This is a genomic window from Bacillus sp. CDB3 (genome assembly GCF_002081505.1).
In the GTDB taxonomy this organism is placed as follows: Bacteria; Bacillota; Bacilli; order Bacillales; family Bacillaceae_G; genus Bacillus_A; species Bacillus_A cereus_AT.
On sequence record NZ_ALBR01000020.1, the window covers coordinates 57,672 to 115,342 of the forward strand.

The window sequence follows — 57,671 nt, forward strand, 5'->3', positions numbered from 1 at the left end:
ATGGATGCTGAAGAATTATTAGCTTATGATGGAATCATTTTAGGATCTTATACGTGGGGTGATGGTGAATTACCATTTGAAGCGGAAGATTTCCATGATGAGTTAGAAAATATAGATTTAACGGGTAAAAAAGTGGCTGTTTTTGGATCAGGTGATACGGCGTATGAACTGTTTTGTGAAGCGGTAACGATATTTGAAGAACGTCTTGTAAAATGCGGGGCAGAACTTGTACAAGAAGGATTAAAAATTGAATTAGCTCCAGAAGATAAAGAAGACGTTGAAAAATGCAGTGATTTTGCAATTGCTTTTGCCGAGAAGTTCTAAGAATGGGAGTGTCAACGTGGAAACAGAATTCAGTGCAACCGCTATTACAAAGTTAAGAGATGGAAAGCTTTTGTTAGCTACTACATATAATGGTTTATTCATTGAAAAAGATGGAGAATGGAAACAGATTTTAACTGGATTCCAAAAACGAATTCGAGATTTACATAGTGAAGATAACGTAGTTTACGGAGTAGGAGACGAAGGAGTTTTTATTCGTAGTATGAATGGTGGAGAAATGTGGACGATCCAGCGCTTTCCAACGAAAGCAACGAGCTGGAATGTATGTAGCAATGAAAATGGAACAGTAATTGCTCATGGAGATAAAACACTGTATCATTCTAATAATTTTGGTTCCACATGGGAGACTATTCAGCCATTTCTTAATTACGATAGCGAGGCACCATCTATTCGATCATTATTTTTATATAAACATTACTTATTTATCGGTACGAAAATACATACCAAATATGGTGGTGTTTGGCTTTTTGATTTAGAGACACGTAAATTAAAAAGGATTAAAATAGCGATGAACCAGATGATTTCTGCGTTGACTATACATAATTCCTATTTAGTAGCGGCAAGTGGATCGTGCAGGGGAATTAGTGGGAATATTTCTTTTTGTAAAATAGATGAGAGTATTGAGAATGAAAAAATATGTTGGCATACATGTCAAAGTGAACAAAAAGCGAGTAGCTATTTAGATTTAAGTGTAGATCAGCATGTGTTATATACAACGTCAGCGCAAAATAAGGCGGGAATTAGCACTGTTTGCCGTGTGCTTCTTGAAGAAGGAATTGTTACAGTATGTGATTCGGTTAAAGGGCATGGTTGGCGCATTGTAAATGAAAAAGAAGACTATGTTGTAGCTGGATCAGGTGAATTAAAAGCGATGCAATGGAAGAAAAAAGCTGTATAGCTTAAAAAAAACTTTACTTTTATTATATTGATATGATATAGTTACTTTAAACCATTTTACTTTTAATAATATAGAGATTTAAATGAGCTGTAACTTCCAAGGGGGTAGCAATGTTAAATCTCCTTCGGGGGGTTGCAGTTTTTTAATTTATGACGTATTATTGTAAAGTGGTTGAAAATGAATATGTACATATAGGTACATTGTAGGAGGATTTTTTACATGCAAAACGGTAAAGTAAAATGGTTTAACGCAGAAAAAGGTTTCGGTTTCATCGAAGTTGAAGGCGGAGAAGACGTATTCGTTCATTTCTCAGCTATCCAAGGCGACGGCTTCAAATCTTTAGAAGAAGGTCAAGAAGTTACTTTCGAAGTAGAACAAGGTAACCGTGGACCTCAAGCTACAAACGTAAACAAGAAGTAATTATGAAAAAAGAAGGGCTTGCCCTTCTTTTTTTTGCGTTCTTATTGAATATCCTCCAATGTACATATGATAATAAGACTGAATTTTTGTTTTTATGCATGAGGTATTTCATGCATAAAGTGCATTAATAAATAAATACTGAAAATAAAGTATTTGCGTGAAAAGGAATTTAGAAAGAGGTAAATAAATTGAAAAACGCTACACATTTCATTGTGTTTGATATTGAAAGGAATTTTAGGCCGTATAAATCGGAAGATCCGTCAGAAATAGTTGATATCGGAGCTGTAAAAATAGATGTGAGTACGATGAAGATTATTGGAGAATTTTCAGAGTTAGTAAAACCAAGTGCCCCATTAACTCGTCATACAACAAAATTAACTGGAATTACAAAGAAAGATTTAATTGGCGTAGAGAAGTTCCCTCAAATTATAGAGAAATTTATTAAGTTTATCGGAGAAGATTCTATATTTATTTCATGGGGAAAAGAAGATTATCGTTTTCTATCTCACGATTGTACATTACATGGTGTAGAATGCCCATGCATGGAAAAAGAGAGCAGATTTGATGTGCAAAAATTTGTTTTCCAAGCGTATGAAGAATTATTTGAGCATACACCAAGTTTACAATTTGCAGTGAAGCAGCTTGATTTAACATGGGAAGGTAGGCAACATCGTGCTTTCGCAGATGCTGAGAATACAGCGAATATATTTCTTAAAGCATATAGTGAGAGAGATATTAATAAGCGATACAAGAGACATGGTGAGCTTGAACTTGTAAAGAACGGAAAACTAACAGAAAAAGCGAAAAAAAAGATGCGAAAATGGGCATTTAAAGAAATGAAAAAAAGTGCAGAGCGTCCTTTCGTATGGAGTGCATTTGAAAGTAGTGACACGTGGGAAAGTATAACGGAAAGATATTATATAAGTGAATCGGCAGTAGAACTTCTAAAAAAACACTTTCCTACTGCAGTGAGAAAGGCAGGGCGGCAACTTAGGTATTTGGCTGATATGGAGAAGATGCAGGAAGATAATTTCAGTCGATAAGGGTAAAAAATGTATTGAGGTGGCTAAGGCTAGATTTTTTAACGATGGAAATGTATTATTGGATAATGTAAAAACTCCTATTTCATTTAAAGAAATAGGAGTTTTTTAGTATTTATTTTTTAAGGCAATTGATCGTTCAGAGCTCTATTCAATCCCACTCGGATCATATCCAAACTGCTGCTTATTCTCAATCCGCCCAATTACATCCTGCAATTCATCTGGCCTCAGAAATTCGATAGGAGAGAACCCCTTCTCAAACGTAACCGAATCCATCAGCAAGTCGCTATAATACTTATTAATTTTATAACAACTTGTCTCCAAAATAGCAGGGCGTACATAAAATACTGTATATATGATTTTAAAGGAGATGTTTTCTTGACGAAAAGAAATTGTAGTAGTCGCAATCAGTCGTTTGCTGCCTTCATCAGCCCGAATCCTATCACCTCATTTAATCCGATTCGACGTTATCCTAAAATTGATAAAACAGCTTTTATAAGTCCATTTTCTAGTGTGATAGGCGACGTGAGAATTAAGGATAATGTATATGTAGCTCCTAATGTAAGCGTTCGTGCGGATGAAGGAACTCCATTTTATATTAGTTCAAACACAAATCTGCAAGACGGAGTTATCTTACATGGTTTATTGAATAAATTCGTTTCTGTTGATGATAAAGAGTATTCCATCTATATTGGGAAAAAAGTAAGTGTTGCGCATGGCGCCCTCATTCATGGTCCTTGTTATATAGGAAATAAGGTGTTCGTCGGTTTTAAATCAATTGTGTATAATGCGATTATTGGAGAAGGAACAGTTATTTCATACAATGCAGTAGTAACAAACGGTGTACGTGTTTCGAGGAATAGGTTTGTGCCACCTGGAGCAAATATAGATACACAAGAAAAAGCAGATGCACTTTTTCGAGTACCAACAGACGAAGAAGAATTTGCACGAGAAGTACAACGTGTAAATCAAGAATTTCCTGCGTCTTATAACTTATTATTCGGTTCGCATCGTTGTTCTTGCGGAATGCCGTACAATCATTAAAAATTAGTAGTTTTTGAGGGGAGAAGCTGTATAAAGAGAATGTACAGCTTCTTTAGCATTATAAAAACATATCAACTCTTATTTTTGATTTTTTGCATAACTATTTGTAACTCATCTGGCTTTAAAAATTCAATAGGAGAGAACCTCTTCTCAAACGTAAGCGTATCAGCCTCGATCATAAGTACATAATAGAAGAAAATGATCAGACCTCCGATTGATTAGTAATATGAAATTGTATAAAAAAGTGGTTTTAGTATCCATATACCTTTAGTGACCACAAAATAGATATGTAAATGTGACCAAAATAAAAGAGCGCTTGTTAATAGCGCTCGGTAAAAATAGTTATATGGAAGCATTTATTCAATCCCGTTCGGATCATAAGAATACTGCTGCTTATTCTCAATCCGCTCAATCACGTCTTGCAATTCATCCGGCTTTAGAAACTCAATTGGAGAGAATCCTTTTTCAAATGTAAGTGTGTCTGCTTCGATCATTAGTACGTATCGGTCATTTACCTTTGCGATATGTATTTGATCTCCAAAATCAGCAAGCAGGGCCTTCACAGAGATATGATCTGCTTTTAGCTTTAATTCCACCTCAGGGGCGTGCTCGACGATTTGGGCAGTAGCTTCCATTACTTCTTCTGTTGAAAATTGTTCCATAATTTCACGCTTTGGACTGGCAGCCCATACTTCCATTGCTTGGTCGAATTGTTCGCGTTCTTCAGTACCTTCTTCAAATACATCTTCAATTTGGTCGTATACCATGTCCATTACTTGTGTTTTCATAATTTCAGGCATAGAGCGTTCGTATTCGACGAATTTTAAGAAGTCTTCAAAGTAACGGGCGTGTGATGCTTGGTGAATTTTTAGTTCGCCTACTTCGACCATGCCTTCCTCAGGCATGTACGGATATTGGATAGATTTCATGTTTTTTGTTGTGATAGCCATTTCAACGTTACGAATCAGTGTTGATTCATCTGAAATAGAAGCAACTTTCGGCTCAAAGTCACATTTCATAACGAAAACGAATGGATCATCAAAGTATTTGCGTAGTTTTGCTTGAGCGATTAAAAATACACCACCACGTACAGCGCTTGTGTCAAGATATGTATAAACGAGAGGTTCGCTCATATCTTTGAAGTTTTCTTTTGTTTCTGCAAAGCGAATACGATTAAAAAGGTTGTAATGAGGGTTTGAATCAAGTTCATGTCCTTCTTCTACAATAAAGCGACCAATCTTGGTTGGGGCTTGTTCTGTTTTTGCGTGACGTTCTACTTTTCGCTTTGAAATTTTTAATAATTCACCATTCAAAAATTCTTTTAAAGAGCTATCTTCATACTCTTCAGCGTCTAATGTTTGAAAATGTTTATAGCGTTTATCAACTGCTTCACCTTTTCCTTCTACTTGTACTACATAAAAGGAAAGAAAATTTATTTCAAAATCCATATTTATCACCTTGTTTCATTTCATTAACTCTTATCAGTATAGAGATGGAAAAAACTTTCGTCAATTTATATAAGGAAGGGGGAGTCCCTTCCTTATATATTTGTTATTTTCGAAATTAAAATCCATCTTCTAATGCTGAAAATGGAATGTTTAGTCTATTTTCTACTGTACGTAAACGCTGATTTAAGCGGTTTAATCTACGCGTATGACGCTCAACTGTGTTTTCTAGTTGACGTACTCTTTGCTCAAGCTCATTTACTCGTCGTTCTAGTTGACGGTTTCCAGTACCAGGGAAAGAGATTGGAAGTTGAAATTGGCGATTTTGATCATATGGATTAACTTGTTCTGATTGATCTATATATTGTTGGTATTGTGTCTCTAAATCATACTGAGGTTGGTAACCATATTGGTTATATGGATCATAAGGATTGTAGGGATACATAAACACATCCTCCATTTCTTTATAATTAGGTTAAATTCACCATAATGTATGTGCAAAAGCGGAGTAGTGGCACGGCAAATACCTAGATGCGCTGAAGGGATTGATTGTTTTGATCTATAAAAATTTGGTTTCAGTTGTTTAATAATGATCATATATGAGAAATCAGCATTACGTTTTATGAAGCATGTAGGTGAATAAAGAGGTGAAATGAAAGAGTTTTACAATTGTATTTCATGCGTTAAATGGTATATACTGGATAGAGATAAGTTACATAAAAGTTACAATCTTATCAAACTCGAAATTTTATATTAATATGTATAGACATTTACAAAAGAAAAGAGTAATTTAAATAGAGTAAAAAATAACTTGTAACATTTTCTAAATATATTGTAAAATGATTGTAACAAAACATACATAAAAATGAAATAATACATAAGAAATGATGTTGGGGAAAAGGAGAGAGTATATTGTTCCGAAAAGTAAAGGGTATATTAGTAGGGGTGCTATGCGTAGCTATAGTAAGTGGTTGTGGCGCAAAAGTAAGTGATGTTGCATTGGTGAGTGATATTGGTGGGAACGTTGTAGAGGCTAAGGCTGATGTACAGGATTCAATTAGCTTAGTGGATGGGCGTACTGGTACTGAAGTGAAAAAAATAGACTTGTCGAGTTTAGGTTATTTTGAAGATGAAGCGAAATTCAAAAAATCGGTGACGAAGGTTGCTGGTGAAGTTGGGAAAAGCGTCGATAAAAAGATGGTCCCTTCGCGTATAGCGCCTGATGGATCATGGCAAGAAGGAAAACCTTCGTATGAATTAATGGAAAAAGAGTTAGTAGACAAATTATTAAATGTAGGTATGTGGGATTCTACTTATCAGTTACCAATTGTGGAGAAAAAACCTACTGCAACATTAAGTGATGCGCAAGGCAGTGGTACTGTAATTGGTAGATATGAAACGAATTTAGGTGGTTCAACAGGTGGTCGAATTGAAAATATTCGTTTATCTGCTCAGAGCGTAAGTGGAGTTGTTTTAGCAAAAGGAGACCGTTTCTCTTTCAATGCACTAATTGGAGATACAACACCAGATAAAGGGTACCAATTAGGAAAAGAAATTGTAGATGGTAAATTAGTAGATGGTTATGGTGGTGGCGTTTGTCAAACATCATCTACTTTATTCAATGCGGCAGATCAAGCTGGTTTGAAAATGGTAGAGAGAACTACACATTCTAAAACAGTAGGTTATGTACCACAAGGAAGAGATGCTACAATTGCGTATCCATATTTAGACTTAGTATTTGAAAACACGAATGATGCGCCTGTTAAGCTTTATATGGGCATACAAGGCGGAAAGTTAGTTGCTGAAGTACATAAGATGAAATAAATATCATAAGTTATAAGAATAAAAGATTGGAAGCCGGTATTTCTAAGTTTGTTAGAAGTACCGGCTTTTTGTATACGGTGTATAAAGAAGAGTAATTTTGATGGCATATTGTTTGTATGTAAGAAATAAGTAGGGGTTTAATTCTTAGTTTTCCTATTGACATTGTTTTAATTTAGCTGTATTCTTCATAATAACAACTTAATAAATGGAAAAATTTATTAGTTTTCTTATCAAGAGAGATGGAGGGACTGGCCCGATGAAATCTCAGCAACAGGCTACAAAAGTACTGTGCTAATTCCAGCAAACGTATGAGGCGTTTGGAAGATGGGGGGAATGGATTAACATTCAACTCTTCTTATATGTATAAGAAGAGTTTTTTGTTTAGAGAGGGGGGATAGAATGAAATTTGATGTAACGTATTTTTTAGAAAGTTTTCCGCAATTATTTAAGTATGTATACATAACTTTAGGGATTACTGTTGTGTCCATGATTATTTCTTTCTTTATAGGGATTGGCTTGGCAACCATAACAAAAAACAAAACGAAATTTTTATATCCAATTGCAAGTGTGTATATCTCTTTCTTTAGAGGAACACCGTTATTAGTTCAATTGTTTGTGTTGTATTTCGGATTGCCACAAATATCTCCGGCTTTTACAGTACTTACAGCTATGCAAGCAACTTTAATTGGTCTCAGTTTAAATAATGCTGCTTATTTGTCAGAGATCATTCGAGGTTCATTAAATGCTGTTGAATCAGGGCAAATGGATGCTTGTTTATCAGTAGGGATGACAAAAGCACAAGCGATGCGGCAAATTATCTTTCCGCAGGCTATTCGTGTAGCAGTGCCGTCACTTGGAAATAATTTTGTTGGATTGTTAAAAGAATCTTCGTTATCTTTTGCGCTTGGGGTGGCTGAAATTTTAGCACAAGCGAAAATGTTAGCTGCTCAATCGTATCGTTATATGGAAAGTTATTTAGCGGTAGCGATTGTGTATTGGATTATTACAATTGCAATTAGCTGGGGGCAGAAAAAATTAGAAAAGAAACTTGATGCGCCGTATTTATAACAGAAATGAGGTGAAGTATGTGATTGAGATAAGTGATTTGTATAAATCTTACAAACATAATGAAGTGTTAAAGGGAATTTCACTTACTGTGGAAAAAGGGGAAGTGGTAGTAATTATTGGACCTTCTGGTTCAGGGAAATCGACACTACTGAGATGTTTGAATTTATTAGAACAACCGAATGATGGAAGTATTAGAATTGAAGATTTAGAGATTCATGCGAAGAAACTTTATAAAAAAGAAATAATACAATTACGGCAAAAAACAGCTATGGTTTTTCAAAACTATAATTTATTCAAAAATAAAACAGCGCTGCAAAATATTACAACGCCATTAACGGTTGTACAGAAAAAAAGTGAAGAAGAGGCAAAGGGAATAGCGAGAGAAATATTAAAACAAGTAGGGTTAGCTGATAAAGAAGATTTTTATCCAACGATGTTATCAGGGGGGCAACAGCAAAGGGTAGGGATTGCTAGAGCAATGGCTTTAAATCCCGCTGTATTATTGTTTGATGAACCGACTTCTGCGCTTGATCCAGAATTAGTTAATGAGGTACTGCAAGTTATTAAAGACTTGGCAAGACAGCATATAACGATGGTTATCGTTACACATGAAATGAATTTTGCAAAAGATGTGGCTGATCGCATTATATTTATGGCGGATGGAATTATCGTAGAGCAGGGAACGCCAGAAGAGGTTTTTCGAAACCCACAAAATGAACGTACGAAAAAGTTTTTACGACAATTAAATGCATCTGAAGAAGGAAATCATTTCGTTATTTAGGAGGAAGAGTTATGAGAAAATCGTCATTATTACTAACAATAGCATTAACACTATCAGTTGGAGCTTTGTCTGCATGTGGTTCTAACGTATCAAGTGAAAAAACGAATGAAAAAGTAGTGAAAGTTGGGACTTCTGCAGGTCGTAGTCCATTTATTTTTAAAGAGGGTGAAAAAGTAAAAGGTTTTGATGCTGAAATTATTGAAGCGGCTGCTAAAAAAGCTGGATATAAAGTAGAATGGAATGTTTCTGATTTTGAAGGATTATTTGGTTTATTAGATTCAGGTCGTATTGATACGATTGCAAATGAATTATCCGTTTCTCCGGAAAGAAAAAAGAAATATGATTTTTCGATCCCATATGTGTATTCAGGATCTGTTTTTGCGGTGAAGAAAGATAATAATACAATTAAATCGATAGAGGATCTAAAAGGAAAAACTGTAGGTGTTGGACTTGGTACAGCAGGAGAGCAAGAGTTAAAAGCTTTAAATAAAAATAATGCTTTTACGATTAAAACGTACTCAGAGGATCCAACGGCGGAATTGAACGAAGTAGGATTTGGACGCGTCGATGCTTATTATAATGATAAAGTTCAAGTGGAAACAACAATAACAAAGGCTAAACTAGATAATGTGAAAGTTGGATTTGGTCCACTTGAATGGGGAGAGATTGCATTTCCATTTGCAAAAAAGAGCGAAAAGTTAGAAGATATAAATAAAGCGTTAAAAGAATTGGAGCAAGATGGAACATTGAGTGACATATCGAAAAAATGGCTAAAAATTGATGCTACAAAAAAACAAAATTAAGGTGTATTCGTTGAATGGGGCTATCACCTATCAACTTATATAAAAAACTAGAGGAAACTGGAGAGGAAGTTATTCATGGTACAAATTCATCCGAAAACACGTATTGGTCATGTTACATTTAAAGTGAAAGATTTAGAGCGTCAAATTGCTTTTTATGAAAATGTTGTTGGTCTAGAGGTAATTAAGAAAGACGGGAATACAGCATATTTAGTAGGGAAGGGTGGTAAGAATACGTTACTTGTTCTTGAGCAACTGGAAGATGCAGCGCTGCAAGAACCGCGTACGACGGGTATATATCATGTCGCCTTTTTAGTTCCGACTCGTGAAGCTTTTGCTTCGGCACTATTTGGTGTACTTCGTAATAAGAACGTAATTGATAGTCCAGCTGAGCAAGAAGGACGTTATACATATTCAAATGAAATTTTACCAATTTCAAGGTTTAATAGCGCAAGTGATCATACGTATAGTGAGGCGTTTTATTTACAAGACTTAGAGGGGAATGGTATCGAAATATATGCAGACCGTCCACGTGATCAATGGGGAGAAGGGCCAGGAGGAAGTACGCCGCTTGACTTAAAAGAACTGGCAACGCTCGTTGATTATGAGGTCGATGGATTACCAGCTGATACGGTTGTTGGACACGTACATTTACGAATAGCTGATGTAGAAAAGTCTCATGAATTTTATGTAGAAACAGTAGGTTTTGAAGTGCAGCAGCGTGAAGATGATTGCTTATTCATTTCGGCAGGAGGGTATCATCACCATATCGGTGCAAATACGTGGAATGGGGTAAATAATCCGCACCCGCCAGCACATGCAACTGGATTAAAAGTGTATACGATTGTACTACCACATAAAGAAGCGTTAGATGAAGTAAAAGAAAGATTAATAGAAAAACAACATGAGATAAATGAAACTTCAAATGGATTTACTGTAGTAGACCCAAGTGGTATTACAGTGCAGTTTGAAATAGAGGCGTTATAAAAGAAACCAGAAAGTGTGCTATCACTTTCTGGTTTCTTTTTGATAAGTAATCCAAGTAGGACAAGGGTTAAAAGGAAAAGATTTTAATATTTCCATTGCATACATACTCGTCGAATCGAATTCACCTTGAACGAAAGAATAACCGTTTTTATTTGCATACGTAGTTTGTTCTACAACGAGCAGTTTCAGTAATGGTAAATTGTCCGTAGTGTGACCTGGTCAAGAAAAACTGGAACACAAATTAGATTACGCAATTGATTTTGAATATTGATAAGGAGTCATTCCGTTTAATGTTGAATGGGGACGAACAGAATGATAGTACATATAAATAAATTCAGCTACTAACTGATTCACTTGGGACAGGGAAATGAGCTTTTCTCCATGTAAGCATTCTCGCTTAAAGATACTAAAGAAAGATTCTATTACTGCATTATCCCAACAGTTTCCTTTTCGGGACATACTTTGTTGAATTTTTGGCTGTTTACAAAAATCAGTCACTTGGTAACTGCTAAATTGTGATCCTTGATCGCTATGAAATAATATGTTTTCTCGTTTCCCATATGTGTTTTTTACTTGTTGAATTGTTTCTTTTACTAATTGAGCATCTTGACAAGTATCTAACGAATAACCAAGCACCCGTCGGGTGCTAATATCTAATGCCGCACAAAAATATACTTTCATCCCATTCATCAAACGGAATTCCGTAATATCACATACTACAGTTGGTATGTCTTTCTTACCAGGTTTAAAGGATCGCTTTAATACATTGGGAAATGTACGGTGTTCTTGTTTTCGTTTCTTATAATAAGTGACAACTTTTGACTGCAAGCCGGCTTTGCATAACGCTTGTCTTACTTGTGACAACGTAACCTTGACTCCCTTGTTTACAAGATAACGGTACAACTTTCGATACCCCATTCTTCCTTTTAAACATTTAAATTGCATGACAATATAAGCCGCTGTCTTTTTACGTTTTTTCTGATTTTCAGTGGGTTTACGATGAATATAGTCGTAAAAACCACTAACAGACACTTGTAATCGATGGCAAAGCCAGCGCACTCCAAATATTTGATTATATTGTCTTATAAACTGAAAGCGTGTTAGTTTTGGTTGCTGGCAAAGAAGGTTGCCGCCTTTTTTAGAAATTCATTTTCCTTTTTTAACGCCTGGATTTCTCTTCGTAAAGAACGTAGTTCTTCCAGTTCATTGCTTTCACAGGAGGAAATCTGTGTAGAATATTTTTTAATCCATACATTTAGAGTTCCGTTACCCAAGTCAAATTCTCTCTGGATACTTGAAATAGAACGACCTTCTTTGATCACCAATTCAACACATTGTCTTTTAAACATTTCATCATACTGTTTTTTCATCTGAAACACCTCTTCATATAGAATAATTTATCTCTATACTGTGTTCCAGTTTTACTGTACCACCTCAATTAGTGATAAATTGAAGCAGCAAGGACAAACTTATACGAAGGATGATTCAAAAGGGATTGAAACGTTAGTAGAGGTATTACGTTCTGGGTTTTATTTAGGGTTTTATCATACAGAACTAAGTAAACTTAATGAACGAAGTTATCATGACAAGTGCTTACCTGCATTGAAAACGATTTCTCAAAACTCAAATTTCAAACTCGGTACGTTAGAACAAAATAAAGTTGTATCGTCATATCGAAAATTAATAGGAAACGCTTCTAGTGATGCGGAAACGATTTCATCAGCTGCGAACATTTTCAAGCAATATAATGATAGTCTTTCTACATTTATAGATAATCGTTCAGCAGGTAATGCAGTGTACGATATTATGCAAGGTGTCGATTATGATATTCAGTCCGTATTTGTACGATACGAATAAAGCACCGAAAGATACAATGTGGTATCAAAAAATAGATAGTTATATTAATGAGTTAAGTAGATTTGCGCTAATGGGAACAGTTACAGCGAAAAACGGATGGCTTATTAATAATGGGATCTATTATACAGGTAGACTCGGTATGTTCCATAGTACAGGGACGAAAGGATTGCAAGTTGTAACGGATGTGATGAAAATTTACCCATATTTAGGTGAGCAATATTTCGTAGCAGCTGAGCAAATTACGACGAATTATGGTGGGAAAGATGCAAATGGTAAAGTGGTTGATTTAGATCAAATACGAGAAGATGGTAAGAAAAAATATTGGCCAAAAACGTATACGTTTGATGATGGGGCAATTGTTTTAAAAGCCGGAGATAAAGTGACTGAAGAGAAAGTGAAACGTTTATATTGGGCAGCAAAAGAAGTGAAAGCACAATTCCATCGTACGGTTGAAAGTGATCAACCTTTAGAAAAAGGAAATCCAGATGATGTATTAACAATGGTTATTTATAATAGTCCAGCTGAATATCAATTTAACCGTCAATTGTACGGATATGAAACGAATAACGGCGGTCTTTATATAGAAGGAACAGGTACGTTCTTTACTTATGAACGTACGCCAGAAGAAAGTATTTATAGTTTAGAAGAATTGTTCCGACATGAGTTCACGCATTACTTACAAGGTAGATATGAAGTGCCAGGACTTTGGGGGCAAGGTAAGATGTATGAGAATGAGAGATTATCTTGGTTTGAAGAAGGGAATGCTGAGTTCTTTGCAGGTGCAACGAGAACGGACAACGTCGTTCCAAGAAAGAGCATTATAGGAGGGCTATCTTCAAATCCAGCAGAACGTTATACGGCAGAGCGAACGTTAAATGCGAAGTATGGAACGTGGGATTTCTATAATTATTCCTTCGCTTTACAATCGTATATGTACAATAAGAGATATGATATGTTTGACAAAATACATGATCTTATTAGGAAAAATGATGTTACAGCATATGATGCATATCGCTCTGCTTTAAGTAAAGATGCGAATTTAAATAAAGAGTATCAAGACTATATGCAAATGTTAGTAGATAACCGTGAGAAATATAATGTTCCATTAGTATCAGATGATTATTTAGCAACTCACGCACCGAAACCAGTTTCAGATATTGCGGCAGAAATTACGGCGGAAGCAAAATTAAGTAATGTATCAATAAAGAAAAATAAATCACAGTTCTTTAATACATTTACACTACAAGGAACATATACAGGAACAGCTACAAAAGGAGAATATGAAGACTGGAAAACAATTACGCAAAACGTAAATGATACGTTAAAGCGTTTAAGTGCGAAAGAATGGACAGGCTACAAAACAGTAACAGCTTACTTTGTGAATTATCGTGTGAATGCATCAGGGCAATTTGAATATGATGTTGTGTTCCACGGCATTAATACAGAAGAAGGTGCAGTGAATAAAGCACCAATTGCGGTTATAAATGGTCCGTATAGCGGAAATGTGAATGAAGCAATCTCGTTTAAAAGCGATGGATCAAAAGATGAAGATGGGAAAATTGCTTCTTATAAATGGGAGTTTGGCGATGGTACTATAAGTAATGAACAAAATCCAACTCACGTTTATACAAAAGAAGGAACATATACGGCAAAATTAACAGTAACAGACGATAAAGGAGCAGCTACTAGTGTTACAACGAGCGTAACAGTTAAAAAGAAAGAAGATAACAGTGTAGAACAAGAGCCGAATAATTCATTTAAAACAGCGAATAAACTGCAGTTAAATCAATTGTTACGGGCTAGCTTAGGAAACGGTGATACAAGTGATTACTTTGAAATAAATGTAGAAACTGCGAAAAACCTTCAAATTAACGTAACGAATGAAAATAATATCGGAATAAACTGGGTTCTTTATTCAGAAGCAGATTTAAATAATTATGTTACGTATGCCCAGCCGCAAGGGAATAAATTAGTGGGCAGCTACTATACGTATCCTGGGAAGTATTATTTACACGTATATCAATATGGTGGAGGAACAGGGAATTATACAGTAGAAGTGAAGTAGTAAAAGGGGCGCCCGTGAATGGCGCCCTTTTTATTACGCGTTATACCCAAATAATTTTAAATCTTCTCCTGAGTCTGAAATTATTTTTTCGAATCGCAATCCTACTTTTTCTAACAGATTGCCTGAAGCAGCATTATCTATAGAAGTAATTGCTACAATTCGCTTCATACCTAGCTTATGTACACCGTATTCGATTACAGCAGCTGCTGATTCATAGCCGTACCCTTTCGAACGGAATTTTTCTAAAAAGGCAAAGCCGATATCAACATCTTCTAATGAATCTCTTTTAATAAGGCCGCACATGCCAAGTGGAGTGAGATCTTCTTTTCGTTCAACTAAGTAAAGACCAAAGCCCATTTTATTATACATATCGACTGGTCCGTTTAAGATGTAATTTTTTGCATCTTCTAAGTTTTTAACCCCTTTATCACCAATAAACTGAATCCATGCAGGATCGTTTACTAACTCGAGAATGAACGGAGCATCTTGGATATCGAACCAACGAAGAGTGAGTCGTTCAGTTTCAAGAACTATCAATCTATTGCACCCCCTTTAAAAGTTATAATAATTAGTATGGATTGTGTAACACAAAAGCGCAACATATTTTAATAGAGCCCTGCTTGTTCACACAAAGTTCGATTGTTTTGTATAAAAGGATATTTTATAATTAGGATTAATTGTAAAGAGTGAGATGCTTATACAATGACTCCTAGGAAACTAGGAGTTTTTACTATATAACTATCATTATTACTAAATATGACACATTACACATTCTACTTAAGGAGGTACATAATGAAGAAATTATATAACGCATCATTTACGTATTTAATTATTGGTTTACTATCAGGAATATTCGCTAGGGAGTATGGGAAATTTAAAGGAATACTAGGATCTACACTATTAAATCTTTTGCATACACATACGTTAGTACTTGGCTTTTTCTTCTTTTTAATTGCTTTAGGATTAGCGAAAGTATTCGCTTTTCATGAAGTGAAAGGATTTAATAAATGGTTTGTTTTACATAATATCGCATTAACTTTAATGTTAGGATCGCTGGCAGCGAGAGGACTTCTTCAACTGAATGGAGCGGACTTTAAAGGGTTAACTTATATTGTAGGGTTCTCTCATTCTCTGATGGCATTTACTTTAGTTTGGTTTATGATTTTATTGAAGAAATCGTCTAAAATATAATTTTAAAAAAGAACTTGTAAGGAATACTGCAAGTTCTTTTTTTTATATAAAATCTTAGGAATCTCACTATTCTGATTATTGTGTATAAAAATGGTATAATTAATGTGGAGTAAATAATATAAAAGGAGAGTATGTAATGGAAATAACAATTGAACGTTTAATAAATGAATTAAAGGATGTACTTCCTGAAGATCAAGTAGTGGTTAATAAGACAGTAAGAGAATTACATAGTAAAGATGAATCTTATCATACTAGTAGTTTACCTGATGTAGTTGTTTTTCCAAAAACGACGGAAGAGGTTAGAGCGGTAATGAAAGTAGCGAGTGAGCATAAAAAACCTGTCATTCCCTTTGGAGTAGGTTCTAGTTTAGAGGGGCATATAATTCCTTATGAAAAGGGGATTACAGTTGATTTTTCATTAATGAACAAAATACTTGAAATAAGAGAGAAAGATTTTTTAGTGAAGGTACAACCGGGAGTGACACGCTCTCAGCTCAATAAAGAATTGAAAAAGTACGGTCTGTTTTTTAGTGTAGATCCAGGTGCAGATGCAACGTTAGGTGGAATGGCTGCTACGAATGCGAGCGGAACGACAGCGGTGAAATATGGTGTTATGCGTGATCAAGTTCGTGATTTAGAAGTGGTACTTGCTGATGGACAAGTGATACATACTGGCAATTTAGCGGCGAAATCATCATCAGGTTATCATTTAAATGGTATTTTCGTAGGGTCAGAGGGTACGCTTGGATGCTTTACAGAGCTAACATTAAAAGTATACGGCATACCAGAACATGTTATGGCTGCGAGAGCATCGTTTCCAACTATAAATGATGCAGTAGAAGCTGTTATTAATATACTGCAAGCTGGTATTCCAATTGCGAGAATAGAGCTCGTTGATGAACTATCTATGAAACAAGTAAATCATTATAATGAAACAAATTACAGAGAAGAACCAACACTGTTTTTAGAGTTTCACGGAAATGAAGCAGGGCTAACGCAAGATATCGAGTTTACGAAGGAAATTGTTTTTGATCATAAATGTAAAGAAGTCGCTTTTGAAACTGAAACTGCGGCAAGAAATAAATTATGGGATGCAAGACATAACTTAGCATATTCTTACGTTCATAGTTATCCTGGTAAAAAGCTAATGAGTACAGATGTTTGTGTACCAATTTCGGAATTAGCTGGTGCAATACAACATGCGAAAGAGACATTAGATAAAGTTGGTCTTGTTGGTGGTATTCTTGGCCATGTAGGAGACGGGAATTTCCATGTGCTCTTAATGATTGATCCAAACGATAAAGATGAAGTGGAGAAAGGGGACGAAATAAACGAAAGTATCGTATTGTATGCTCTTAAGCGTGGCGGAACGTGTACAGGAGAGCACGGCGTTGGAATAGGGAAGCAGAAGTATCAAGAAGAAGAACATGGTGCGGCATTATTGGTAATGGAGAAAATTAAGAAAGCTCTTGATCCGAAAAATATTTTAAATCCGAATAAAATTTTTAAGCTCACAGATAAGGAATGAGGAAGTTTGGAGAAACGAATTATACACTTTGAAGGATTGATCGTCTTATTAGCTGCGGTTTATATATATGCATTATGAGGATTTAGTTGGTTATTATTTATCGTATTACTTTTTGTACCTGATTTAGCAACGGTGGCGTACGCTATTAATAAACGTGTTGGTGCACAAATTTATAATCTATTTCACACATATATCATATCAATATTACTTGTTTTAATAGGGGTCTATTTAAAGATGGATACAATTTTAATGGTTGGTTTAATATGGACAGCACATATTGGAATGGATCGAATGCTTGGGTATGGATTGAAGTATGAGACGGATTTTAAGGATACGCATATTCAGAGATTATGAAAGTGATTTGAGAAGGATGGTTCAATTGAAACAATTTATTACTGTTGAGAAATATAATACACAATGGGAAAGTGAATTTTGTAAATTACAGACGTTAATTAATAACGTAATGGGAGCACTCATTTTTTCTATAGAGCACGTTGGGAGTACATCTATTAAAGGTCTTGCTTCTAAACCGATATTAGATGTCGATGTTGTAATAGAAGATTATGATGTTTTTCCAAAAGTAATAAAGAGGCTTGAACACATAGGTTATTTTCATCAAGAAGAGTGGAGTTTTAAGGGGAGGGAAGCCTTTGGGAGAAAGGATCAATATGTTCCGTGGGATGGAAAGCATACAATTTGGATGGAACATCATTTATATGTATGCGATAAGAATAGTGAAGAGTTAAGAAGACATGTGGCATTTCGTGATTACCTTCGTGGAAATCCAGATGTTACTATTGAATATGAGAAGTTAAAGAAAGAGTTAGCAGAAACGGCGGAAAGTCGAGCAAGTTATAGCTTAGGTAAAACGGAATTTATTGAATATGTATTAGAAAAAGCTATGAAGGATCGTTGAATAAGGGAGTTTGTATAAATAAAAAAATAATAGGTGGCAGAAATCATATAATGCCACCTATTATTTTTGAAGAAGAGGTTTTACTATATGAACTGACCTTATAAAACTATTACAATCTGCTCCTGCCAAATAAGAAGTCACATAAATATAATAGGAAATAAGAAGATAAGAAAAGAGGACGTTTATGTACATACCAAAACATTTCACTATACAAGATGAAAAGGCGCAGTACGAAATGATTGAACAAAATAGCTTTGCAACGTTATTTTCTCAACATAACGGGGAACCATATGCAACGCATTTGCCGTTGTTACTGAATAGAGAAACCTTTACATTACATGGTCATTTCGCACGTCCGAATGAACAATGGAAAGACAGTGGGAATCAAGAAGTATTAGCTATATTCCAAGGACCACACAGTTACATCTCGCCGTCATGGTATGAAACAAACAATGCTGTGCCAACGTGGAACTATGTTGCAGTGCATGTATATGGGGAATTGGAAATTGTTGAGGATGAACAGGAATTAATAGATTCTCTTCAAGATTTAGTACATAAATATGAAGAGCCACAGAGTACCTACTCGCTAAAAGAGGTAGATTTGAATTATATGGCAGGATTAAGTAGGGAGATAGTTGGATTCAAAATAAAGATAAATAAAATAGAAGGAAAAGCGAAGCTAAGTCAAAATCATTCTGTGGAAAGAAGAAAATTAGTTGTGGAGAAACTTGAGAAAGTTGGTAGTGAGGGGAGTAGAGGGATTGCGGAGTTGATGAGAGGTGAGTTTTATAATAATTAATGTGAAGATGAACGAATGAAAGGATTTATTCAGCAAAGTGCTTATTAGCGTTCATAAAGTCAATGAAGTAAAGGAGATTAAAGGATAACAGCAAAGTATAAGTGGTGGTAAAAACTTACTGCTCTCCTTTTGGTATCAAAACTTGAGTTCAAAGATTGAGTTATCCATTTAATAATAATCTTATTTGTATGTGTTGCTTTAAAAGTTTCTCAACATATTAAAGTCAGAAAAGAAAGTTAATTATGGTAATATGAGAATGAAACTAAGTAAACAAAGGGGGCTGTGATATGAACGTCCAAATAAAAGGAAATGAAAGAATCATACACATGTTAAGTGATTTATATCATGAAATTCGTAAAAGAAATATAACAGAATCAAGAAATTTGAAAAATGAAATTGATAAGCAAATCCAAGGTATTGATAATGATCCAAACGTGCAGTTATATTACGCTCTATTAGAGTTTAGATATCAGTATCTAATAGATAGCTTAAGTATTAGTAAAGATAGTTTTAATAAAATAGAAGAACTAGGTAAACCATCTGATAATTTATTATCATATTATTATTGTTTTTTTAAAGCGATGCATGCCACTATAACTGGAAACTATATCTCGGCTAAAGAACTATATGAAGAAGCGGAAAAGAAATTGCTTCAACTTCCAGATGAATTAGAACACGCAGAATTCTATTTCAAACTGTCTACTTTTAGTTGCCATAAACAGCAATATGTCTTGGCATTAAAACAAGTTTCGATGGCTAAAGAAATCTATGCTAAACATCGTGATTTTGAATTAAATATAGGGTATTGTGACAATCTTTATGGATTAACGTGTATTCACTTAAAAGAGTATGAGTTAGCGGAAGAATACTTAATCTCGGCATTAGATGTATTTAAAAGACTAGGGGAAGAACATGCTAGTCTCTATAGCCGTCACAATTTAGCGTTTTTATACGGCAGTCAAAATTTATCTGAACTAGCTATTCGATATATTAGTGAAGTAAATGAAAAATCTCCAAATAATTATAAAGCTCTATTCATTGAAGCGAGAGAACATTTTAAATTGAAAAATAAAGAAACTGCAAATACGCTTATTGAAAAAGCGTTAACAATTTGTGGTGAGTTGAAAAATGAAGAATTCTATCACCGTCTAATGATCTTAAAGTCTATGAATGACAATTTAGCTGCCAATGAGTTTGAAAATATTGTTTTAAAAGGAATTGAATACTTCAATCGAGAAGAACTATATGAGAATATAGAAAAATATGAAGAATCATTAGCCTTAAAATACTATGAAGAAGGAAATACAATCAAAGCAAGTGAATATTTCTATTCAAGTTCTCAATCAAGAAAAAAATCTTTAGAGAGGGAGGGACTAAAATGAAAAAAGTAACTATTAGTTTATTAGGAATCATAACAGCTGTAACCTTCACGTTCGGTGGTTTTGTAGGTTCAAAAGAGAGTGTAAAGTCTGTAGATGTTATTAAGTACTCTGAAGGACATACTGGCGGTTGAAAAACAAGCATATAATAACAAATAAAAACAGTCTGCCACATCCTAAATTAGGATGTGGCAGACTGTTTTTATTTTGTGTAATTCATGGGACACGTATATTTAATCTAGGAGATTTATTGTTTCTTTAGCTTTAGCATGTAAGTTAGTTCTAAAAAAGTAATAAGGTTATTCTGAAAGTTGCACCTAATTATAAGAATACACCTTTCTAAAAGTATTACATAATCAAGTCCCACAAAAAGTACGATAAGGACGATTCGTCGGAACAGGTGGAACGCAGTATTCTTCTTGATCTGCAGCATACGCATAAGGATTTGATAGTGCTTCAAGAAGTTTCTCCATTACGCTATAGTCGCCATTTGTCACAGCTGCTTCTAATGCTTCTTCTACGCGGTGGTTTCTTGGGATAATCGATGGGTTATTATTTTTCATCATTTTGTAGGCGTTCTCTTTCGATTCTTCTTGTCTTTCTAATCGAGATTGCCATAACTTGTACCATTCTTTAAATTCAGGACTTTCAAATAGAGCTGTATTTTCGATCGTATCAAGAGTTAATGAACGGAATGTATTTGTGTAATCTGCTTTAAATTTCTCCATCATTTTTAAAAGTTGCTCAATAAGTGATTGATCTTGTTCCTCGTTGCTAAATAGTCCTAATTTCTTTTTCATTCCAAGGAACCACTGGTTTTCATACTGTACGCTAAATTTTGAAATTTCATCTTGAGCAATTTTTAATGCTTCTTCTTCATCTTCATGTAGAATTGGTATTAAAGATTCAGCTAGTCGCGCGAGGTCCCATGCGGCCATATATGGCTGATTTCCATATGCGTAGCGACCTTGTGTATCAATAGAGCTGAATACGGTTCCTTGGTCGTAACTATCCATAAATGCACAAGGGCCGTAATCGATCGTTTCTCCGCTAATTGTTATATTGTCAGTGTTCATTACACCGTGAATAAATCCAACAAGTTGCCATTTTGCGATAAGACTTGCTTGTCCTTTAATAACTTTTTGTAGTAATGCAGTATATCGGTTTTCATGAGCTTCAATTTCTGGATAATGTCTTTTTATTGTATAGTCCGCTAGTGATTGAAGATCCTCGATAGAGCCGCGGGCTGCAGCATATTGAAATGTGCCGACGCGTATATGGCTACTAGCGACTCTAGTTAAAATTGCTCCAGGTAACTTTGTTTCACGATATGTTGGTTCGCCTGTTGTGACAACTGCTAAACTGCGAGTAGTCGGAATATCAAGTGCATACATTGCTTCGCTAATAATATATTCACGTAGCATCGGACCGAGTGCAGCACGACCATCTCCTCGGCGTGAATACGGAGTAGGGCCAGAACCTTTTAGCTGAATGTCAAAACGTTTTCCTGAAGGAGTAATTTGTTCACCAATTAAAAGAGCACGACCGTCGCCTAACATATTAAAATGTCCGAATTGATGACCGGCATATGCTTGAGCTAATGGGTGAGCTCCTTCTGGGAGTGCATTACCAGCAAAAACGGCAATTTCGACTTCTTTCTTCAATTCTTCCGGATTAAAGCCAAGAGATATTGCTAATGAATGGTTTAGTTTAACTAACTCCGGTGAACTTACGGGAGTAGGGGGGATGTCTGTATAAAATGATTGTGGTAAAGTAGCATAACTATTGTCTAAATTCCAACCTGCTTCATTATTTTTAGTCATTTTATCTCCTCCTTTTTATGTTTTTTAATTATGTATTTGTACATATATATTCTTTGTAAAGTTAACTAAAAGTATAATTTATTATTTCCCCTTGCAATCTATTGTAAGGACTTCAGTGCATTGTGTCTATTTAACAGCAAATACAAAAACTCCATTTTTCAAAAAGATTGATTAAAATGGAGTTTTTATTATTATTTAATTTTTACAATTATCTTTCCTTTTGCTCTTCCAGACTCTGAATATTCCATTGCTTTTTGAGCATCTTCAAAAGGAAAAACTCGATCGATTACAGGTTTGATTTTTCCGGATTCAATATAGTTTGCAATTATACGTAGTTGATCCCCGCTTGGCTTCATAAATAAAAATGAATATTGAGCATTATGCTTTTTTTCCAGTGTAGTAAGTTTATTACTTGCTAATGAAAATAAGAGTGTTTTAAAAAATCCGGAACCAAATTCTTTACCAAATCGAGCATTCGGCATTCCTGAAACGGAAACAATTTTCCCTCCGCTTTTTATAATATCGAATGATTTGTCAAGTGTTGATCCACCGATTGTATCAAATACCGCATCATAATTTTTTAGTATATCTTCAAATTTTTCTGTTTTGTAATTAATAATTTCATCTGCACCAAGAGACTTTACTAAATTCGCACCAGCCTCACTGGCAGTTGTTGTAACAGTGGCACCCATTATTTTTGCTAATTGAATAGCAAAAGTACCAACACCGCCGGATCCAGCGTGAATCAAAATCTTTTGTCCTTTTTGTAATTGCATGATGTCATGTAATGCTTGATATGATGTTAATCCAACGAGTGGAATCGAAGCGGCTTCCTCAAAACTTAAATTTTTAGGTTTTAAGGCTATATCATCCTCATGAATGGCTATATATTCCGCAAAAGTACCGATCTTATCTTTTCTTGGACGTGCATATATTTCATCGCCAACTTTAAATTGAGTCACCTTTGTTCCGACTTTTACAATGACACCAGAAAAGTCATTACCAAGAATAAGGGGCATTTTATATTTAAGTAACAACTTCACTTTTCCATCGCGTATTTTAAAATCAATTGGGTTAATGCTAGCTGCATGAATTTCTGCGAGCACCTCATACTCATTTATTTCAGGAGTAGGTACCTCTGTCATACATATTGGGACTTTCCCATACTTATTAATTATCATTGCTTTCATTTCTTGTACCTCCAAATACCGCATCTTTATTTCAATAAAAATTTTGCAATAGATTCTCAATATCTAATACAAGGTTTTTTAATAAACCTAATTTTGTACGTATATCAATATAATAAAAGTTTTTTGTACCTTCTTTACGCATTAAAATAATACCGGCTTCTCGTAAAATTTTAAGGTGATGTGATACTGCTGGTCGAGAAAGGTGTGTTTGTTTAGTGATTTCTCCAACACGTAATCCAGTTTGACATTCTGTTTTCATTAGAACTAACAAAATAGCTTGACGTGTTTCGTCACCAATTGCCACTAATACTTTTTGACAATTAATAAAATCTTCTTTAATAACATTTAATTGTTCTTGTTTATTCATTTCAATCACTTTGCCTCCTGGTAATTAGTCGAAAGGTTTAAGATGATGAACCATTACATCGATACGGTAATGCTACATGATTGGTATATTCGATGCAATATTGAGAAAGAAAATCGAGACGAATCAATTTTTGTGTATTGAAAATCATGGAGTATTTATTATAGGGAATAGAAAAGGAATTAGAAGATTTACATACTACAATGGATGAAGTTTTAAAAAATAGAAAATGATTTAACAATGCGTTGTCTGCAGATGATAAAGGGGAAGGCATTTCCAAAAAAATAAGCGATCGTAACCTTCTATAATCTATAGGGTTACGATCGCTTATAATGTTTTTATTATTTTGGACGTCTACATCAGAAAATAGCTCAACGTAAAGTAGGCTCTTCTTTTTTATCCTTTAATACACACACAATTTAGGTGAGTTGTAGATGTATTAAAGGATAAAAGTAATTTGGGGCGTAATCTATCTATATGATAATTCAAAATGAAATATAAGTCTATATTTTAATGGTTTTTTTTGATTATATTTATGACACTGAGCTCAGAACAATGATGTGGAGGGTAAATATATGAAATCGAATTATGTACCAGTTTTAATTGTTGGAGGGGGATTATCAGGATTAGCGTCTGCGTTATTTCTTGGAAAACAGAACATTGAGTACTTACTTATTGAAAGGCATCTGTCTACTGCAATTCATCCAAAAGCAGGCGGGCTTACTTTACGTACGATGGAGTTATTTCGAGAGTTAGGTTTAGAAAATAGTATTAAATTGGCAGGAAAAGCATTAGAAAATTGCCGAGGAAGAATAGCGGTTCATACAATAGCTGAGGCGAATAATGAAGAATTGGCACAAATGAGGGCGACTCAGTATGGAAACGATGAAAAGTTACTTCAAAAAGTAGGAGAGATTAGTCCGTCAAAACAAACTGCTTGTTATCAAATTACTTTAGAAGAGATGATGTTACAATACGTGAAAAAATTAGGCGGAAAGCTATCTTTTTATCATGAACTAGTTTCTATTGAACAAAATGAAAATGGGGTAATAGCAACTATTCGAGATCGGGAAACAGAAAACGAAAGTGTCATACATTGTGACTATGTAATTGCAGCAGATGGGGCCAAAAGTAAAATACGTGAGCAGTTAGGGATTACAACTGAAGGTCGCGGTACAATCGGTGGCTATTATATGAATATTTATTTTGAGGCTGATTTAAGTGGATTTATACAAGGAGACGCCTTTGGTTTTTCTATGGTACTTCATCCGGAGGTTCTTGGTGCACTTATTCCGGTCGATAACGTGAGTAAATGGATCTATCATGTAGCTTATGATCCAATAAAAGGAGAGCGACCAGAGGATTTCACTATAGAACGCTGTAAACAAATTATTCAAACAGCAATTGGAAGCACAAATGTAGAGTCAGAAATATTAAGTGTTTTACCGTGGGAAGCGACTGAAAGTACAGCTACAAAATTTCAAGAGAATCGCATTTTTTTAGTTGGCGATTCTGCACATATTATGCCGCCAACAGGAGGATTCGGTTCAAATACAGGAATACAAGATGCGCATAATTTAGCTTGGAAATTAGCGGCTGTTATAAAAGGGGCAGCAAAACCAAAATTGTTAGAAACATATCATGAAGAGAGATACCCTGTTGCAAAATTAACGACGCACCATGCGAGTAGTATATTATTTCGTGCTGCGGGCAGAGAGGAAGGTAATTTGAGTAATATGGATAATTTAGCTGTCACTGCTGGTTATCAGTATTGCTCAGAAGCAATTATAGATGAATGTAACACACCGCATAGAATGGATATAGTTGATTTGAACGGACGCCCTGGAACGCGTGCGCCACATTTTTGGGGAACTTATGAAGGAAAAGAAGTTTCTATACTTGATCTATTTGGTAGCAACTTTGTATTACTTACTGGAGAAGAGTCTAGTGCTTGGACTGAAGCTGCAAATGTTGTTTCATCTCGATTAGGCGTAAAGATAAAAGTGTATCAGGTAGGTCTAACTGGTGATTTCATCGATCAAGGTAACTCTATTAGAAAACTATACGGGATAGAAAATGGAGGAGCGATAGTAATAAGACCAGATGGATTTATTGGATGGCGTACGGAAAATGAGGTCTTAAAGCCGAACGTATTACTTGAAGACGTAATGAAGCATTTATTGTGTAATTAAATAAGAAGCACCGCTTGTATTTCAGTGGTAAGTTTATGTAAAAGTAAAAGAATATTAAAAATGTAAATCTTTTATGAAGAAAATCTAAAGAAATGTCGTGGGCGTGACATTTCTTTTTTAATATGCTGTATAATCAATTTAGAAATGAGATTCGTTTTCATTAACGCTCATTTCCTCTTTTGAAATTGCTTGTAATTTTAGCCATAATAAGTTGTTTTTCTTTTTCATTACTTGCCCGATTTATTTTGTTTAAAAATTTTTCAGCATCATTTCCTTTTAAAGTCATAATTTGTTTTCTGTAATATTCAATTGAAATCATATTGTTTCTTGTTACTCGATAGTGAAACATCAAATCATCTAAACGATTGCGTTTATCAGTATTTTTCAAATTAACACCTCCATTCTTGTTAATGTGTAACGAATGTTACATAAAAAATTTAAATTAAAGTTAGATGTATCCGATTGTAAGGTAGAAAATTTGTAAAAAAGAACTACAATAGAGAGTAGTTAAAATTTGAGTGTGAGAAAAAGGAATCTAGTGTAATATAATGAATGATAGATAGATTATAAAGTGTTTGAAAATTAAAAGGTATAGAATAGAATGGAAAAATATAAAGTGAAACTGGATAAAAGAGGGTCCCTATATGTTTAAGAAATGGCTAATTGTTTTCTTTATTTTTGCTGTTTTTTGTGGGAGTGTCGCTGCACTAACATATGCAAATAAAGATAAGAAATATAATTTGAAGGCATTTTCAGGTTTTAAGAATAAATTTGAAAATGATAAACCGAAAGTCGATGCGAATCAGCAAAAACGTTATGAGATTGCAGCAGCAAAACTAGATCAATATTTAAAAGATAAAGGATTTAATGGGAGTGTTCTTGTAGCTAGTAAAGACCATGTAATTTTAAGAAAAGGTTACGGGTATGCGAATGTAAAAGATAATGTATTAACAACGCCAAGAACGAAATATCGCATTGGTTCTATTACGAAAACAGTCGTTGCAGTATCTATCATGCAACTAAGAGAAAAAGGGAAATTAAATATTGAAGACAATGTAAATAAGTATATTCCATCGTTTCCAGCAGATAAAAACATTACGTTACGAAATTTGTTAACACATACGTCCGGGTTACCAGAACAGGGACAAGGTAGTGTTGATGCAGCGTCACGTTTAAAGTTAGTAACTTGGATCGGAGCGCAAACGTTACAATTTCCTGCAGGAACGGGATGGAGATATACAGATTATAATTATATGGTGCTTGCATATATTGTAGAAAAGATAACAAATGAACCACTTGCTGACTATGTGAAAGAAAACATTTTTACTCCTGTTGGAATGCATGAATCTGGGATGGGTGCCACTTTCCCAGGAGATATGTTTTTAGCAGAAGGATATACGAAAAAAGATAATGAGTTAGTAGCTACGCCTCGTTTAAGGATGAATTGGCTATATGGTTGTGGTGAAATGTACACTACAGTTGATGATATGAAAAGGTTAGATGAGGCAATTATGGATGGGAAGCTGCTTTCTAAACAAAGTTTATCAGATATGTTTACTGTATCACCCGCTAGAAAGTATGGATTTAGTTTCTATATTTACCCAGATTATTATCATAATCATGGTGTATTAGCTGGTTGGAACACTTTTAATAATTTTAACTGGGATAAAAGAACGTTTGTAATATTATTCTCTAACGTACAAAATGGTATGAATGATACATTTAATCAAGAGTTTAGGAAATTAGCGAATGATTTAATAGAAGGAAAATAATTATTTTAAAATCGGTATTGATATGTAATTATCAATACCGATTTTTTTATTTAATAATGTTTTATTTAGTGAACAAGCATGTATGAGAGGGGATTAATATTAGAATAAATTTATGAAGGAAGTTAAATGATATTAATGTTAAATATAGGGGATTTGTTTTGTGAATGTCATCTATCTGTATTGAAATTATGTAATTATCATGCGGAAGAATAATTGGTAATTTTTACATTGATGAAAAAGCTTGAGCTTCACACTATGTGAAGCTTTACATTATTGGAGACACGAACAGGAGGGTGAAAAATGAAAAAAGTAGTAAAGTTTTGTTTAATAGCTACATTATCTACAGCGATTATTAGTGGATGTTCTTTTGAAGGGAATAATGAAAATGCTAAAGGGAAAGAGGGTGAAAAAGTAGAGGTACAGAAAAACATTGGGAAATATACGATGCCGGATGAAAAAGATAAACATGAAGGTACATGGCTACAATGGCCACATGAATACACATACGGTCAAGAGTATAAAAAAGAAGTTGAACCTATTTGGGTTAAGATGGCAAGTACTTTAACTGAGGGTGAAAAAGTCCACATTGTTGCATATGATCAGGAAGAAAAAGAGCGAATTAATAAGCTTTTAACAGATGAAGGTCTAAATATGGAGAAGATTGATTTCTTTATAGCGCCTACTGATGATGTATGGGCAAGAGATAGTGGACCAATTTTTGTTTATGACAATAATAAAAATCTAAAAATATTAGATCCAGCATTTAATGGTTGGGGGAAGAAAACTCCTTATAAAAATGATGCCCGTGTACGTGAGAATGTTAGTAAACAATTAGGGATTGAAAGAATTGATTGGGGGAAATTCGTCCTTGAAGGTGGCGCAATTGAATTAGACAGCAATGGGACTGCTTTATTAACTCGAAGTGCAGTAACGAATAAAAATAGAAATCCTGATTTATCAGAAAAGGAAATTGAAAAATATATAAGTGACCTTGGGGTGACAAACTTTATTTGGTTAGATGGAGTACCTAATTTAGATATTACGGATTTTCATATTGATGGATTTGCTAAATTCCATGATAAATCTACCATTGTAACGATGAAAGAAGATGACTTGGCTGAATGGGGCTTGTCAAACAAAGATATGGATAAATTGTTAGATGCAAAAAATGCTTCAGGAAAGAAATATAAATATGAATACTTACCGCTTAGTAAAGATAAAGTTACTTTAGAAGGTGGAAAAACTCTCGATTATAAGGGGTCGTATATCAATTATTATATTGGGAATAAAGTTGTATTGGTGCCTAACTATAATGACCCAAATGACAAAATCGCAAACGATACGATTCAGAAGTTATACCCGGATCGTAAAGTAGTCGGTATTGATGTGAGAGAGCTTTATAAAAATGGCGGAATGATTCATTGTGTTACACAGCAACAACCGATTCAATTGAAGTAATCGATTATAGTTTCGTTATGTTGCTTTATAGACAAAATAGGTGAAATGCTATCTTTACTTATTTTGTCTTGTTTTAACATCTGTAATAAGAATGAAATGTATAATTTTAATGTAATGATAATTAAATAAAAATATATTGTCATTATTGTTTTATATGGAAAAGGAGAAAAATGTTTGTGTTAAAGAATTTAAAAAAAGTTTTTTCGTTGTTCCCTATCATTCTACAGTACATTTTAAATGTTGCTTTGATTTGCTTAGGGATTGTTCTAAGTGTGTTTCTGATGAAAGAAGTTATTCAATTTATACAAGAACTTAAATTAAATAGTGAGGAATCTAGTTATCATTTGATTGATAGTATCGTCGTATTCTTTTTATATTTTGAATTCATCGTAATGATTATAAAGTACTTTCAAATGAATTTTCATTTTCCATTACGTTATTTTATATATATAGGTATAACTGCTATCGTTCGTTTAATTATTATAGATCATGATAGTCCAATTGATTCATTGTTATATGCTTGCGCGATTTTTGTATTAATTAGTGCTTTATTCATTGCAAATTCTAAAATAATGCGTCGTGATTTAGAAGAGTGAACATTTGTTGTTTAAATCAAAAAAGATGTTATATCTTTTGGTAAAAAGGAGTAACGGTATTGAAAGAAATAATTTTAACCAGTTTCATAATAATAGGGTTTATGATTCTACTATTTAATTGTATACTTTCATAATTTAAAGAATAACAAGTTAATAAAGAAAGAGGTTTTTGTAAATATGGTTCATTACAATAATCAAAATAGTTTACATCAAATATTTACATTAAAGGGAACAGTTATAAGAGATATTTTCCCGCAAATTTTATTATATATATGTGTTTCAACGATAGTAACTGTAATTAATTATTATTATGCAGCAATAAAAATTAATCAAACTCCTTGGGTAATTGTTGGAGGGGCTTTAGGCCTACTGTTAGTTTTTCGTACTAACACTGCCTATGATAGGTACTGGGAAGGTAGAAAGTTATTTGGTGCGATTGGTGCCTGTACTAGAAATTTAGCAGTTAGTTTTTTATGTTATTGGGAGTCTGAAGGGAAAAAGACGGATCAGGAAAAGCTAAAATTTTTACATTTATTAATTGCTTTTCCAAAGATAGCGAAAGGACATTTGAGAGACGAAAAAGATTTATCTGAGATAAAAGCATTGCTTGATATTTGTTCTGATAAGGAAAAAGAAATATTGACTGGGTCTATTCATTTACCGATTAGTATAGTTTTTATGTTAAAAACTATACTATCAAAAGGTTTGAAAACGGGTCAAATTCATCCAAATGCAATAATTAATATGGAAGCTGATTTGAATACTCTGCTTACGGCTGTGGGTGGATGTGATCGTATCAAAACGACGCCTATTCCTTTTGCATATTTTGCTCATATTAAAATTTTACTGCTCATATTTTGCGGGACTTTACCGATTGGTCTTGTTGATAGTCTTGGGTGGGTTACAGTACTTGCAACTACGTTTATAAGTTTTGCATTTATAGGGATTGAAGCAATAGGTGTTGAAATTGAAGATCCATTTGGTCAGGACCCAAACGATCTTCCACTAGAAGGGATTTGTATAGGGATAGAAACACATTTATTAAATTTATATAATCAAAACGGTCTGTTCGAAGTAATGGATATGAATCTTGATAAAAAAATCATCTAATCGTTAATTGTACGATGATTATATTTTTAATATTGTCATGAAATACTTCATTTAAAAATCTTGTCAAGAGTCAATTTACGGCTTAACGACAGCTTTATATTTTTTATATAAATATATAAAATTTCTCCGTGCTATAATCCATTCATGAAAAGTGCACGTTTCAAAAATTGTAATGAAAAGAGAAATAGATGGCTTATTGAAATCAGTTATTCAATCATTATTGAAAAGCGAGGTAAATAATATGGAACAACAACATAATGGAATTATTTTTACTGCAATACCAGACGAATCGAATGAATATTATCAACCATTTTATGAAGACATTATTTACTTTAATGAATACTTAAATGAAAAAAAATCATTTACCGATCACCTTATATCTTTATCTGTTGAAGAGCAAGACTTTCATACAAACTTTTTCGAATATGATGATATTTGGCTAAGAGATGTTGCACCAGTTGTAACGAATCATCTTGTTAAATTTAAATATCGACCAAATTATTTACCAGATGATCAAGGACGATATTTAGATCAACAATTTAATAAATGGTTGAAGAAAAATGACTTTGAGTATGTGAAATCACCATTAATATTGGATGGTGGTAATCTTATTTGGAATAAAAAAGATACCGTTATATTAACAGAACGCATATTTGATGATAACGATGATTGGACAGAAGAGGAAATAATTGAGCAATTAGAGTGGGATTTAGATGTGAGCCGGGTTATTATTATTCCTGCTGAAGAAGGAGATGTGCTTGCGCACGCAGACGGAATGGTTAAATTTATTGATGAACACACAATGTTTATTAGTGATTTTCTAGGGGATCATGAATTTAGATACCATGTTCAAGAGATTATTCAAGAGCAAATGCCAAAAGCTGAATTTATAGTTGTTCCTTCGTCATATACAGAGAAAGGACAATATGATCAAGAAATAGCCTCGGCAAAAGGTTTATATATAAATATGTTAGAAACATGTGACGCCCTTTATGTTCCTAAGTTTGGATTAGATAAAGACGGGGAAGTTTTACGATATATTCAACAGTATACGGAAAAACAAGTTATTCAAATTCATGTAGGAGAAATATCGACTATGGGAGGCGCAATGAATTGTTTAACGTGGTATTGTCCGAGTCATTTGTTACCTTCAAAAATGAAAAGATTGAGCAATCAGAATGAAGGTTCTTCAATTAGAAAAATTTTTGATTGGTTTTAATAAATAAGCGTATAAGAAAATGTATTCAAGGGGTATTTATATGTATACAATTACTGAATTTTCGCGGATTTGTAAAATGAGTACACGAATGTTAAGGCATTATGATAAAGAGGAGATATTAAAACCAGCGTATGTGAACCCGGTAAATGGATATAGATATTATGAGCAAGGACAGCTAGAAATAGCATTGAAAATTAAAAGGCTAAGGGAGTACAAGTTTCCTTTACCGAAAATTAAAGTCATTCTTCAATCATCAGATCAAGATTCATTTATTAAACATATGCAAGCGCAAATTATAGAGTTGTCTCATGAGGTGAAACAAAATTTACAGGTTATTTCTGAAATGAATGAAATGGTACGTATGAACAATGGTCTTAATATTGCTCGTCATAGAAGTTACGATATATTAATTGGCATGAGAAATGAAATAACGGTAATTGCTCAAAGATTACAAATAGATATAGATGATATGGATGATTATTTTTATGACTTATATGAAAATGTACAAAAAAGTAGCTTTCAAATAGTCGGTTCTCCATCCGTAGTTTTTTATGATAAAGAGTATATTCCAAATCACAGTGATATTGAATTAAGAATTCCGGTTATGGATGATGACAATAAAGGTGTATTACAAGAGTGTGAAATAAAAAAGCTAAATCAGCATCAAATTGTTACTACTATGCATTATGGCAGCTATGACTATATAGGTTATGCTTATATGGCATTAGAAGAGTGGGTGGAAAGTAATGGCTATATAATAGATAGTCACCCATATGAAGTTTATATAAAGGGACCTGAATGTGATTGTTTAGTAGAGGAGTATGTGACACAAATTTGTTTTTTAGTTACGAAAATAGAATGAGAATAAGGATTGACATTAACATTATGTCAATCCTTATTCTATATACGAAAGCAATTTATCATAATAAAAAGGAGAAAGAATATGAGAAGAACAATCATGATTATTTGTATGGTTTTTAGTATGGTATGGTTTTTAGTATGGTATGGATTTCGGCATGTACTCCTGGAGTAGGAGAAGGGGAAAATGGTAGCGCTGTTCTACCTAATCAGTTACCTAAAAATGTAGTGTTTAAAAATGGTACAATCTATACTTCAAACGGAAAGCAAGACATCGTAGAGGCTGTAGCCGTTAAAGAAGGGAAAATTACATTTGTTGGTTCAAACAAGGATGTAGAGGGATTTATAAATGAAGATACGAAAGTGGTGGATTTACAGGGACGTTTTATCCTCCCTGGTTTTGTGGACAATCATAACCATATATTTGAAGCAAAGTCACCAGCAGCAGGGAATTGTAGTGTCTCACCAGATGCTTCCCTGCAAGAACAACGCTCGTATTTAAAGGCTTGTAAAAAAGATGTGAAAGATGGCGAATGGATCAGTGGAACGGGATTTAGTTTGGAAGAGCTGTTAAAAGATATGGACGAAAAATCAGAACAACAAACTCCATTACAAGTTCTTGATGAATTATTTCCTAATAACCCAGTATTAATTATGGAAAGAACCTCTCATGCTGTATGGGTTAACTCAAAAGCACTCGAGTTAGCGGGAATAAATAAAGATACGAAAGATCCGCAAGGCGGAAGAATCATTCGGGATCCAGAGACAGGAGACCCGTTTGGGATTCTTTATGATACAGCAGGAGATATCGTGATGGAAAAAGCATGGAATTCCCAGCCGAAACTCTTTGAAAAAAATTATGAAGGTTTGCTGGATGGATTAGATGAGGTTGCGAAGAATGGTATTACTACAGTGGGTGATGGCCGTCTTTATTGGAAGCGAGGCTGGTTAGACGTTTGGAATAAAGTAAATGACGAGAAAAAACTAACAACGCGAGTAGTACTTCGCCCGTGGGTATACCCGAATTTAAATGAAGCAGAACAAATGGAGTATTTCAAAAAAATTAAGCGCGATGATGTATCATCTCGAATGCTTATTAATCAAGTGAAAATGTATAGTGATGGAATTAGCATTAACAGTACAGCTAAAATACTAGAAAAATATAAATTTGAGTGGTTTAAGGGAACACCGTATGGTTTGAACTATATTCCGGAAGAAAAAATGAAATGGTGGTTGACGGAGCTTAATAAAATTGGTTACGGTGCACTCATTCACACAATTGGGGATGGTGGAGTAAGAGAGAGTTTAAATGCGATTGAAGCAGCGAAAAAGAAGGCGCGAATCAGCCTTATACGCTTACGCACGTGGAAATGGTAGAAGATAGTGATATAAATCGTTTTGCTAAATTAGGTATTAGCGCTGATTTTCAAGTAGGCCATGATTTTGCGGAAGATCCTAAACAAAGCTGGGCAAGTACGTATTTTTCAGATCAACAGATGAAACGAATTATGCCATTAGGGCGAATTTGGAAAACAGGAGCAAATGTATCGCTTAGTAGTGATTGGGATGTAAATGAACTGAATCCGCTTGTGACGATTTCGAATGCATTAAGCATTGATGAAAAGGGCTTGTCTGATGTATACGCAGCTATTGATGCCTATACAATTAAGCCAGCTAAAGCATTAGGTCTTGATAAAATTACAGGTTCGATTGAAGTAGGAAAATCGGCTGATATGGTATTACTAGATGAAGATATTACTAAAATGAGTGTCGATAAGATTCCGAATGCGAAAGTTTTAGTGACGGTTTTACAAGGAGAGGTAGTGTATCACAAGGAGAAATAAAGAGTTGTTTTATGATGGTGCTTCAAGAAAATGAAAATATTTCTGTTGACCTTAACACGATGTCAAAGTATAGACTGGACTTACATTCAGAGAAGGGGTGAACATGTATGAGAAATATAGAAAATAGTTTGTTTTATATGCCGGCAGAATGGGAGAAACATGAAGGAACATGGCTCCAATGGCCTCATGATAAGACTCATAGGGGTGAAGGTTACAGAGCTAAGTTGGATGATATTTGGATAACGATGGTAAAGGAGCTTCATTACGGAGAAAATGTGCATATTGTTGTATATAATGATGAAGAAAAAGTGCATGTTGAATCGAAGTTAATTGAAGCGAAAGTAAATATGGATAAAATCGATTTTTTAATTGAAGAAACTGATGATATTTGGATCAGAGATAATGGACCGATATTTGTAAAAGATAAAGAGGGAAATCTCCGCCTAACACACTGGATTTTTAATGGTTGGGGAGATAAATATCCGTATGAAAATGATGCTGTTATTCCGGCGAAAATAAGTGAAACATATAGTATTCCAAAAGTTAAATCTAGTGTCTGTCTAGAAGGTGGAGGAATAGAGATAAACGGAAATGGAACGTTAATGGCGGCAAAAACTTCTATTATAAATGAAAATCGAAATCCTACACTAAGCCAGGAAGAGATTGAAATGGAATTAACGAAGTATTTGGGAGTAACGAATTTTATATGGATAACGGGCATTCGCGGAGAGGATAATTATGATGAAGATACAGATTACCATATTGATGGGGCAGCACGTTTTGTAAATGAAAATACAATTCTTTATGAATATGATCCTTTCGGGGAAGGCGAATCATACTTTTTGGAGGCGTACGAAAAGCATTATCAAGAATTGCGACAAGCAAGAAATATAGATGGAAGGTCATTTCAGCTCATACCAGTACCGGTGACAAGAAAAGTGGTAAAAGAAGCAGACTGTAAGGGCTCATATTTGAACTATTATATTGGAAATGAAGTTGTATTAGTTCCTATATATGGGGATGAACATGACAAGTTAGGGCTTCAAATCATAGAAGGGCAGTTTCCAGGAAGAAGAATTGTCGGTATTTATGTAAATGAACTGTTTGCGTATGGTGGCATGATTCACTGTGTGACGCAGCAACATTTGGCATAAAGTAACCGAAATGAAAAAAGCATGCAGAGTATATACTCTGCATGCTTTTTATAATGCTGAAAACTCTTCAACAAGTGAGCTAAAACGATTTAGTGCACTTTCAATTGGCTCTGGTGTAGTTAAATCAACACCAGCTTTTTTAAGTAGGTTTAATGGATAATCAGAGCTTCCACCTTTAAGGAATTCGATATAGTTTTTCTGAGCATTTGGATCGCCGCTTAATAATTTATCGGCAATTTGAATGGCAGAGGCAAATCCAGTTGCGTATTTGTACACGTAAAATGGACGATAGAAGTGAGGAATTCTAGACCAGCCGTATTTTACTTCTTCATCAAATACAAGTGAATCACCGTTATATTCTCTAAATAACTTTTCATAAATTTCACTAAAGACTTGGGCATTTAATGGTTTACCTTGCTCGGCCATTTCATGTGTAATTTTTTCAAACTCAGCAAACATGATTTGTGTAAAGAAAGTACCTTTAAAGCTCTCAATAAAATGGTTAATTAAATGATTACGCACGTTCGTTTCTTTTGCTTCTTTTAATAAATAGTGAATTAATAACACTTCATTTACTGTAGAAGCGACTTCTGCAACAAAGATAGTATAGTGTGCAGAAATTCTTGGTTGGTATCCGTGTGAGTAATGCGTATGCATACCGTGACCGCATTCATGAGTAAGAGTGAAAAGGCTGTTTAAATCATCATGATGGTTTAAAAGAATGAAAGGATGAACACCGTATACACCAAAGTTATAAGCGCCAGAACGTTTTCCAGGTGTTTCTCTCACGTCTATATAGCGTTTATCTTTAAAGCTTTTTAATGTTTCAATATATTCTTCACCTAAAGGAGCGAGTGACGCGATCATTATGTCAAACGCTTCGTCGTATGAAATGTCTTGTTTTACACCTTTTACTAAATCAACACTCAAGTCGTATTGTCTTAGTTCATCTACATTTAATTTTTCTTTTCTAAGTTCATTATATGTATGTAATGATTGAATGTTTTTTTTCGTCGTATCAATTAAATTTTCATATACTTCTTTCGGAACCATATCGCCAAATAATGATTTTTCTAAAGCCGATGGATATTTTCTTAGCTTTGAAACGGTAACATTATTTTTAATAGCTGCGGATAAAGTAGAAGCGATAGAGTTTTTTAACTGAACATATGGTTTGTAATAAGCTTTATAAGCTTCTTTACGATTCTCACGATTCTCATCTTCTATTAACTTTGCATACATTCCACGTGTTAAGTTTACTTTCTCTCCATTATCAGTAGTCACTTCACCAAATAGTATATCTGCATTATTTAACATGCCGTATGTATGCTGCGGGGAGGAGAGTGCTTCACCCATTTGTGATAAAATTTCTTCTTGGTCCTTATTTAATACGTGTTTTTTATAACGGTATAATTCAAATAAGTCTTCTTTATAATATTGTAAGCCTTCTGCTTCTTCTATGTAAGCATGTAATGTGTTTTCATCTACGCTAAGCAAGAATGGGGAAAAGAAAGATTTAGCCGCACTTACTTTCACGTGTAATTGTGATACTTTATCGACAAGGGATTGAGCGTCAGTATCGCGTGTATCAAGATCCGATTGTAATCGTGCATAAGCGAACATTAAAGATATTATGCTAGAAATTTCTTCACTCTTTGTTAAATAAGCTAATAAACTATTACCATCGTGAATATTTCCATTAAACTCGTGTAGTTCATTCGTTAAAACTTCAATTTTATGAAAATCGCTTTCCCAATCTTCAATTGTATGGTAAATATCCGCTAAATCCCATTTTTCTTTATCAGCTACTTGTAGTCGATCTTTAAGTTCAGTCATAATCATTTCCTTTCTAAATATGTAGTTATATTCCTATATAACTATGAAATACAACAAATTGCAAAAAATCCCTGCTGGAAATTAAGAAGCCTTTCCTGAAATGGGAAGGCTTCAAAAATTATAATGTACGACCGAGCGTTGAATATAAAAGATTTATATATTGTTTTTCGTAATAATAAAAATCGTACTGTGATTGCTATAGAACTAAATATTAGTATGTTTTTAACGTGATTTTAATAGATGTTATATTTGCTTTACGATAAAATGATTATAGTGTAAAATTACACTATAAGTGTAAAGTGATAATTAATGGGTGTTTTTACACTTTTGGTTATTAGGGCTTTCTAAAGCAAGATGATGAGTTTTTATTATTAATGTTAGCGGAGACAATTTGATGTAGCGGTTATTAGAGGAAGTTCTTTATATAAATCGTAATTTTAAATTTTTAAGGGTATTTCTGTATAGGAATTAGTAGAAAAAGGAGAGGAAATATGAAAAAAACAAAAATGAAATATAGCATAGCATTTATTTTATTACTATTAACATCATGTGATATAACGGATGAAGAACTTGAACAAAAAGCACAAAGTTATACAAAATCGGAGTATGGTATTTCTGTTAAACTAAACCAAGTTGAAACACTGGATAGCGGAAAAGATTTCCTTGGTCCAAAGTGGCGGATAGTTTCTGTACAGCAAGTCGATGAACCGTATTTGCAATTTCAACTTTCTTTCGAGGGACAAATCTCTCCAAAAGTAAATAATGATAACTATAAAATAAAAAAAGAAGCGAATGATTTACAAGAAAGATTCAATACATATTATGAAAAAAAAGAGAGTAATACTATCCTTGTTTTCGATCAAATACAGGCGGGGGATACTGTTTTCGATAAAAATGCTGAGAAAGAAATAGCGAAGAAAAATTTGAAGCAGTATTATACAGCAGTTTTTAGAAGTAATACTGTTTTAGATGTAAACAATCCTGTACATATGGAAACATTAGCGGAGGCTACAAGAAGTATTAAGGAATTCAATAAAACGATTGAAAATAGTAAGAGTAGTGTGGAAGATATAACGATTAAGCTGCCAGACGTTAATAAGGATGTATTAAAAAATATTGCAGTAGATGATATATTAACGGCTGAAGATGCGAAAAAGACCCTTGAGAAAAAGGCTGATTATATGAAAGTTTTACGGTCTACGAAGTGAAGAAAGGGGCCTTCCTCAGGTGTGAAAGGAAATAGTCTGACACCTTTACTTATTACAAAACATATAGTATGATGATTTCAGTAAATTAGATTTCAATGACTATAATATAAATTAATGAGAGGTGCTTTTTGTGAGTGCGGTAGGTACTAAATAGGAAAAATTTAATGAAATAAATCGGATAAGACCAGGGGATTTTTATGTACATCATACCCCTAATTTTGTCATGGATTTATTTCGAAACCTATGAAGATACCTACAATACTTTATAAAGCGTGTAATAAGGGGATTGCCATCTGTTTTTTATGGCTTATTTTCTCATATGTTATTACACTTGCCTTGTAAATGTAAAAGCTGCGGTATCCCCGCAGCTTTTTTGTATATGTTTTTAATGTATAAAAATGGTAATTGAATAATGTAGAACTCATTGGAATCTAATGAGTAGGTATCTTCATTTATGATATAAATCAATCATAGTGAGGAGAAACAAAATGAATACGATGACTTTTGGAAAGTTACAATATAACGAATTAATGGAAATAGTGAAATCATATTGTGTAAGTGGATTAGGTAAGGAATTATTAAATAAATTAGAGCCGAGTACGAGTATAAAAGTAGTGAGAAATCGCTTAAATGAAACGACAGAAGCACGAGCTATAGTAGATGCAGAAGGGCATGTTCCTTTCTTCGGAATTTCCAATATCGCTAGTACAATTCAAAAATTAGAAAAAGGGATGATTTTGGACCCAGCGGAGTTAGTGAGCGTTTCAGACTTCTTACGTGGGTGCCGAAAGATTAAAAAGTTTATGCTAGATAAAGAATTTTTTGCGCCAGTATTAGCTTCCTATGCAAATTCAATGACTGAATTTAAAAGTATTGAAGAGGAAATTAACTTTTCAATTAAAGGAAATAGCATTGATGCAGCGGCTAGTAAAGAGTTAAAACGAATTCGAAATAACATTGATTCTGTAGATGGGAAAATAAAAGAACGTTTAACGAAGTTTTTAAATAGTAGTGCAAATAAGAAGTATATTCAAGAATTCTTTATTAGTAAAAAGGATGATCGCTATACGATTCCAATCAAATCTACCTATAAAAATCAAGTTGCGGGAAGTATTGTTGAAGCTTCCGCTAAAGGTTCTACTGTATTTATAGAACCACATACGGTTACAAAGTTAAATGCGGAGCTCGCAAGTTGGAAAGCAGAAGAAGCGATGGAAGAGTATCAAATTTTAGCGACTTTATCAGGAATGGTATTAGAAAATATTTATCATATAAAAATTAATATGGAATTGATTAGTCAATATGATATGGTATTTGCGAAAGCGAAGTTTAGTAAATCAATCGATGGAATAGAGCCGAAATTAAATGATCATGGCTACATTCATTTAGTGAATTGTAAGCATCCGCTTTTAAGTGGGAAAGTAGTACCATTAAACTTTGAAATCGGTCAAAACTACCGAAGTTTAATTATTACAGGACCAAATGCGGGCGGGAAAACAATTGTGCTGAAAACAATCGGATTGTTAACATTAGCGACAATGTCAGGCCTTCATATCGCTGGAGATAAAGAAACGGAAATTGCTATTTTCGAAAATGTATTTGTAGACATTGGTGATAATCAAAGTATCGAAAATGCACTAAGCACATTTTCATCTCATATGAAAAATCTTTCCGAGATTATGAGGGTGTCAAATAATAATACGTTGCTATTATTTGATGAAATAGGAAGCGGCACAGAACCGAATGAAGGTGCGGCGCTTGCGATATCTATTTTAGAAGAATTTTATCTAACAGGATGTATTACAATTGCAAGTACGCATTACGGTGAAATTAAACGATTTTCAGAAATGCATAGTGCCTTTATGAATGCAGCGATGCAATTTAATAGTGAAACGTTAGAACCGCTTTATAAATTAGTGATCGGTAAATCAGGTGAAAGTAATGCACTTTGGATTGCGAATAAAATGAATGTGAGAGAACATGTACTGCAAAGAGCGAAAGAGTATATGGGAAATAAAGAATACGCTATAGAAAAAGTGAATGAAAGTAAAATTAGAAAACCGAAAATGGTGCAAGGAAAAAGAGAAAATGACTATGAATATAAAATTGGCGACCGTGTGAATTTGTTAGATTATAACGATTTCGGGATTGTATATAAGGAAAAAGATAATTTCTATAATGTCGTTGTATATTATAACGGTGAATTCGTTGAAGTGAATGTGAAACGTACTACTTTAGAGGTAGCGGCGAAAGAATTATACCCAGAAGGATATGATTTAAATACACTATTTGTTGATTATAAAGAAAGAAAAATGCAACACGATATTGAGCGCGGATCGAAAAAAGCGCTTCGTAAAATTGAAAAAGAAATAAGAAAGAATAGAGGATAATATAGAATGGTAACGATTAGACAAGAACAAAAAAATGATTATAGTAAGACAGAAGAAGTTGTAAAACAAGCATTTTTAAATGAAGAATTTAGTGATAAAAAAGAACATGAACTTGTAAAACGTATTAGAAAATGTGATGCATTTATTCCAGAATTATCATTAGTTGCGGTTGATGAGGGAATAGTGGGGCACATTTTGTTATCAAAAATTACAATAGAACAGGATGGAACTTCTGTAGAATCATTAGCACTTGCACCAGTATCAGTTGCTAGGGGCCATCAGAAGAAAGGAATTGGCGGAAAGCTTACCACGGCTGCTTTAGAAAAAGCGAAAGAACTAGGATATGAATCTGTTGTGGTATTAGGGCATCCAGAGTACTATCCGAAATTCGGTTTTGAACGCGCAAGTCAGTGGAATATAAAAGCACCATTTGAAGTGCCAGATGAAGTGTTTATGGTGATGGAGCTAAGAGAGAACGCTCTTCAAGGTGCAGAAGGAGTTGTTCAATATTCGAGTGCTTTTTCTGAATAGGAATATCGAATAAGAACCATTAAGGTAAAGTAAATGAACTCATAAAAGATGCTATCTTTTTGTAGGAATGTACAGAAAGATAGCGTTTTTTTATTAAGCAGATCTATTTACGTATATTTTGCCCAATGAATAATTAAGGTGGTAAAATTGATATAGAAATGCAAAGGGAGAGAATATAATGAAGAATCGAGAAACAGATAGCAATGAGAATGTAGTTACGTTATATGTTACAAGACACGGTAAAACAATATTAAATGCGAATCATCGCGCGCAAGGTTGGGCAGACTCTCCGTTAGTAGAAAAAGGTGTGGAAGTTGCCACAAATTTAGGAACGGGATTAAAAGATATTCATTTTACGAATGCGTATAGTAGTGATAGCGCTCGAGCGATTGAAACTGCTAATTTAGTATTAAAATATAGTGAGCAATCAAAATTGAAACTTGAGAAAAGAAAAGATTTACGAGAATTAAATTTCGGTATTTTTGAAGGTGAAAAACTTGACAATATGTGGGATACGATTGGAAAAGCTGCAGGTGTTACATCACCAGAAGAACTCATGAAGTTTTCTATTCAAGAAGTGATTAATCTTATTAGAGCAGCAGACCCTACGAAACAAGCGGAAGATTGGGAATTATTTTCTACTCGTATAAAAACAGAGATTGATAAAATTAGTGAAGAAGCTGCTAAAAATGGAGGTGGCAACGTTTTAGTTGTCGTTCATGGGCTTTTGATTACTGCCTTAATAGAAATGTTAGATCGTAGTAAAACAAAGCTTGGAGTGGAAAATGCTAGTGTGACGAAGATTGTATATCAAGATGGAACATACACAGTCGAGTCGGTTGGAGATATGAGCTATGTTGCAAAAGGGAAAGAAAGTGTGGAGGAAACCTTCGCTGAGTAGTAGTGTAAGTGTAAAGCGATTTGCCGCTGTTTTTGTTAGATGTTTAAGCTGGGGGTAAGGCAATGTATTTTCATGATTTGATGAAATTTAAAGGATATATATATTTAAACAAATTGTTCGAACCAGAAGATAATTCACTGAGGGTGCTTATTGATAGATGTGAAGTTAACGAAACTAAAAGCCTCGTAAAAATCACAGATGAGGTTGAATTAGAAGCATATTCCATTGATGTTGATGAAAATCTATCAATTCTGCAATTGGATTTTGAAACGTACGTTGCTTACTCTATTACTAATGAATCGTTTACTGTAATGGATGATTACGAAATTTCAGAGGGTGAAATTTTTAAGATTTACTCAAAATCAAGATATTTAGATTTTGTTAAAGCAGGAACAATTGCTGAATTTATATTTCCTGGAGAGCAGTTCATTCACTATCAAATTCCTTGTTTGAACCATATAATCGACATTATTTCATATGATGAGCCGGAAATTACTGAAATAAAAAGAAACGAATAAAATTCCATAATAAAAGAGCATCGTAATCGATGCTCTTTTATTATGGAATTTTTCCTTTTTAAATTGGAACGATTACGGGATTAATAAAATCTTCCCTGTACTTTTTCTGCTCTCTAATAATTCATGTGCAAGAGCACCATCTTGCAAAGCGAATGTAGCAGGACTCGCGATGTTTAATTTTCCAGTAGTGATCCAATCAAATAATTGAGTAGAGCGTTGCTTGCGTTCTTCATACGTAGTAAGAACGTTCCAAAGGTCTCCGCCAGTTAAAGTTTTCGAAGTATCCATAAGCATACGAGGATCAACTGGCGCAGGATTACCGCCGGCCATTCCGTAAAATACGACAGTACCGCCAATTTTAGTAGCGTTAAAACTTTCCTCTAATGTAGAACCTACTGATTCATACACAACATTTACGCCAGCGTCATTGGTTATTTCAAGTACTTTCGTAGGCCATGCTTCAGTATATAAAAATACGTGATCAGCACCAGCTAACGTAGCTACTTGTGCTTTTTCTTTTGATGATGTAAGACCGATTACTGTTCCGCCCTGTAGTTTAATCATTTGGATGAGAAGCTGACCAACACCACCAGCTGCGGCATGTACTAAAGCTATATCACCCTGTTTTATTTGATAGCTATCTTTCGTTAAATAATGTGCTGTTAATCCTTGTAATAAGACAGAAGCGGCTGTTTCAAAAGAAATAGAATCTGGAAGTGGGATTGCTTTTTCTGATGGAACGGCAACTAATTCTGCATTTGCAAATGGAACATCCGCAAATGCAATGCGGTCTCCAGCATTGATAGGAGTAACGTTAGCGCCTACTTTTTCAACAATTCCAGCCCCTTCGTAACCTAATATATAAGGCGGATTGCCAGCGAGATGATAATCACCGCGGCGTCTATAAATATCAGCAAAGTTTAAACCGATAGCTTTCGTGCGGACAAGAATTTCATTTGGATTTAAGATTGGATCATGTATTTCTTTATATTGTAGTACATTAGCGTCTCCGAATGTTTCGAAACAAAGTGCTTTCATATGGAATACCTCCATTTATATTGTTTGTTGATGCTCTTTATCATACAATACAAATATCAATAGACAAAGAGGATTATTTCGATAAAATCAATCGGAAATATCGATTGAAAAGAGGGATGATAAATGGAGATAAAACAATTAATTACATTTAAAGTAGCGGCAGAAACTTTGAATTTTACACAAACTGCGAAGAAATTAAACTTTGCCCAATCGAGCGTAACAGCGCAAATTAAAACGTTAGAGGCTGAGCTCGGTACGCCGTTATTTGAGAGATTAGGAAAACGCCTTTTCTTAACTGAAGCCGGAAGAAAGTTTCAACTATATGCTGATAAGATGATTGCACTTAGTAACGAAGCAAAAATGGCTGTGAAAGATGATGAAGAAATGGCAGGTACGTTAATAATTGGTGCACAAGAAAGTCAGTGTACATATAGGCTTCCATCTATATTAAAGAGGTTTAAAACACAATTTCCTCAAATAAAACTTATATTTAAACCGGCGCATTCCAATAAAGATGCGAAGGAACAATTAATGGAGGGAAAATTAGACCTTGCATTTATTTTGGATGAATGTAAAACAGAAGATGTTTTGCATGTGGAGCCGCTTATGAAAGAAGAATTAAAAGTAGTAGTTGCTCCGGGGCATCGTTTGCTTGAACAACCTTTCGTTTCTACAAAAGATTTAGAGAGTGAGACACTTTTATTAACAGAACTCGGTTGCTCGTATCGGACTTTATTTGAGGAGTTATTTCGTGCGGAAGACGTATATCCGGCAAATAAGATTGAGTTTGTTAGTGTCGAGGCAATTAAACAATGCGTTATTGCAGATTTAGGTGTAGCAGTTTTGCCGGCAATAGTAGTAGAAAAAGATATACGAGAGGGAACGATAAAAGAGTTGCATTTAGAAAATACAATCACGCCGATTTATACACAAATTGCTTGGCATAAAGATAAATGGATGACATCGCCGTTACAGCAATTTATTGAGGTAACGAGGGATTCTTTTAATTAACAGGTGTTATAGGTGAGCAAGTAATATAATAAACGATTAACTTATTTACGGAAAGAAAGAGCATGTTTTGAAAAAGATTAATCAAAACGTGCTCTTTCTTTTTGTGTTTATTAAGTTCAGTTGCAGTAATTAACTAACTAAGGTCTGTATCAGGAGGAGTATATCCAAGGTGACGAGCCATTGATACGATTTGGCCTTTATGATGAAACTCATGTGTTTCTGTATGAGTTAAAAGCCATAGCGGAGTTGTGCTCCAAGGTTCTTGTTGCCATTTCACTTCATTTGCTATGTTTTCGAGCCACCGGTCATTATATTCATCTAAAAAGCGTTGTACAGTTTCATCTACTAACTTAAATCTAGTACGAACTGTTTCGACATCTGCATGCTCAATTTCGTGATCGCTAGCAAATGAAAAATCTGCTCGTTTTTGTTTAAATGCGAATGATCCGAGCCAATATCGATAGCAATCGGCTACATGAATATGGGTTTTTATAATGCTGCCACTTCCGAAGTTAGGAACTGTGCTGTTCAATTTTTCTCGTGGGATTTCTTCCAAAAACGTAAATAGAGTTTCTCTTGTAGCGCTAATAAGATTATATTGTTGTTTTAAAACATCTATCATGCATTACACTCCTTTTTGTTTACAGAAATATTTGTGCAGTAAGTAATTCTATATTTACGAGGAGTGAACCTTTTTTGTTGTTTTCAGTGAGCATATTAGGTGTATTTTTTAATTGTTTCTGATAAATTAAACAAGGTAAAACTTTAATGACTGTAACATTATTAGCTCATAATAAATTGTACATCAAGGAAGGAAACGATAAAATGAATAGAATAGTTGGTTTGAAACAATTTGAAATGACACGTGGAGCATTACTTAAATTTATGGAAACGTTAGATGATAAAACTGCGGATACACAGCCAGAGGGCTTTAACAATACAATTCGTTGGCATATTGGTCACGTGTTAACAGCGGCAGAGACTTTCATGTTTGGAAGAGAATTTAAACAATTACCAACTGAATATCCAGGCATGTTTGGATATGGATCAAGACCATCTAAATGGAAAACAGAAGGGCCGTCATTGGAAGTGTTAACGGCTCAATTAAAAGAACAAGCAAAGCGCATTAATGAACTTCCGGAAGAAGCATTTGAAAATAAACTTCCAGAGCCATTTTTAGGATTGGAAACAGTTGGAGAGCTTTACGGTATGATGCTTTATCATGAAGCAGATCATATTGGGCAAATGAAGGCGATGGAACGGATTATAAAAGCAGCAAAGTAAAAATATAAAAAGGCTCTACAGTTTTAAAATTATCAATACCTGAATTAAAAAACACTTAAAATATCAAGGCCCTAACATATTATACATGGTTAATATGTTAGGGCCTTTTGTTTTTGGCAATGAGTTTTGTAACTAAATTTGAATAGTATTTTTCTCTATTTGAGTAGAAATAACTAAAGTTCCATTAACGGTCGTTTATGGTTAGATGAACTGTAGCATTTTTGCGATGTAATAAAAGATATAACAGTTGTATCATGAAATTTCCGGATTTCTTGTATTTGTTGTCCCATATGGAAGAATCTCATATATTTTTGCAGCAAGTGCTTGGGGAGATTCCTTTGCCCCTCTTTTAAGCCAATCGTTAACAATATTAAAGATACCGCCTGCTAAAAATAGGATTTGCATTCTACTTATGTCATGATTGCGCGTAATATCCGCTTGAAAGACCTTTTCCATTGTGTAATTCAAATAATCAAGCATCATACTAGATATATTTGAATCAATCAATTTTCCTGATGGCTTCTGTGCAGACACAAATCCCTCTATGATATATTCAATAATTAGCTGCATACTTTCATACGGGTCCAAACTATCAACCTCATTCAAGAATTGTTGAACAATTTCATCCACAGATACTTGCACGACGTCGTAAACGTTGCGATAGTATTTGTAAAATGTGACTCTGGCAACTCCAGCCTTTTTGCAAATAGCTGTTACCGTTATATCTTGCAGTTTATGTTCATGCAACAGTGCACTTAATGCCTCCATAATGTATGTCTGAGAGTGTATACTGTCTTCTCTTGACTTTCTCAAAGCTAACACATCCCTTCATTCTGTTCGTTTTAAGTGAAAATCATCACATATTGCTTGAAAGATGAAAATCCACTGCTATACTTACACATGTAAGTACAATTGTTAGCGTAGTGATAACGTCATTGTATAAAAGGACATTATTGCTGTCAATGTGTACCATTTTCTTTGTTTCCTACCGGCAATTTGGCGCCATTCTGCAAGCTATAAATAGGGAGGGATATTCAGATATAATTTATAATAAAAATTTTATAATCTTTATATATTAATAATATAAATTTATGTTTGTGTGTTTCTAGATTACAACGTAAAAACAAGAAGAAATTTCGAAAAGAATAGGGTGAGGTTTAATTGGCGAGATATTTGTATAAGTTAGGACATTGGGCAGTAAATCATAGGAAAAAGGTTATATTCAGTACACTCGCAATTCTTATTGCATTAGTGCTTTTTGCAGTCAACATGGGTTCCTCTTTCAAGGATGAGCTGAGTATTCCGAATACACCGGCAGATAAAGCAGGAAAAGTAATTGAAAAAGAGTTTAAAGTGATGCAACCAGCAGGTGCCCAAGTAAAAGTGGTGTTTAAAGCACAAAAAACTGAAACCTTGGAGTCAGCGGAAGTACAACAGAAAATTGCAGAAGTTCTTGATGAGATTAAGAAAGACTCAGCTGTTGATTCTGTGGCAACACCGATGCAACTGCAGAATCTCAGTGAAGATAAGACAATGGGGTATGCAGTCGTTACGTACAAAGTGAAAGCGGAAAAGGTCACAGAAGCTTCTAAAGATAAGGTTTTAGATAGTATTGAAACAACAAGGGATGCTGGTATTCAAACGGAGTTATCAGGAGGCGATATTAAGTTTTCCGACTCAGAGACTTTAGGTATGACTGAAATTGTCGGAGTGCTTGTTGCCTTTGTAGTCCTGGCATTTACCTTTGTTTCTTTTCTAGCAGCTGGACTGCCGATTCTCACTGCGATAATCGGATTAGCAGTTGGAATGCTAGGGATCATGATTGGGACCAATTATGTGGAAATCCAAGCTGTTTCCTTAACATTAGCTGCCATGCTGGGGCTCGCAGTAGGCATTGACTATGCGCTCTTCATTATCAATCGCTTTAGACAGCAGCTTGCACAAGGAGATTCTGTTCCAGAATCTATTGCCATCGCAACGGGAACAGCGGGAAGTGCCGTAATCTTTGCAGGATTAACTGTTATTATTGGTCTTTTGGGACTGTCTGTTACAAAGATTCCATTCCTGATAGCGATGGGCGTATCCGCTGCCTTTACTGTGTTACTGGCTGTGGTAGTTTCCGTCGTCATATTACCAGCCATATTAGGGCTTGTCGGCCATAAGATTGCCCCATCTAAACAAAATCGATTCTTGCAAAAGATGACTGGGGCAGGTAAGAAACACGCTGGTTCAAATAAATGGGGGGAATTTGTCGTAAGACGTCCTCTGATTGTTACGATTTTCGCAATCGGACTACTTGCAGTGATTACAATTCCATTTTTCCATATGAACCTTGGCCTTCCTTCTGATGGAACAACAAAGTCTACAGAAACGACAGAAAGAAGAGCATATGATTTATTGACGAAAGCATATGGAGAAGGGGTTCATGCCTCTTTAGTGGTAGTGGCAAAATCAGAGGAAGCAACAGCTGAAATGCCAAATGCTATGAACACCATTGCAAAAGAATTGGGTAACTTATCTGACGTGAAAAGTGTGACACCAGCTATACCTGGACCTTCTGGAAATATTTATATGATTTCCGTTACACCAAAAACAGGACCTGACGATGAAAAGACGAAGGATTTGGTAAAAGCGATTCGGGACAAATCGAACCAGACCGAGAAAGAAAATGGGATTAAACTAATGGTAACGGGCACAGCAGCGATGAATATTGACATTGTGCAAAAGCTAAGTGATGCCTTGCCGGTTTTCGCTGCTCTTATTGTAGGACTTGCATATATACTCTTAGTTCTAGTGTTTAGATCTCTGCTCATTCCATTAAAAGCGGTATTAGGTTTTCTACTTTCTCTTGGTGCTACGTTGGGAGCCGTTGTATTTTTCGTACAGGATGGACATTTCCAAAATATATTTGGTTTCCCGGCTGCCGGTCCGATCTTAGCCTTCTTGCCTGTCATTCTGATTGGCATTCTGTTCGGACTCGCCATGGACTATGAGGTGTTCCTAGTGAGCAAGATGCGAGAAGTTTATACGCATACAAGCGATCCGAAGAGAGCTATTTTAGAAGGAATGCAAGAGAGCGGTAGAGTCGTAGTCGCAGCAGGATTAATTATGATGTCTGTATTTATTGGATTCATGTTGGCACCTGATACCATCATTAAATCCATAGGGATGGCTCTTACATTCGGTGTTTTCTTTGACGCATTCATCGTGAGAATGACAATCGTACCTGCGGTCATGACTCTCATGGGCAAGTCAGCCTGGTACTTGCCAAAATGGCTAGATAAAATTTTACCTAACATTGATGTTGAAGGAGAAAACATTATATATCGTATGGAAGACAAAAGTGAAAAGACATATAAACAGAACAGTTAAAGTTAATTCATAGTTGTATTCAGTTAAAAACCGCTTCCTTATAAAAGAGAAGCGGCTTTTTAACTAGAGTTTTTTTATGTAGTTTGTAATTCTAGAATGTATAAAAAAAGAGGACATTAGCATCATTCTCTTTTCGACTGCTTCAAATGTTTAAGTTGTGTAACAATCATAATGCTAATAACAACGAGTAAAAACCATGAACTAATTTTACTAAGGTGAACAAGGTTCCATGCTTCCTGTTGGTTTGGATATTGCCACGCTCCAAAAAATGTTGCGATATTCTCTGCAATCCAAATAAAGAATCCGATAAGGAAAAAAGAGAGAACGAGCGGCATTTTATATGTAACGCCTCGTAATGAAAATTCCACAAATGTGCGAAAGAAAACAATGAATAATAGTAAAGTTAATACCCATCGAAAGTCATATAGAAAATGATGTGTGAAAAAATTGAAGTAAATCATAGCTCCTAACGGTATGGCAAAAATGGCTTTTGGCCAATTATACATTTGTAAATGCAATCTTCTCCACGCTTGGCATATGTAACTTGCGACACTCGCATACATAAAACCGCTGTAAAGCGGAACTCCAAAAATCTTCGAATATGCCTCTTCGGGATAACTCCATGAACCGAAATGTACTTTATATATTTCTAGTAAAAGGCCGATGAGGTGGAAGACAGTAATTACTTTTAGTTCGTCTTTCGTTTCAAGACCAGTCTTGTACATAATCCACTGCATAAGAAGACAGACAATGAGTATGAAATCATAGCGATATAGCCCTGGGATAGAAATGATTTTTGATAGGGCTAGTGTTAAAAAAATAACGACAGGGAACAAACAGGATAATGCTTGTTCATAAGTAAAATAGAGTAGTTGTTTTACATAAAACATGTTTTCACCTTCAGGATTTTTGTTTGAAAAATCAAAATAATAACTCAGTATACTATAAATTTGAAAATATAACATCGTGCTATTTTGCATGTATTTGTAAGTTTTAGAAGGGAATTGTAATAAGTATTTTAATATTTTAACAAAGCAAAAAAATAGTTTGCTATTTAAAAAAAGTGGAGATATAATATCTAAATGAAAATGATAATTATTATCAATAATGGTTATAAATAAAAAAAATTATAAAAAACAACTGAATATAAAGGATGAAATGAAACATGTTACATAAGTCTACTGTACATGCTGGCAATAATCGTTGGATACATATTAAGTTCATTTCTTTCATGAACTTAACAATTTTATGTTTAATTGGATCTATATTTTTAGCCATTGCATTTGGTGCAAAGGATATCCATTTGCAAACGGTGTGGGCAGCGGTTTTTGATTACAATCCGAAATTAACGCAGCATCAAATTATTTATGAATTAAGGCTTCCGAGGGTAATTGGGGCGGCAGTTGTAGGAGCAGCTTTTGCAGTCGCTGGTGCTGTTATGCAAGGGGTAACACGAAATCCTTTAGCTGATGCAGGTGTGCTCGGAATAAATGCAGGAGCGATGTTTGTAGTAGCACTTAGTTTTGCTTTTTTTCCGCATATGCCGTATTCCTATTTAATGATTGTCTCCTTTATTGGAGCTGTTTTAAGTACAGTACTCATTTTTATTATCGGATCAGCAACATCAGGTGGGCTAACGCCGATGAGGTTAACGATTGCAGGAGCAGTTATGGCCGCGCTTTTACATTCGTTAAGTTCAGGTGTCGCGATTTATTTTGACTTAAGTCAAGATTTAGCTTTTTGGTACGCTGGTGGTGTTGCAGGCGTTAAGTGGGAACACTTGAAATTTTTAGTGCCTATTATTCTCATAACAATTGTTTTTGCGACAGCGCTAGGGCGATCTATTTCACTCATATCAATGGGGGATGATGTCGCTACAAATTTAGGTGTAAAAACGAACCGAACGAGAATACTCGGGATGATTATGGTAGTGATTCTAGCAGGTGTTTCTGTTTCAGCTGTTGGCTCCATTGGATTTGTAGGACTAATCATTCCGCATATTGCTAGAAAATTAGTAGGTGTTAATTATCAACTTATTATTCCTATGTCAGCATTATTAGGAGCTATGTTATTAGTTTTAGCTGATTTAGGAGCAAGAACAGTAAATCCTCCTAAAGAACTTGCGATAGGAATTATGGTAGCTCTTGTTGGAGTTCCGTTCTTCCTTTATATAGCACGTAAAGTTGGGAGGGAGTTATAAGTGAAGGATCTTTTTAACACGGATAAAAAGAGAGTTATTACTGTAACTACAATTTTCGGATGTATAAGTATCGCTGTAATTTTGATTAGCTTAAATACGGGAACGCTGAGCATCGCACCGCTCAAAGTAATTCAAACGCTTTTTGGCTATGGTGATTTTGAGAGTGCAACCGTGCTATACGATTATCGTATGCCAAGAATTATAATCACAATGTTAGCGGGTATTGGCCTTGGGGTTTCCGGTGCGATTTTGCAAGGGCTATCTCGTAATGCACTCGCAGATCCTGGTATTCTTGGATTACATTCGGGTGCATCTTTCGGGCTTATTGTATTTGTTACTTTCTTTCATTCTATTAACGAGAGTGCATCGATTTTAATACCGTTATTTACATTTGGCGGAGGAGTGTTAGCTGCATTTTTAATTATTATACTTGCGAGTGATCGGTCAAAAGGTTTACTCCCTATTAGACTTATTCTCGTTGGTATTGCAGTTTCAGCTGGTTTTAGCGCACTTTCGTTATTTTTCTCGCTCAAATTAAATGATGAGACGTATACATTCGCTTCTAGGTGGTTAGTTGGTAACGTGTGGGGAAGAGATTGGATTCATGTTCTAGCATTATTACCTTGGATTTTGATACTAACTCCGTACGCATGGCTGAAATCTAAAACGTTAAATGCACTGTCACTAGGTGATAGTGTAGCAGCAGGACTTGGTGTATCTGTTCAAAAAGAACGGTTACTACTTTTAGCTACAGCGGTAGGATTGTCTTGTGCAAGCGTATCAATGGCAGGGGGAATTGGCTTTATTGGCTTAGTTTCTCCGCATATTGCAAGGAAGTTAGTAGGTAGTACATATCAGCAATTCCTTCCGTTAGCTGGCATTATTGGAATGATTATTTTAGTACTCGCAGATACGATAGGTCGTTCTATATTCGAGCCAAACTCTATTCCAGCTGGTGTAGTAGTATCGGCTTTAGGAGCGCCGTATTTTCTTTATTTACTTACAAAAACAAAATAAATACTTCAAAGAGGAGAACATATGAAAAAGAAACTTTCCATTATATTTAGCATTATGTGTATTTTAGTATTAGCAGCATGTGGTCAATCGAAACCTAATGAAGAGGCAACTAAAAAAACGGAAAAAAGTAATGATCCCAAAATTGCTTCAATGTCTATTCACTTAACAAATGATTTACTTGCATTAGGAATTACACCAGTAGGTTCTGTTATTGGTGGAGATTTAAAAGATTTCTTACCACACGCAAAAGAGCAGTTGAAGGATACGAAGAAACTAGGCGTTGTAACAGATCCAAACATGGAAGCATTGCTTCAATTAAAACCTGCTGAAATTTATGTGGATGAAAAATATGCTGGCAAAGATTTAGCGAAATACGAAAAAATTGCAACAACACATTCTTTTAATTTAGATGAAGGTACGTGGAGAGATCATTTAAAAGAAGTAGGTAAACTTGTAAATCGTGAGAAAGAAGCAGATAAATATATTCAAGACTATGAAGAACAATCAAAACGAGTGAAAAGTTTAATTGATAAAGAGCTAGGTAATAACGAAAAAGTAATGGCAATTCGAGTGACTGCAAAAGAATTACGTGTATTTAGTACGAAAAGACCGATGGGACCAATTTTGTTCCAAGACTTAGGATTACAACCTGCAAATGGTGTAGAGAAAATTGATGGGAACCGTCCTTTCGAAGTAATTTCACAAGAAGTATTACCTGACTTTGATGCAGATGCGATTTTCGTTGTTGTAAACAGAGATGATAAAGCGAAAGCAGCATTTAAACAATTACAAGAAACACCAATTTGGAAAGACTTAAAAGCTGTTAAAGGCAAGCACGTATACATTATTAATGACCAACCATGGCTTGACTATTCTGCTTTAGGCAACAAAATGGCGATGGATGAAGCGGAGAAAATGTTTACGAAATAATACAGTTTTGCTATTAGGAAAGGCCCTCTAAATTTGGAGGGCCTTTCTGTTATTGTTAGAATAAATAAAAAATTATACAATGAAGTTAATTTAGTATAAAGGAGATGTGCCAATGTCAGCGCTTATTGTAAGTATCCAGTTTATAAAAGAGTTTATGGAACTAGGGGATAAATAGGCTAGAATAAGTATCCCCGCTATTTAATAAAGGGGGAGTTTCAGATGACAATTAATCTTTTTCAAAATAAAACAATTAAATTATCAGCTGTTAGAGAAACGGATGCTAAAGAAATGGCTAAGTGGCAAGAGGATAGTGAGTATTTAAGAAATGTAGATACAGACTTAGCATTCCCGCAATCTTTACATGAAATATCAAATGATGGACTATTTAAGGGACGAAGATCGAATAGTGTTTCTTTCATGTTAAGAACAGTTCAAGATGATCGCTTAATTGGTTTTGTTGCAATTCATGGCATAGAGTGGAATAACAGAACAGGTTTATTAGCAATTGGTATAGGGGATGCAAATGATAGAGGAAAAGGGTATGGGAGAGAAGCGATGCATCTTATTCTAAAGTATGCTTTCTATGAAGTGAATTTACATCGCATCGGACTCGATGTTATTTCTTATAATAAGGCAGCTATTACACTGTATAAAAAGATGGGTTTTCAGATGGAAGGATGTATGAGAGAAGCAGTTCAGCGAGATGGGAAGTGTTTTGATCGTATGATTATGGGGATATTGAGGGATGAATGGATAGAGCTGCAAAACTAGTAAAAACATACAGAAATAATTGTATAGTGCAGTGGAAAAAATATTCAGACAATTAGAAGAAAGGGGTGTACTAATGGAAGGTTTCTCTTCATTAAGAGAGTGTTTATATCAGCTAGAGGAACGATTACTTAAGCCAGAGGTTCGCACATCTCAAAAAGAGCTTAAAAAGATACTTGCAGATGATTTTTTTGAGTTTGGGAGTTCTGGTAAAGTTTTATATAAAAATGAGGATATCGATAAAAATGGAATAGGCGTGGTAAAAATGACTTTAAGTGATTTTGAAGTACATCCTTTATCCAAAGATGTAGTATTAACTACTTATCGAATATTCAATGAAATAAATAATCAACACTCGTTACGTAGTTCAATTTGGAAATTTAGAGAAGGAAAGTGGCAAATGTATTTTCACCAAGGTACACCTGCTAAATTTTAATGAAGCTATGTTTTTTAGGTGTGAAAAGAAACTATAAAAAATAGAATTGTTGAATATACGGTATGCAGGAGATATAATGATAATTGGCGAAATTTTACAGTGAACTGATTGAATTTATAAGGAGTTATGCAAAATGAATTTAGAAAAAACAAAACCAGTAAATGAAGAGGTCGCTGAATTAAAAGAACTAATTAAAGAATTGCACGGAAGTGTACATCAACTTCAAAGCGAAGTGCAACAACTAAGGCATGAAAGACCGGTTGTTGAAGTGCGAAAGGGTGTTCAACTATCGCCAACAATCGTTGGACAAATTGGCGGTATGATATTAGGTGGATTAGCAATTATCGGCATATTTTGGTGAAGAAAAAAGGTTTGCAGCATCATGCTGCAAACCTTTTCAGGCTGTGGAGAAAGTCTTCTCCACAGCCTGTTTTTGTGTCTGAACCTCTTTTTATGTGTCAACACTGATAAAAAAGAGGAAAAGGAGAGATTTCTTATGATGGGTGCTTTAAAAAATCATCGCGATGAACGTGTATCTGTTTCTGTAGAAGAGTTAGTTCCACAAGATCATTTCCTTCGTGCGATTGAAGCGACAATTCGTTTTGATTTTATTGAGGAGAAGTTACGCCCTTATTACTGTGAAAACAATGGACGTCCGTCAATCCATCCTATCGTTTTATTCAAAATGATGTTTATTGGATATTTTTATGGTATTCGTTCTGAGCGTCAATTGGAAAAGGAGATTAAAACGAATATCGCCTACCGTTGGTTTTTAGGGTTTTCTCTATCAGATACTATTCCAGATCATTCTACAATCAGTTGGAATCGCCGTACCCGTTTTATTCATACAAATATTTTCGAAGAAATTTTTGATGAGATTGTGAGGCAAGCGACGGAGAACCGGATGGTGGGAGGACGTGCACTGATGACAGATTCTACACATATTAAGGCCAATGCTAATAAAAATAAATTTGTACATAAATATAAAAAAGAAAAGGCAAAGTTTTATATAGATGAACTAGAAGCTGCGGTAATCGAAGATCGTGAGGTACACGGAAAAAAGAATTAAAACCTAGAAAGGAAAGTGATACCCCTACTAAAAAAACTCGTATAAGCACTACGGATCCAGATAGTGGATTTTTAATGAGAGATGGAAAACCGAACGGTTTTCATTTCTTAGATCATCGTACAACTGATGCGAAGTACAATATCATTACAGATACCTATATAACGGCTGGAAATATGGCAGATTCCGAGCCGTATTTAGCACGTCTACAAGCTCAAATTAATAAATTCGGATTTAAGGTGGAAGCTGTAGCTCTTGATGCAGGCTATTTTACAGGTTATATCTGTAAGAAATTATCAGAAAGAAATATATTTATGGTGATGGGGTATCGCCGATTTGGAAAGCGAAATAAAGAAGTACCGAAAAGCCAATTTAAATATGTAGAAGAAATGAATGCATTTGCTTGTCCGATGGGATGTATTTTAGAGTATGCGACAACGGATCGCGAAGGATATCGTCAATATAAATCGAATCCAGAAGACTGCGCTGTTTGTCCGCTACGTGAGGTGTGCTTTTCAAAGAAACAGAAACAAAAAGTTATCACTCATCATGTATGGGAGAAATATAAAGATATCGCTAGAAAAAACAAGCTAACAGTTACAGGGAAAAAGTTGTATAAAGTACGCTGTTCAACTATAGAGCGAAGCTTTGCGGACGCCAAAGAACTCCATGGCTATCGATATGCTCGGTTTCGGGGGCTGAAGTCTGTCCAAATGCAGGCTTATCTCACCTCAGCTTGTCAAAATATGAAAAAAATAGCCCTCCATCTGACCAAAAAGGGTCTGGTGGAGGGCTATTTTTCTAAATTCTATTATTTTATGTTGTTTTCATTTGCTAAAATCAAAAAGATTTCAGAGTGTTGGGAACCCTAAAGGGTTTCCCAACACTCTGAAAAGGTTTGCAGCATCATGCTGCAAACCTTTTGTATTTGACGATATAATTTCATGCAATACAACTTTTACATTAAGTAACGTAAATAAATGTAAGCATGTGATAACAATAGCGCAATGATCGTTAAGGGGAAACCGATTTTTAAGAAGTCCATATAAGAGAACCCATGTCCTTCACGTTTTGCAATACCAGCAACGACTACGTTTGCGGATGCTCCGATTAACGTTCCGTTTCCTCCTAAGCAAGCTCCAAGTGATAACGCCCACCATAGTACTTCGATTTGCGGAGAGTCGACAGATAGTCCGAGTCC

At 34.7% G+C, this 57,671-nt stretch carries 54 protein-coding genes, 6 pseudogenes and 1 riboswitch (2 of these 61 cut by a window edge); of the genes and pseudogenes, 42 read left to right on the forward strand and 18 right to left on the reverse strand.

The window, feature by feature from the left end:
- From CDB3_RS06685 to CDB3_RS06700, 4 genes are all read left to right on the forward strand, one after another.
- A protein-coding gene (locus CDB3_RS06685) for a flavodoxin (RefSeq protein ID WP_001062757.1) crosses the window boundary here: on the forward strand, positions 1 to 324 show its 3' portion. The gene continues 120 nt to the left of window position 1, outside the view; 324 of the gene's 444 nt are visible here — the last part of the coding sequence; its start codon lies beyond the left edge, outside the window; it ends in the stop codon at positions 322 to 324.
- 16 nt (positions 325 to 340) lie between these two features.
- Positions 341 to 1,240 (forward strand): WD40/YVTN/BNR-like repeat-containing protein, encoded by a 900-nt coding sequence (locus CDB3_RS06690; RefSeq protein ID WP_128853842.1) that lies wholly within the window; start codon positions 341 to 343, stop codon positions 1,238 to 1,240.
- 219 nt (positions 1,241 to 1,459) lie between these two features.
- Entirely contained in the window at positions 1,460 to 1,660 is a 201-nt protein-coding gene (gene cspB / locus CDB3_RS06695; RefSeq protein ID WP_001179147.1) for a cold shock-like protein CspB, read from the forward strand.
- 188 nt (positions 1,661 to 1,848) lie between these two features.
- On the forward strand, positions 1,849 to 2,703 hold the full coding sequence (locus tag CDB3_RS06700) for an exonuclease (protein ID WP_128853843.1): 855 nt from the start codon (positions 1,849 to 1,851) through the stop codon (positions 2,701 to 2,703).
- Positions 2,704 to 2,847: 144 nt separating this feature from the next.
- On the opposite strand, the pseudogene CDB3_RS33060 reads toward CDB3_RS06700, so the two are convergent.
- Positions 2,848 to 3,006: pseudogene (locus tag CDB3_RS33060) on the reverse strand (DUF3898 domain-containing protein); the annotation flags it as partial.
- Positions 3,007 to 3,078: 72 nt separating this feature from the next.
- Here CDB3_RS33060 and CDB3_RS06710 point away from each other — a divergent pair.
- Positions 3,079 to 3,744, forward strand: coding sequence for an LbetaH domain-containing protein (locus tag CDB3_RS06710; protein ID WP_128853844.1), 666 nt, complete (start codon positions 3,079 to 3,081; stop codon positions 3,742 to 3,744).
- A gap of 71 nt (positions 3,745 to 3,815) precedes the next feature.
- Here the strand turns inward: CDB3_RS06710 and CDB3_RS06715 are convergent.
- The 3 genes and pseudogenes from CDB3_RS06715 to CDB3_RS06725 form a co-directional block, all read right to left on the reverse strand.
- Positions 3,816 to 3,932 (reverse strand): annotated as a pseudogene (locus CDB3_RS06715) (DUF3898 domain-containing protein); the annotation flags it as partial.
- Between the two features lie 168 nt (positions 3,933 to 4,100).
- Positions 4,101 to 5,192, reverse strand: a complete 1,092-nt coding sequence (locus CDB3_RS06720) for a DUF3900 domain-containing protein (RefSeq protein WP_000345024.1) — start codon at positions 5,190 to 5,192, stop codon at positions 4,101 to 4,103.
- Between the two features lie 115 nt (positions 5,193 to 5,307).
- Positions 5,308 to 5,634, reverse strand: coding sequence for a hypothetical protein (locus CDB3_RS06725; RefSeq protein ID WP_071747617.1), 327 nt, complete (start codon positions 5,632 to 5,634; stop codon positions 5,308 to 5,310).
- A gap of 467 nt (positions 5,635 to 6,101) precedes the next feature.
- On the opposite strand from CDB3_RS06725, the gene CDB3_RS06730 reads away from it, so the two are divergent.
- From CDB3_RS06730 to CDB3_RS06750, 5 genes are all read left to right on the forward strand, one after another.
- Entirely contained in the window at positions 6,102 to 7,013 is a 912-nt protein-coding gene (locus CDB3_RS06730) for a VanW family protein (RefSeq protein WP_128853845.1), read from the forward strand.
- Positions 7,014 to 7,237: 224 nt separating this feature from the next.
- Positions 7,238 to 7,344: riboswitch (SAM riboswitch) on the forward strand.
- Positions 7,345 to 7,412: 68 nt separating this feature from the next.
- Positions 7,413 to 8,081: an amino acid ABC transporter permease gene (locus CDB3_RS06735; RefSeq protein WP_128853846.1), complete on the forward strand. Its 669-nt coding sequence runs from the start codon at positions 7,413 to 7,415 to the stop codon at positions 8,079 to 8,081.
- A 19-nt stretch (positions 8,082 to 8,100) separates the two neighbouring features.
- Positions 8,101 to 8,862 (forward strand): amino acid ABC transporter ATP-binding protein, encoded by a 762-nt coding sequence (locus CDB3_RS06740; RefSeq protein ID WP_179139671.1) that lies wholly within the window; start codon positions 8,101 to 8,103, stop codon positions 8,860 to 8,862.
- 11 nt (positions 8,863 to 8,873) lie between these two features.
- Positions 8,874 to 9,665, forward strand: a complete 792-nt coding sequence (locus CDB3_RS06745; RefSeq protein ID WP_071747614.1) for an amino acid ABC transporter substrate-binding protein — start codon at positions 8,874 to 8,876, stop codon at positions 9,663 to 9,665.
- 75 nt (positions 9,666 to 9,740) lie between these two features.
- Complete coding sequence (locus tag CDB3_RS06750; protein WP_128853848.1) at positions 9,741 to 10,649, forward strand: VOC family protein; 909 nt, start codon at positions 9,741 to 9,743, stop codon at positions 10,647 to 10,649.
- Between the two features lie 21 nt (positions 10,650 to 10,670).
- On the opposite strand, the pseudogene CDB3_RS32170 reads toward CDB3_RS06750, so the two are convergent.
- From CDB3_RS32170 to CDB3_RS06765, 3 genes and pseudogenes are all read right to left on the reverse strand, one after another.
- A pseudogene (locus CDB3_RS32170) lies at positions 10,671 to 10,862 on the reverse strand (GNAT family acetyltransferase); the annotation flags it as partial.
- Positions 10,863 to 10,895: 33 nt separating this feature from the next.
- Positions 10,896 to 11,795 carry an IS3 family transposase gene (locus CDB3_RS06760; RefSeq protein WP_128853849.1) on the reverse strand — a complete coding sequence of 300 codons (900 nt, stop codon included), beginning with the start codon at positions 11,793 to 11,795 and terminating at the stop codon, positions 10,896 to 10,898.
- Positions 11,750 to 12,019 carry a transposase gene (locus CDB3_RS06765; RefSeq protein WP_128853850.1) on the reverse strand — a complete coding sequence of 90 codons (270 nt, stop codon included), beginning with the start codon at positions 12,017 to 12,019 and terminating at the stop codon, positions 11,750 to 11,752. The genes CDB3_RS06760 and CDB3_RS06765 overlap by 46 nt, the downstream gene beginning before the upstream one ends.
- Before the next feature lie 64 nt (positions 12,020 to 12,083).
- Here CDB3_RS06765 and colA point away from each other — a divergent pair.
- Positions 12,084 to 14,571 (forward strand): annotated as a pseudogene (colA, locus tag CDB3_RS06770) (collagenase ColA); the annotation flags it as partial.
- Positions 14,572 to 14,604: 33 nt separating this feature from the next.
- Here the strand turns inward: colA and CDB3_RS06775 are convergent.
- Positions 14,605 to 15,108 (reverse strand): GNAT family N-acetyltransferase, encoded by a 504-nt coding sequence (locus CDB3_RS06775; RefSeq protein ID WP_128853851.1) that lies wholly within the window; start codon positions 15,106 to 15,108, stop codon positions 14,605 to 14,607.
- A 255-nt stretch (positions 15,109 to 15,363) separates the two neighbouring features.
- Between CDB3_RS06775 and CDB3_RS06780 the strand changes: the two genes are divergently transcribed.
- From CDB3_RS06780 to CDB3_RS32175, 7 genes and pseudogenes are all read left to right on the forward strand, one after another.
- Entirely contained in the window at positions 15,364 to 15,762 is a 399-nt protein-coding gene (locus CDB3_RS06780; RefSeq protein ID WP_002146401.1) for a DUF2871 family protein, read from the forward strand.
- Positions 15,763 to 15,898: 136 nt separating this feature from the next.
- Positions 15,899 to 17,290: an FAD-binding oxidoreductase gene (locus tag CDB3_RS06785; RefSeq protein ID WP_128853852.1), complete on the forward strand. Its 1,392-nt coding sequence runs from the start codon at positions 15,899 to 15,901 to the stop codon at positions 17,288 to 17,290.
- 6 nt (positions 17,291 to 17,296) lie between these two features.
- A pseudogene (locus CDB3_RS06790) lies at positions 17,297 to 17,644 on the forward strand (DUF4260 domain-containing protein).
- A 25-nt stretch (positions 17,645 to 17,669) separates the two neighbouring features.
- The gene (locus tag CDB3_RS06795) at positions 17,670 to 18,206 is read left to right on the forward strand and encodes a GrpB family protein (RefSeq protein WP_128853853.1); all 537 of its coding nucleotides are present in this window, start codon (positions 17,670 to 17,672) and stop codon (positions 18,204 to 18,206) included.
- 184 nt (positions 18,207 to 18,390) lie between these two features.
- Positions 18,391 to 19,005 carry an FMN-binding negative transcriptional regulator gene (locus tag CDB3_RS06800; RefSeq protein ID WP_128853854.1) on the forward strand — a complete coding sequence of 205 codons (615 nt, stop codon included), beginning with the start codon at positions 18,391 to 18,393 and terminating at the stop codon, positions 19,003 to 19,005.
- Between the two features lie 287 nt (positions 19,006 to 19,292).
- On the forward strand, positions 19,293 to 20,387 hold the full coding sequence (locus CDB3_RS06805; protein ID WP_128853855.1) for a response regulator aspartate phosphatase: 1,095 nt from the start codon (positions 19,293 to 19,295) through the stop codon (positions 20,385 to 20,387).
- On the forward strand, positions 20,384 to 20,518 hold the full coding sequence (locus CDB3_RS32175; protein ID WP_256869647.1) for a hypothetical protein: 135 nt from the start codon (positions 20,384 to 20,386) through the stop codon (positions 20,516 to 20,518). The genes CDB3_RS06805 and CDB3_RS32175 overlap by 4 nt, the downstream gene beginning before the upstream one ends.
- A gap of 222 nt (positions 20,519 to 20,740) precedes the next feature.
- Here the strand turns inward: CDB3_RS32175 and CDB3_RS06810 are convergent, their stop codons facing one another.
- The 3 genes from CDB3_RS06810 to CDB3_RS06820 form a co-directional block, all read right to left on the reverse strand.
- Entirely contained in the window at positions 20,741 to 22,207 is a 1,467-nt protein-coding gene (locus CDB3_RS06810; protein WP_128853856.1) for a protein adenylyltransferase SelO, read from the reverse strand.
- Between the two features lie 191 nt (positions 22,208 to 22,398).
- Positions 22,399 to 23,397: an NADP-dependent oxidoreductase gene (locus tag CDB3_RS06815; protein ID WP_128853857.1), complete on the reverse strand. Its 999-nt coding sequence runs from the start codon at positions 23,395 to 23,397 to the stop codon at positions 22,399 to 22,401.
- A gap of 31 nt (positions 23,398 to 23,428) precedes the next feature.
- Positions 23,429 to 23,773, reverse strand: coding sequence for an ArsR/SmtB family transcription factor (locus CDB3_RS06820; protein WP_128853858.1), 345 nt, complete (start codon positions 23,771 to 23,773; stop codon positions 23,429 to 23,431).
- Positions 23,774 to 24,336: 563 nt separating this feature from the next.
- On the opposite strand from CDB3_RS06820, the gene CDB3_RS06825 reads away from it, so the two are divergent.
- Positions 24,337 to 25,953 carry an FAD-dependent oxidoreductase gene (locus CDB3_RS06825; RefSeq protein WP_128853859.1) on the forward strand — a complete coding sequence of 539 codons (1,617 nt, stop codon included), beginning with the start codon at positions 24,337 to 24,339 and terminating at the stop codon, positions 25,951 to 25,953.
- 160 nt (positions 25,954 to 26,113) lie between these two features.
- On the opposite strand, the gene CDB3_RS06830 is transcribed toward CDB3_RS06825, so the two are convergent.
- On the reverse strand, positions 26,114 to 26,341 hold the full coding sequence (locus tag CDB3_RS06830; RefSeq protein ID WP_128853860.1) for a hypothetical protein: 228 nt from the start codon (positions 26,339 to 26,341) through the stop codon (positions 26,114 to 26,116).
- A 256-nt stretch (positions 26,342 to 26,597) separates the two neighbouring features.
- On the opposite strand from CDB3_RS06830, the gene CDB3_RS06835 reads away from it, so the two are divergent.
- From CDB3_RS06835 to CDB3_RS06870, 8 genes and pseudogenes are all read left to right on the forward strand, one after another.
- A complete protein-coding gene (locus tag CDB3_RS06835) occupies positions 26,598 to 27,725 on the forward strand; it encodes a serine hydrolase domain-containing protein (RefSeq protein WP_128853861.1) in 1,128 nt (375 codons plus the stop codon).
- A gap of 300 nt (positions 27,726 to 28,025) precedes the next feature.
- Positions 28,026 to 29,183, forward strand: coding sequence for an agmatine deiminase family protein (locus CDB3_RS06840; protein WP_128853862.1), 1,158 nt, complete (start codon positions 28,026 to 28,028; stop codon positions 29,181 to 29,183).
- Between the two features lie 176 nt (positions 29,184 to 29,359).
- The gene (gene psiE, locus CDB3_RS06845) at positions 29,360 to 29,779 is read left to right on the forward strand and encodes a phosphate-starvation-inducible protein PsiE (RefSeq protein ID WP_128853863.1); all 420 of its coding nucleotides are present in this window, start codon (positions 29,360 to 29,362) and stop codon (positions 29,777 to 29,779) included.
- A gap of 177 nt (positions 29,780 to 29,956) precedes the next feature.
- Entirely contained in the window at positions 29,957 to 30,889 is a 933-nt protein-coding gene (locus tag CDB3_RS06850; RefSeq protein WP_128853864.1) for a bestrophin family protein, read from the forward strand.
- A 241-nt stretch (positions 30,890 to 31,130) separates the two neighbouring features.
- Positions 31,131 to 32,108: an agmatine deiminase family protein gene (locus CDB3_RS06855; protein ID WP_128853895.1), complete on the forward strand. Its 978-nt coding sequence runs from the start codon at positions 31,131 to 31,133 to the stop codon at positions 32,106 to 32,108.
- Positions 32,109 to 32,148: 40 nt separating this feature from the next.
- Positions 32,149 to 32,970: a MerR family transcriptional regulator gene (locus CDB3_RS06860; RefSeq protein WP_128853865.1), complete on the forward strand. Its 822-nt coding sequence runs from the start codon at positions 32,149 to 32,151 to the stop codon at positions 32,968 to 32,970.
- A gap of 81 nt (positions 32,971 to 33,051) precedes the next feature.
- Positions 33,052 to 34,810: pseudogene (locus tag CDB3_RS06865) on the forward strand (amidohydrolase).
- Between the two features lie 107 nt (positions 34,811 to 34,917).
- On the forward strand, positions 34,918 to 35,964 hold the full coding sequence (locus CDB3_RS06870; RefSeq protein WP_128853866.1) for an agmatine deiminase family protein: 1,047 nt from the start codon (positions 34,918 to 34,920) through the stop codon (positions 35,962 to 35,964).
- Positions 35,965 to 36,012: 48 nt separating this feature from the next.
- Here the strand turns inward: CDB3_RS06870 and pepF are convergent, their stop codons facing one another.
- The gene (gene pepF, locus CDB3_RS06875; RefSeq protein WP_128853867.1) at positions 36,013 to 37,800 is read right to left on the reverse strand and encodes an oligoendopeptidase F; all 1,788 of its coding nucleotides are present in this window, start codon (positions 37,798 to 37,800) and stop codon (positions 36,013 to 36,015) included.
- A gap of 491 nt (positions 37,801 to 38,291) precedes the next feature.
- Between pepF and CDB3_RS06880 the strand changes: the two genes are divergently transcribed.
- The 5 genes from CDB3_RS06880 (at position 38,292) to CDB3_RS06900 (ending at position 43,348) form a co-directional block, all read left to right on the forward strand.
- Positions 38,292 to 39,008, forward strand: a complete 717-nt coding sequence (locus CDB3_RS06880) for a hypothetical protein (RefSeq protein WP_128853868.1) — start codon at positions 38,292 to 38,294, stop codon at positions 39,006 to 39,008.
- Between the two features lie 488 nt (positions 39,009 to 39,496).
- The gene (locus CDB3_RS06885) at positions 39,497 to 41,398 is read left to right on the forward strand and encodes an endonuclease MutS2 (RefSeq protein WP_128853869.1); all 1,902 of its coding nucleotides are present in this window, start codon (positions 39,497 to 39,499) and stop codon (positions 41,396 to 41,398) included.
- Positions 41,399 to 41,404: 6 nt separating this feature from the next.
- Entirely contained in the window at positions 41,405 to 41,929 is a 525-nt protein-coding gene (locus tag CDB3_RS06890) for a GNAT family N-acetyltransferase (RefSeq protein WP_128853870.1), read from the forward strand.
- 178 nt (positions 41,930 to 42,107) lie between these two features.
- A complete protein-coding gene (locus tag CDB3_RS06895; protein WP_128853871.1) occupies positions 42,108 to 42,830 on the forward strand; it encodes a histidine phosphatase family protein in 723 nt (240 codons plus the stop codon).
- 62 nt (positions 42,831 to 42,892) lie between these two features.
- A complete protein-coding gene (locus CDB3_RS06900) occupies positions 42,893 to 43,348 on the forward strand; it encodes a hypothetical protein (protein ID WP_128853872.1) in 456 nt (151 codons plus the stop codon).
- Positions 43,349 to 43,420: 72 nt separating this feature from the next.
- Here CDB3_RS06900 and CDB3_RS06905 read toward each other — a convergent pair whose 3' ends face one another.
- Entirely contained in the window at positions 43,421 to 44,386 is a 966-nt protein-coding gene (locus tag CDB3_RS06905) for a quinone oxidoreductase family protein (protein WP_128853873.1), read from the reverse strand.
- A 123-nt stretch (positions 44,387 to 44,509) separates the two neighbouring features.
- Between CDB3_RS06905 and CDB3_RS06910 the strand changes: the two genes are divergently transcribed.
- The gene (locus CDB3_RS06910) at positions 44,510 to 45,397 is read left to right on the forward strand and encodes a LysR family transcriptional regulator (RefSeq protein WP_128853874.1); all 888 of its coding nucleotides are present in this window, start codon (positions 44,510 to 44,512) and stop codon (positions 45,395 to 45,397) included.
- A 133-nt stretch (positions 45,398 to 45,530) separates the two neighbouring features.
- Here CDB3_RS06910 and CDB3_RS06915 read toward each other — a convergent pair whose 3' ends face one another.
- Positions 45,531 to 46,019 (reverse strand): DinB family protein, encoded by a 489-nt coding sequence (locus CDB3_RS06915; RefSeq protein WP_128853875.1) that lies wholly within the window; start codon positions 46,017 to 46,019, stop codon positions 45,531 to 45,533.
- Positions 46,020 to 46,222: 203 nt separating this feature from the next.
- Between CDB3_RS06915 and CDB3_RS06920 the strand changes: the two genes are divergently transcribed.
- Positions 46,223 to 46,681, forward strand: coding sequence for a DinB family protein (locus CDB3_RS06920; protein WP_128853896.1), 459 nt, complete (start codon positions 46,223 to 46,225; stop codon positions 46,679 to 46,681).
- Between the two features lie 252 nt (positions 46,682 to 46,933).
- On the opposite strand, the gene CDB3_RS06925 is transcribed toward CDB3_RS06920, so the two are convergent.
- The gene (locus CDB3_RS06925) at positions 46,934 to 47,449 is read right to left on the reverse strand and encodes a TetR/AcrR family transcriptional regulator (protein WP_128853876.1); all 516 of its coding nucleotides are present in this window, start codon (positions 47,447 to 47,449) and stop codon (positions 46,934 to 46,936) included.
- A gap of 393 nt (positions 47,450 to 47,842) precedes the next feature.
- On the opposite strand from CDB3_RS06925, the gene CDB3_RS06930 reads away from it, so the two are divergent.
- Entirely contained in the window at positions 47,843 to 50,053 is a 2,211-nt protein-coding gene (locus CDB3_RS06930) for an MMPL family transporter (RefSeq protein ID WP_179139672.1), read from the forward strand.
- Between the two features lie 122 nt (positions 50,054 to 50,175).
- On the opposite strand, the gene CDB3_RS06935 is transcribed toward CDB3_RS06930, so the two are convergent.
- Positions 50,176 to 50,943, reverse strand: a complete 768-nt coding sequence (locus CDB3_RS06935) for a DUF817 domain-containing protein (protein ID WP_128853877.1) — start codon at positions 50,941 to 50,943, stop codon at positions 50,176 to 50,178.
- A gap of 275 nt (positions 50,944 to 51,218) precedes the next feature.
- Between CDB3_RS06935 and CDB3_RS06940 the strand changes: the two genes are divergently transcribed.
- The 7 genes from CDB3_RS06940 to CDB3_RS06970 all read left to right on the forward strand — a co-directional run bounded on the left by CDB3_RS06940 (position 51,219) and on the right by CDB3_RS06970 (position 57,342).
- Complete coding sequence (locus CDB3_RS06940; protein WP_128853878.1) at positions 51,219 to 52,253, forward strand: FecCD family ABC transporter permease; 1,035 nt, start codon at positions 51,219 to 51,221, stop codon at positions 52,251 to 52,253.
- Complete coding sequence (locus tag CDB3_RS06945) at positions 52,254 to 53,270, forward strand: FecCD family ABC transporter permease (protein WP_128853879.1); 1,017 nt, start codon at positions 52,254 to 52,256, stop codon at positions 53,268 to 53,270.
- A 21-nt stretch (positions 53,271 to 53,291) separates the two neighbouring features.
- A complete protein-coding gene (locus CDB3_RS06950; RefSeq protein WP_128853880.1) occupies positions 53,292 to 54,200 on the forward strand; it encodes an iron-hydroxamate ABC transporter substrate-binding protein in 909 nt (302 codons plus the stop codon).
- 219 nt (positions 54,201 to 54,419) lie between these two features.
- Positions 54,420 to 54,971: a GNAT family N-acetyltransferase gene (locus CDB3_RS06955; protein WP_128853881.1), complete on the forward strand. Its 552-nt coding sequence runs from the start codon at positions 54,420 to 54,422 to the stop codon at positions 54,969 to 54,971.
- 73 nt (positions 54,972 to 55,044) lie between these two features.
- Positions 55,045 to 55,404: a nuclear transport factor 2 family protein gene (locus CDB3_RS06960; RefSeq protein WP_128853882.1), complete on the forward strand. Its 360-nt coding sequence runs from the start codon at positions 55,045 to 55,047 to the stop codon at positions 55,402 to 55,404.
- A 133-nt stretch (positions 55,405 to 55,537) separates the two neighbouring features.
- On the forward strand, positions 55,538 to 55,765 hold the full coding sequence (locus CDB3_RS06965; protein WP_128853883.1) for a coiled-coil domain-containing protein: 228 nt from the start codon (positions 55,538 to 55,540) through the stop codon (positions 55,763 to 55,765).
- A 135-nt stretch (positions 55,766 to 55,900) separates the two neighbouring features.
- A protein-coding gene (locus CDB3_RS06970; RefSeq protein ID WP_372708522.1) for an IS1182 family transposase occupies positions 55,901 to 57,342 on the forward strand; the annotation gives its coding sequence in 2 pieces (ribosomal slippage) (positions 55,901 to 56,462 and positions 56,462 to 57,342; 1,443 coding nt in all).
- 86 nt (positions 57,343 to 57,428) lie between these two features.
- On the opposite strand, the gene CDB3_RS06975 is transcribed toward CDB3_RS06970, so the two are convergent.
- A protein-coding gene (locus CDB3_RS06975) for an ArsB/NhaD family transporter (RefSeq protein ID WP_128853884.1) crosses the window boundary here: on the reverse strand, positions 57,429 to 57,671 show its 3' end. Its footprint extends 1,083 nt past the window's final position; 243 of the gene's 1,326 nt are visible here — the last part of the coding sequence; its start codon lies off the right edge, out of view — the gene reads right to left on this strand; it ends in the stop codon at positions 57,429 to 57,431.

Coding starts and splice junctions, on each gene's coding strand:
- cspB (WP_001179147.1), top strand. CDS start 1,460: ATGCAAAACGGTAAAGTAAAATGGTTTAACGCAGAAAAAGGTTTCGGT.
- CDB3_RS06750 (WP_128853848.1), top strand. CDS start 9,741: ATGGTACAAATTCATCCGAAAACACGTATTGGTCATGTTACATTTAAA.
- CDB3_RS06955 (WP_128853881.1), top strand. CDS start 54,420: ATGACAATTAATCTTTTTCAAAATAAAACAATTAAATTATCAGCTGTT.
- CDB3_RS06950 (WP_128853880.1), top strand. CDS start 53,292: ATGAAAAAGAAACTTTCCATTATATTTAGCATTATGTGTATTTTAGTA.
- pepF (WP_128853867.1), bottom strand. CDS start 37,800: ATGACTGAACTTAAAGATCGACTACAAGTAGCTGATAAAGAAAAATGG.
- CDB3_RS06890 (WP_128853870.1), top strand. CDS start 41,405: ATGGTAACGATTAGACAAGAACAAAAAAATGATTATAGTAAGACAGAA.
- CDB3_RS06940 (WP_128853878.1), top strand. CDS start 51,219: ATGTTACATAAGTCTACTGTACATGCTGGCAATAATCGTTGGATACAT.
- CDB3_RS06905 (WP_128853873.1), bottom strand. CDS start 44,386: ATGAAAGCACTTTGTTTCGAAACATTCGGAGACGCTAATGTACTACAA.
- CDB3_RS06800 (WP_128853854.1), top strand. CDS start 18,391: ATGTACATACCAAAACATTTCACTATACAAGATGAAAAGGCGCAGTAC.
- CDB3_RS32175 (WP_256869647.1), top strand. CDS start 20,384: ATGAAAAAAGTAACTATTAGTTTATTAGGAATCATAACAGCTGTAACC.
- CDB3_RS06815 (WP_128853857.1), bottom strand. CDS start 23,397: ATGAAAGCAATGATAATTAATAAGTATGGGAAAGTCCCAATATGTATG.
- CDB3_RS06825 (WP_128853859.1), top strand. CDS start 24,337: ATGAAATCGAATTATGTACCAGTTTTAATTGTTGGAGGGGGATTATCA.
- CDB3_RS06880 (WP_128853868.1), top strand. CDS start 38,292: ATGAAAAAAACAAAAATGAAATATAGCATAGCATTTATTTTATTACTA.
- CDB3_RS06935 (WP_128853877.1), bottom strand. CDS start 50,943: ATGTTTTATGTAAAACAACTACTCTATTTTACTTATGAACAAGCATTA.
- CDB3_RS06965 (WP_128853883.1), top strand. CDS start 55,538: ATGAATTTAGAAAAAACAAAACCAGTAAATGAAGAGGTCGCTGAATTA.
- CDB3_RS06920 (WP_128853896.1), top strand. CDS start 46,223: ATGAATAGAATAGTTGGTTTGAAACAATTTGAAATGACACGTGGAGCA.
- CDB3_RS06925 (WP_128853876.1), bottom strand. CDS start 47,449: ATGGAGGCATTAAGTGCACTGTTGCATGAACATAAACTGCAAGATATA.
- CDB3_RS06765 (WP_128853850.1), bottom strand. CDS start 12,019: ATGAAAAAACAGTATGATGAAATGTTTAAAAGACAATGTGTTGAATTG.
- CDB3_RS06810 (WP_128853856.1), bottom strand. CDS start 22,207: ATGACTAAAAATAATGAAGCAGGTTGGAATTTAGACAATAGTTATGCT.
- CDB3_RS06720 (WP_000345024.1), bottom strand. CDS start 5,192: ATGGATTTTGAAATAAATTTTCTTTCCTTTTATGTAGTACAAGTAGAA.
- CDB3_RS06870 (WP_128853866.1), top strand. CDS start 34,918: ATGAGAAATATAGAAAATAGTTTGTTTTATATGCCGGCAGAATGGGAG.
- CDB3_RS06835 (WP_128853861.1), top strand. CDS start 26,598: ATGTTTAAGAAATGGCTAATTGTTTTCTTTATTTTTGCTGTTTTTTGT.
- CDB3_RS06895 (WP_128853871.1), top strand. CDS start 42,108: ATGAAGAATCGAGAAACAGATAGCAATGAGAATGTAGTTACGTTATAT.
- CDB3_RS06910 (WP_128853874.1), top strand. CDS start 44,510: ATGGAGATAAAACAATTAATTACATTTAAAGTAGCGGCAGAAACTTTG.
- CDB3_RS06900 (WP_128853872.1), top strand. CDS start 42,893: ATGTATTTTCATGATTTGATGAAATTTAAAGGATATATATATTTAAAC.
- CDB3_RS06960 (WP_128853882.1), top strand. CDS start 55,045: ATGGAAGGTTTCTCTTCATTAAGAGAGTGTTTATATCAGCTAGAGGAA.
- CDB3_RS06805 (WP_128853855.1), top strand. CDS start 19,293: ATGAACGTCCAAATAAAAGGAAATGAAAGAATCATACACATGTTAAGT.
- CDB3_RS06885 (WP_128853869.1), top strand. CDS start 39,497: ATGAATACGATGACTTTTGGAAAGTTACAATATAACGAATTAATGGAA.
- CDB3_RS06725 (WP_071747617.1), bottom strand. CDS start 5,634: ATGTATCCCTACAATCCTTATGATCCATATAACCAATATGGTTACCAA.
- CDB3_RS06915 (WP_128853875.1), bottom strand. CDS start 46,019: ATGATAGATGTTTTAAAACAACAATATAATCTTATTAGCGCTACAAGA.
- CDB3_RS06855 (WP_128853895.1), top strand. CDS start 31,131: ATGGAACAACAACATAATGGAATTATTTTTACTGCAATACCAGACGAA.
- CDB3_RS06785 (WP_128853852.1), top strand. CDS start 15,899: ATGGAAATAACAATTGAACGTTTAATAAATGAATTAAAGGATGTACTT.
- CDB3_RS06860 (WP_128853865.1), top strand. CDS start 32,149: ATGTATACAATTACTGAATTTTCGCGGATTTGTAAAATGAGTACACGA.
- CDB3_RS06850 (WP_128853864.1), top strand. CDS start 29,957: ATGGTTCATTACAATAATCAAAATAGTTTACATCAAATATTTACATTA.
- CDB3_RS06840 (WP_128853862.1), top strand. CDS start 28,026: ATGAAAAAAGTAGTAAAGTTTTGTTTAATAGCTACATTATCTACAGCG.
- CDB3_RS06780 (WP_002146401.1), top strand. CDS start 15,364: ATGAAGAAATTATATAACGCATCATTTACGTATTTAATTATTGGTTTA.
- CDB3_RS06735 (WP_128853846.1), top strand. CDS start 7,413: ATGAAATTTGATGTAACGTATTTTTTAGAAAGTTTTCCGCAATTATTT.
- CDB3_RS06745 (WP_071747614.1), top strand. CDS start 8,874: ATGAGAAAATCGTCATTATTACTAACAATAGCATTAACACTATCAGTT.